This is a genomic window from Bacillales bacterium (assembly GCA_035700025.1).
Taxonomy (GTDB): domain Bacteria; phylum Bacillota; class Bacilli; order Bacillales; family DASSOY01; genus DASSOY01.
The window spans coordinates 1-57,671 of the sequence record DASSOY010000072.1 but is presented as its reverse complement, the minus strand read 5'-3'; the positions used below and the strand labels follow the sequence as shown (position 1 = coordinate 57,671).

Genomic DNA, 57,671 nt, shown 5'->3' with positions numbered 1-57,671 from the left:
ACCGACCATCTTTAACAAGCCGCGACGAGAGTGATGATCTTTCTTATGGTCGCGCAAATGTCCGTTCAACGAATTGATCTGCTCCGTAAGGATAGCTACTTGGACTTCGGGTGAGCCCGTGTCGTTTTCGTGAGTTTTGAACTCCTCAACGATTTCCTGTTTGCGTTCTTGTGTCAATGCCATCCTTTTTCACCTCCTTGTCAAATCCCCGCATGCCGAGCAAACGGCGGTGACTCGATTGCCAAGCATCGGTTGCATACAATCGAATTGTACATTTTTTGCAGACAAAAATCAACCTTTGCGTGTTTGCAAATACGCTTGCGCCTCTGCCGCGTCGCGATTCATTTGATTTACCAACGCGTCAACGGTGTCGAATTTTTCTTCGTCCCGCAGTTTTTTGAACCAACGGACGACCGCTTGTTTCCCGTACAAATCACCATCGAAATCGAAAAGGTGAACTTCTACGGCCGGCCGCTCACCGTAATCGTCGTGAAACGTCGGCTTGAATCCGATGCTGGCGACGCCGTCATGCCAATGTCCGCCAACCTTTGTGCGCACCGCATAAATGCCCGTGGCGGGAATGAAATACGACTCTTGCGATTCAATGTTTGCGGTCGGAAATCCGATCGTCCTCCCCCGTTTCTCTCCGTTCACAACCGTCCCTTCGATTTCATAATAACGTCCTAAATAAGGAGGAACTTCGTCGACATCCCCCGAGCGCAGCAATTCGCGAATTTTCGTCGAGCTGACTTTTTCGCCGTTTTCCTCCACTTTCGGAATGACCGTCACTTGAAAGCGGCCACTAGCATGTTCCGGAAGCGTTCGCATTGTGCCTTCGCCCTTATGTCCATATGTAAAATCAAATCCGGCGACCGCATGAACGACCGACAAATTCACGAGGTATGCATCGACGAATTGTTGCGGACCAAACGAGGAAAAATGTTCATCAAACTTCACGACATAGAGCCGGTCGACCCCAAGCGCTTCGATGCGTTTCACTTTTTCCGGCAGCGGCGTCAAATATTCCGGATTTTCTTTTTTTCCGAGCACGACGGCCGGATGTGGATAAAACGTCATCACCGCCGATTGCAGTCCGTTTTCGTCGGCGAATCGTTTCGCGGTTAAAATGACTTTTTCGTGACCGCGATGAACACCGTCAAAAAAACCGAGAGCCATCACCGAGCGTTTTGGATCGATGTCCCATTTTCCGGGATGGCTTAAATGAATCACTTCCATCATTTCACCTTCTGTTCTGCGAAGTAGCAAGTTCAATCCGATTCCGGGAACACTCGCTCCGGTTTCATGTATCCCTCTTTATGCGGATGGCGGCGATAAACCGCCAACAAGGATCCTTTTTCATTATAAACGGTAAAACGGTTCGCTTTCATCTCTTCAGGCAGCGGAAGGACGCTTCCGTTCTTTATCTTTTCGGCTGCGTCTGCCGGAACGATCCATCTCGGCATCGCACGAAAAGCTTTCTCCAACGGCACGAGCGCATCATCCAGCTCCCCATCCTCAGCAAGTCGCTCGGCCTGCTTCAGCGACAAACAATCCGACAATGAAAACATTCCCGACCTCGTTCGCTTCAATGAAGTCAAATGCGCGGGATACCCGAGCGATTTTCCAATGTCGACGGCCAACGTACGAATGTAAGTGCCTTTGCTGCAGTGAACGCGAACCCGAAAAGAGGCTTCGTCTTCATGAGTTCGAATGCCGTCGCTCATCAATTCTAAGGCATGAATGGTGACGAATCTTTCGGGACGATCCACTTCAATGCCTTCACGCGCGTATTCGTACAATTTTCGGCCGTTGACTTTCACTGCCGAATACATCGGCGGCACTTGCCGAATGTTTCCCGTCCACTCCGACAACACCGATTCGATTTTCGCCACGCTGGGAAGTTCCGTCACTTTTTTTCTAGCAATGACTTCCCCTTCCGCATCTTCAGTAGTCGTTGCCGAGCCCAAGACAATCGTGGCTTCATATTCTTTGTCGTCCTCGGTCAAGTAAGGCACGGCTTTCGTCGCCGTTCCGAAACATAAGAGCAGCACCCCTGTGGCAGCCGGATCCAACGTCCCGGTATGCCCGATTTTTCGCTGGCCGCTCCATTTTCGCATTTTGTGCACGCAATCGTGCGAAGTCCAGCCCGTCGGTTTGTTCAACGGCAAAATCCCATTCATTGCTCCCACCATCCTTGCCACGATCATTTAGTTCCGGTTTGCGAAAAAAGAACGCGGAAAAGGATAGACACGAACGTCTATCCTTTTGGCGTCAATCGTCGTTTCGTTTATGAAGGTCATGCAGCAACTCATCGATGCGCGCACCGTGTTCGAACGATTCATCCCAGTGAAACGTCAATTCAGGTGTTTTCCGAAGCCGGATTCGTTTGCCGATTTCGCTCCGGATGAACCCTTTCGCTTTTTCCAAACCGTTCAAAGTGGCTTCCTTCTTGTTTTCATCGCCGAGAACGGTCAGGAATATTTTCGCCAGCTGCAAATCGCCTGTCACCTCGACGTCGGTGACCGTCACGAAACCGATGCGCGGATCTTTCAACCGTCTCGACAAAAGATCTCCGAGTTCTTTCTTCATTTGTTCCGCAACGCGGTTTGCCCGCAAATTGCTCACTTTCAGCACCTCACTACAACAAAAGTTGCCAGTCGAAACGAGTGGAAGAACAGCGGCGGTTACGCCCGTTCTTTTTCAGCCATGATATAGGCTTCCATCGTGTCGCCCTCTTTAATATCGTTGAATTTTTCCAAAGTAATCCCGCATTCGTATCCAGCGCTTACTTCTTTGGCATCGTCCTTGAACCGTTTCAACGAATCGATTTCGCCTTCGAAAATGACGACGCCGTCACGAATGAGCCGGATTTTTGAATCTCTCGTAATTTTCCCGTCGGTCACGTACGATCCGGCAATGGTTCCAAGCTTGGAAACTTTAAACGTTGTACGAACTTCTGCAGCCCCGATAACCTTTTCTTCGTATTCGGGATCGAGCATGCCTTTCATGGCTGCTTCAATTTCTTCGATCGCATCATAGATCACGCGATACAAACGGATGTCGACTTTTTCCGATTCCGCCGCATTTTTCGCATTGTTGTCTGGACGAACGTTGAAGCCTACGATGATCGCATTCGAAGCGGATGCGAGAATGATGTCCGATTCGGTGACCGCCCCGGCGCCGGTATGAATGACGTTTAACTTCGCGCCTTCGACATCAATTTTTTGCAATGCTCCGGCCAATGCCTCAACCGAACCTTGCACATCGGCTTTAACGATCACGTTGATTTCTTTCAAATCCCCTTGATTGATCTGTTCAAACAAATCATCGAGGCTCACTTTGGACGTTTCATTCCGATTGGACTCCACCTGCTGCTTTGCACGGGCTTCCCCGACATGGCGAGCTTTCTTCTCATCTTCGAACACGACGAAGCGATCGCCTGCCTGCGGCACATCATTTAATCCTGTAATTTCCACCGGCGTCGAAGGCGGAGCCGTTTTCACGCGCCGACCGTGTTCATTGACCATCGCCCTCACACGTCCATACGTGTTGCCGACGACCAAAGAATCACCGACGTGAAGGGTTCCTTTCTGCACAAGCAAAGTTGCTACCGACCCTCTGCCTTTGTCAAGTTCGGCTTCAATCACCGTACCTGCAGCCAAACGATCCGGATTCGCTTTGTATTCCTCAACCTCGGCGACGAGCAAGATCATCTCAAGCAGTTCGTCGATTCCTTCTCCCGTAAGCGCGGAAAGCCGGACGAAAATCGTGTCTCCGCCCCAGTCCTCGGGAATCAACCCGTGCTCGGAAAGTTCTTGCATGACCTTATCGGGATTGGCACCTTGCGCGTCCATTTTGTTCACCGCCACGATGATCGGCACGTTGGCCGCCTTCGCGTGGTTGATGGCTTCGATGGTCTGCGGCATGACGCCGTCATCCGCGGCAACAACCAAAATCGTAATGTCCGTCACTTTCGCTCCCCTTGCGCGCATCGTTGTAAATGCCGCATGGCCGGGTGTATCGAGGAAGGTGATTTTTTTGCCGTTTTCCTCGATTTGATAGGCGCCGATATGTTGCGTAATGCCGCCGGCTTCACCCGAAGTCACCTTCGTGTGCCGGATCGCATCGAGCAAAGTCGTTTTTCCGTGGTCAACATGCCCCATCATGGTTACGACCGCGGGCCGAAGCTGCAAGTTCTCTTCGCTGTCTTGACGATCGTACAAATCGAGATCGGTCTCATCGATCTGTTGTTCTTCTTCGACCTGAGCACCGTAATCAGCGGCGATCTTCTCAATCGCGTCTTTCGTCAATTCTTGATTTTTCGTCGCCATTACGCCGAACGCCATCAACTTCTTAATGATTTCCGACGATGATTTTCCGAGTTTTTCCGCCATTCCTGCTACCGTCAACGTCCCATTGTACGTAATCTTTTCCGGTACCGGAATGGAATGGGAAACTTGCTTTTGCGACCGTCCGTGCCCTTGCCGCGAACGCCTGTTGTTCCGGTTCCCGTTCCCGCGACGGCCGTTTTGCCCGGACCGCGCCTTGGCGGGATGATTTCTCCGCTGTTGCTGGCCGTTGTTCCCGTCGTTCGGACGACGGCGGCGATCAGCACCTTGCGCCTGCTTGCGCTCTCCGCCGCCCGCCTTCGCGGCGCGTTCCTGTCCGCCTGTGCGGCCTTTGCGCTCTTCGCCTCCGGTATTCCTTGCCGGGGGACGGCGATTGCCTTCCCCTGCCGGACGTCGTCTCCGTTCCACGCCGTTTTCCTTCGGCCGTGACACGCGGCTTTTTTCCGCTGTCGCATTCGGCCGCCGCTGGCGTTCACCCGCGGAGGAGCCGCCGTTTCGCTCACGCCGGTCAGCTTTTGCCGCCGGTCGTTCTTTTTTGCCGCTGAACGCTTCATCCAGTTTGCCAATCACATGGTCTTCGATGACCGACATGTGATTGGAAACGTCGACATTCATCGCTTTTAATTTGTCAATCACTTCTTTACTCGTGATGTTTTTTTCTCTTGCATACTGATAAATTCTTTTCTTGCTCATACGTTCACCCCCGATATTGATCAAGCAAGGCGGTTAATTTTCCGGCAAAACCTTCGTCATTCACCGCGATGACAACGCGATGTGCCTTGCCCATCGCACGCCCGAGCTCATAACGGTCGGCAACGACGCGAGCCGGAACTTCATAATGCTCGCATTTGTTTCTCCATTGCTTCAACGAACGCGCCGAAGCATCGCCGGCCACGAGCACCAAACGAGCTTTCTTGTTCCTAACCGCTGCCAAAACCGCTTCTTCCCCGGAAACGACTTTTCCCGCTCGAAACGCGAGACCGAGAAGAGAAAACCAACGCTCCTGTTTCATTGGCGCTGTTCCTTCTCCGCCAGTTCGAGCAATTGTTCGTAAACTTCCTCTTTCACTTCGGCTTTCAAATGTTTCGCCAAAATGTTTTGTTTTCTCGCTTTCGCGATCGCTTCCGGCTGTTTGCTCAAATACGTGCCTCTGCCTGATTTCTTTCCGCTCGGATCGTACAGTACATCACCTTCCGGCGTGCGCACGATCCGGAACAATTCTTGTTTCGGTTTCATTTCCTGCGTCGCGACACATTTGCGTAACGGTGTTTTTTTCCTTTTCATCGTTTTTGCGCCCCTTACGCCTTATCCTCTTCGGAAACCGGTGTTTCTTCGTCTTCCTCCGAATCTTCGCCTTCATCCTCGACGAACTCGTCGTCATCTGCAATTTCTTCCGATTCGTCACCGTTCAGACGATTCTCATCGTCCTCGTACTCTTCATCGTACGCTTCGAACTCCTCGTCGTCCGAATCCACTTCGTAATCGTCAACTTCGTCATAGCCGTCTTCGAGATACGTTTCTTCGTCTTCCTCGAACAAACCGAGCTCTTCGGCTTCCGACTCACTTTTGATGTCGATTTTCCATCCGGTCAATTTCGCGGCGAGACGCGCATTCTGCCCTCGTTTTCCGATCGCCAAGGAAAGCTGGTAATCGGGAACGATCACTTGCGTCGATTTTTCCTCTTCATTCACCCGTACTTGGATGACTTTCGACGGGCTGAGCGCATTAGCCACGTATTCGACGGGATCTTCGCGCCAACGCACGATGTCGATCTTTTCGCCTTTCAATTCATTGACGATCGCCTGGACGCGCGAACCTTTGTGGCCGACGCACGAGCCAACCGGATCGATATCCGAATCTTCCGCGTGTACGGCGATTTTCGAACGATCCCCCGCCTCACGCGAGATGGATTTAATTTCGACGATGCCTTCGTAAATTTCCGGCACTTCCAGTTCGAACAGACGCTTCAACAACCCCGGATGGGTCCTCGATACCATCACCTGCGGCCCTTTCGTCGTCTTCTCGACGTTCGTGATGTACACTTTGATCCGGTCGTGTTGCCGATACGTCTCGTTCGGCATTTGTTCTCCCGACGGCAACAGCGCTTCAATCCTGCCGAGGTCGACATAAATAAAGCGATGATCTTGCCGTTGAACGATTCCGGTCATAATGTCGTCTTCACGGTCGATGAACTCGGAATAAATGATGCCTCTTTCGGCTTCGCGCACACGCTGCGTAACGACTTGTTTCGCCGTTTGGGCAGCAATTCTTCCGAAATCCCGCGGAGTCACTTCCTTTTCGACGATGTCACCAATTTCATATTGCGGATTGATTTTGTGCGCTTCGGCGAGTGAAATCTGCTGGTCGTGATCTTCGACCGCTTCGACCACTTCTTTTCTCGCGTAAACTTCGATTTTTCCGGTTTCTTCGTTGATTTGCACGCGAACGTTTTGCGCCTGATGAAAGTTTCGCTTGTAAGCGGAAATCAAAGCGGCTTCGAGCGCCTCAAGAATGATTTCTTTGCTTATGCCTTTCTCTTTTTCGATGGAAGTGAGTGCTTCCAGCAAATCACTGCTCATTTCGGTTCATTCTCCCCTTTAACATAAAGCTGATTAATGAAATACAACGGCAAGCCGCGCGCTGGCCACTTTATCGATCGGGATTTCGACTTGTTTTTCTATCGTTTTATCTTGCACGGCCAGCTGCAAACGATTTCCGTCAAAGTCCGTCAGCTTTCCTTCAAACGCTTTTGCGCCGTCGATCGGCGCATACGTGGTAATTCTTACATGTTTCCCTACCGCTCCGCGGAAATCATTATCCTTTTTCAAAGGACGTTCGGCGCCGGGTGAAGAAACTTCCAGGAAGTAAGCTTGGTCAATGATCTCTTGCTCATCAAGCCGTTCACTCAATTGTTCGCTGACGGCGGAACATTCATCGAGCCCGACACCTTCGTCGGAATCAATGTAAATCCGCAAGTACCAATGTTTGCCTTCTTTCACGAACTCGACATCGACGAGTTCCAACTGCATCGCTTCGAGGATCGGCACCACCAATCGCTCCGCAGTTTCCGTTACACGTTCTGCCATCGTTCGCCTTGGCCTCCTTTCTCTTGGTTGAATCGACTGCAAACGAAAACGAAAGAGTGGGAAAATCCCACTCTTTGCGCGCGTTATCCACAGTATAGCCATCCTTATAATATCATAATCGTCCAACAACCGCAAATGAGGCAGTTTCACGGTCGGACAGGTCAGTCTAACCGCCCGGCTGTTACTCAAAACGAATCTCGGCCTTGAACCGATGGGTTCAAAGTTTCTTAAGTACACATGCAGCATGAACGTTTTCACGAAGTCGAAAGTGTTAGAAAAGCGACAACTGGTTCGAATCCGGCATATTCTGTAAACATCCGTGCCCGTCGAGGTCTTCGACGACCGTTTTTGAAAGTCTTGCTCGTTGCTGCAAATCTTCTTTCGATAAAAATTCGCCGTCTTCACGCGCCTTAACAATATTAAGAGCCGCGTTCGTGCCCAGTCCCGCAATCGCATTGAACGGCGGAATCAATGTATCGCCTTCCACGATAAATTCAGCTGCTTGCGACCGGTACAAATCGACCTTTTGGAAGGACATGCCGCGTTCACACATTTCCAAAGCGAGTTCAAGCACAGTGAGCAAACTTTTTTCTTTCGGCGAAGCGTCGAGGCCTTTCTTTTGAATGTCTTCGATTTTCGAGCGGATCGCGCTGGATCCGCGCACCATCGTCGCCAAATCGAAGTCGCCGGCGCGTACGGTAAAATAAGCGGCGTAAAACCAAATCGGATGATGCACTTTGAAATAAGCAATCCGAACGGCCATCAGCACGTAGGCAGCGGCGTGAGCTTTCGGGAACATGTACTTAATCTTTTTACAAGATTCAATGTACCAATCCGGCACACCGTTGGCCTTCATTGCTTCAATCCATTCGTCTTGCAAACCGCGTCCTTTCCGGACGAATTCCATAATTTTAAACGCCAAGGACGGTTCGAGTCCTTTATACATGAGATAAACCATGATGTCGTCACGGCAGCCGATGACGTCTTTCAGCTCGCACGTACCGTCGGCAATTAAATCGCTCGCATTGTTGAGCCATACGTCGGTTCCATGGGAGAGTCCCGAAATTTGCACGAGCTCCGAGAACGTCGACGGTTTCGTTTCTTCAAGCATTTGCCGCACGAAACGGGTGCCGAATTCGGGAATGCCGAGTGTTCCCGTTTTACACATGATTTGATCCTCTGTGACGCCGATGGATTCGGTGCCGCTGAACAAGCTCATGACGCCTTCGTCGTCGGTCGGAATTGTCTTCGGATCGATGCCGCTTAAATCTTGCAGCATACGGATCATCGTCGGATCATCGTGTCCGAGAATATCGAGTTTCAACAAGTTGTCGTGAATCGAGTGGAAATCAAAGTGTGTCGTCCGCCACTCGGAGTTGCGATCGTCTGCCGGATATTGGATCGGTGTAAAATCGTAAATATCCATGTCGTCGGGAACGACGATGATGCCGCCCGGATGCTGTCCGGTCGTTCGTTTTACCCCGGTGCAGCCAGCGGTCAGTCGATCGATTTCCGCTGACCGGAAATGAAAGCCATTGTCGTTTTCGTACCCGCGGACAAACCCGTACGCCGTCTTATTGGCAACAGTTCCGATCGTACCGGCTCGGTACACTTTGTCTTCCCCGAATAATTCCTTCGTATAGTTATGGGCACGCGGTTGATATTCACCAGAGAAGTTCAAATCGATATCAGGAACTTTATCACCTTTAAAACCAAGGAACGTTTCAAACGGTATGTCGTGGCCGTTTTTCACGTAGTGCGCCCCGCACTTTGGACAATCGGCGTCTCGAAGGTCAAAACCAGAGCCGATCGAACCGTCTTCAATAAACTCGGAATGCTTGCATTCCGGGCAAACGTAATGCGGAGGCAGTGGATTGACCTCGGTAATTTCGAGCATCGTTGCGGTAAAAGAGGAGCCGACCGAGCCGCGGGAACCAACGAGATAGCCGTCCTCCAATGATTTCTTGACGAGCTTGTGGGAAATCAAGTAAATGACCGCAAAGCCGTTTCCGATAATGCTTTCCAACTCTTTTTCGAGCCTCTGTTCGACGAGTTTCGGAAGCGGGTCTCCGTAAATCGAGCGCGCCCGTTCAAAACTTTTCCGGCGGACTTCCTCGTCAGCGCCTTCGATGTTCGGTGTATACAAGTCATCTTTGACCGGCTTGACTTCACCGATGCTGTTGGCGATTTGCTGCGGATTCGTGACGACAATTTCTTTCGCCTTTTCTTCGCCGAGAAAAGCGAACGCCTCAAGCATTTCCGTCGTCGTGCGAAAGTGCACTTGCGGCAGTCGGTTCAGCCGATTGAGCGGATTGGCGCCGCCTTGAGAAGCAACCAAGATTTTTCGGTAAATGTGGTCATTCGGATCAAGATAATGCACGTTTCCGGTGGCAACGACCGGTTTGTCCAATTTTTCGCCGAGTTGAACCAATTTCTTTAAAATGTCGCGAAGCGCATTTTCGTTATGAATCAAATCCGTTTCGATGAGCCGTTCGTAGACGACCGGCGGATGAACTTCGATATAATCGTAAAATTCCGCGACTTCTTCGGCTTCGTCTAACGATTTTTGCATGACAGCGGTAAACAGCTCGCCTTCGCTGCATCCGGAACCGACAAGCAAGCCTTCCCGGTACTTTTCAAGTTCGGAACGCGGAATCCGCGGCACGCGGTGAAAATAATCGAGATGCGCGATCGACACGAGCTTGTACAGGTTCCGCAAACCTTGCTGTGTTTGTGCCAGCAATGTGCAATGCATCGGACGCACACGGCGAAATTCGCCTTTCCCGCGTTTTTCGTTCAGCTGATCGTGAAAAATGATTCCTTGTTCTTTCGCGTCGAGCACCATTTTCCAAACCAAATGTCCGGTCGCTTCCGCATCGTAAATCGCCCGGTGATGCTGGGTTAATTCGATGTTGAATTTTTTACAAAGCGTATCCAGCCGATGATTTTTTAAATCGGTATATAAAAATCTTCCGAGTTCCAGCGTATCGACGACCGGATTTTTCGCTTTTCCATAGCCGATTTGTTTGTAGCCGACGTTCAAAAAGCCCATGTCAAAGCTCGCGTTATGGGCAACAAGGACATCGTCTCCGGTAAACGCATGAAAATCGCGCAGCACTTCTTCGATTTCCGGCGCATTTTCAACCATGTCGTCGGTAATTCCGGTGAGCTCAATCGTCGTTTGTGACAATGCATGGTGCGGGTTGGCAAACCGCTCAAAGCGGTCGATGATCTCGCCGTTTTTCACTTTCACCGCCGCAAGTTCGATGATTTTATCATACACGGCCGACAAACCGGTCGTTTCCACGTCAAACACGACATACGTTTCACCAAGCAATTTCCGATGTGCTCCATTGTAGGCAATCGGTACACCGTCGTCGACTAGGTTCGCTTCAAGCCCGTACAACACTTTAATGCCGTGCTTGTTTCCGGCTGCGTACGCTTCCGGATAAGATTGGACGACACCGTGGTCGGTAATGGCAACCGCTTCGTGGCCCCATTTCGCTGCTTGTTCCACAAGCCGAGCCGTAGACGTGACCGCATCCATTTGACTCATCGGTGTGTGCATATGTAATTCGACACGCTTTTCCCCTTCAGGCGCATCGTCGGTTCTGACGACCGACGGCACTTCCTGCAAATCGTTGGCAATCATGACGAGATCGCGAACGAACGTGTCATGCTGAATGCTTCCGCGCGCCTTCAACCAAATGCCTTGCTTTACCGCTTTCATCTTCGGAATATCTTCGTCTTTGCGGGAAAACATCTTCACCATGAGTGAATCGCTGTAATCGGTCAATTTCACCGTCAACAGCAACCGGCCGCTCCGCAATTCGCGTGTTTCCGCTTCAAACACGTACCCTTGCACGGTAATCTTCCGCTCTTCTTCCGTAATCGTTTGAATTTGCACAGGCGCATCCTTGATCGTATACCCGACCGCGACCGGCCCGTCCGCTCCCGTCACATCGGCTGTCTTCTTTTGCACGGCTTTTTCTTTTTGGATGACCGCTTCCGTCACTTTCGTCCGGTCTTCTTCTTGTTTTTGTTCCAAAAACTTTTCGTAATCTTTCTCGCTTTCTTGCACTTGAAAGGCGATCTTCAATCCACTGATGCCGAACGTTTCGTAGGCGCCGGCGATTCGATCGGCCAATTTCTTTTTGAAGACGACCGCTTCCGTTTCATTGCGGGCTTCGAGCCGCAATTTCCCATCGGCAAAGCGGGGTTGTTGGTTTTTCAAAACCGCCGATAACGATTCCGACAAACCGGACAAAGCTTCTACGCAATGCGGCCAGTAGTCGGCGAGCATTTTCTCGTCAATCACACATTTTTGCGCTTGAACCGAAAAGGATACCGACGCGATGTTCGCAAATTTTTCTTCGAGCCGAGCCTTCATCCATTCGTGCACGTTATACGGCAAAGGGGCGGGCAAGGAGAAGCAAAAGTGCCAGCCGCGTTCGTTCGTGTCGACGATCAGCTTCTCTAGTGCCGCCCCTTGAAAATGACGTTCGATCAGTTCAGCTGGAACTTCCAACTGTTCGAGAAGCACTTGAAATTTTTTCGTCTTTTCCAATCCCTCTCGCTCCACCGTCTTTCCCCCCTCCGGTAACTCAATTACTCGCCGGCCAACGATTTCAGCAGTTCCGGCAACACCGTTTCAATTTCGTCCGCGCGGACTTCCCGCACTTCTCCGGTCGCTCTCACTTTCAGTTCGACGATTCCTTCCGCCGCCTTCTTTCCGACGGTGATCCGAACCGGCAATCCGATCAAATCTGCATCCGCGAATTTCACGCCTGCTCGTTCTTTCCTGTCGTCGAACAACACCTCATAGCTTTTGTTCAACGTTTCGTACAAACGTTCTGCGGTTTCTGCCTGTGCGTCGTTTTTCATGTTCACGGCGATTAGATGCAGTTGGTAAGGTGCAACCGCAAGCGGCCAAATCATGCCGTCCTCATCGTGATGCTGCTCGACAATCGCCGCCACCGTACGAGAAACGCCGATTCCGTAACAACCCATGATCATTGGACACGCCTTTCCGTTTTCATCCAAATAATGGGCGTTCATCGTTTCGCTGTAAAACGTTCCGAGTTTGAAAATTTGTCCGACTTCGATTCCGCGGGCAAAACGGATGGTCCCTTTTCCGTCCGGAGAAGGATCCCCTTCTTGAATTTCGCGCAAATCATAAAACGCTTCGACGGAAAAATCCCTTTCTGGATTAACATTTTCGTAATAAGTATCGGTTTCGCCCGCCCCGCTGAATCCGTTGACGAGATGACGTACTGCATAATCGGCCGTCACTTTCACATCATCAGGGATATGGAAGGGTCCGAGTGCATCCGTGTCGCAGTTGAACAACGCTTCAACGGTTTTGTCGTCGACAAGTTCAATTTTTCGAGCCGACAAGGCGTTTCTAAATTTAACCTCATTTAACGAATGATCTCCGCGCAGAACGACGAGAACGTAACGGTCATCCACAGCATACAGCCGCGACTGCAACCGTTTCGACGCAGGGGCGTTTTCGAAGGTTGTCCGGTCGATTTTTCCCCGTTCACGTTCAGGTTCATCGCTTTTTTCGTAAAAATCGATCACTTCCGCCATCTCAACGTTCGACGCATACGAAGATGCATCTGAATAGGCGATCGTGTCTTCGCCGATCTCCGCTAATGCCATGAATTCCTGCGTGTCCTTCCCGCCCATTTCTCCGGAATCGGCAAGCACCGCGCGGAAACGCAAGCCGCAGCGGGTAAATACTTTTTCATAAGCTTCATACATTTGCTGATAACTTTCGTCAAGACTTTCGATGCTCGTATTAAACGAGTACGCATCTTTCATGAGAAATTCCCTGCCGCGGAGCAGACCAAAACGAGGCCGTTTCTCGTCACGGTATTTCGTTTGGATTTGGTAAAGCGTCATCGGCAATCTTTTATATGAATTCACTTCGCGAGCCAAACTCGTAATCAATTCTTCGCCGGTGGCGCCAAGCGCAAACTCACGTTCATGGCGGTCGCGCAATCGCATCAATTCAGGTCCGTACAACTCCCACCGCCCGGTTTCATGCCATAGTTCGGCAGGCTGAATCGCCGGCATGAGCAACTCTTGCGCCCCCGCACGGTCCATTTCCTCTCTCACAATCTGTTGGACTTTGTCCAACACTCGTTTTCCGAGCGGCAAGAAAGAATAGATGCCCGCAGCATTTTGACGAATAAAACCCGCACGCAACAAAAGCCGGTGACTCGCGGCTTCCGCATCGGAGGGCACGTCTCGCAAAGTGGGAACAAACGCTTGATTTTGTCTCATTTTCCGCACCTCTGTCCAAGAAATTCAGCGGACGACGCCGACCAACGAATCGGCGGTCCGCTGTAGCCTATTTTTCATTTATTGATTAAGAAAAAATTGATGAATGTCGTTCCAAGTGACCACGATCATGAGCAACAGCAAAAAGGCGAAGCCGACCAAATGCATGAGCGATTCCTTTTGCGGATCGACCGGTTTGCCGCGCAGCGCTTCGAAGAAAAGGAACAACAACCTTCCACCGTCGAGAGCGGGGAGCGGCAATAAATTAAAAATACCGATGTTGATGCTTAACGCGGCCGCCCATTGCATCAAACCGGAAATTCCGCTGTTTTGCGCGACGACGCCCGTATAATTGTAGATACCTACCGGTCCCGACAAGCTGTTCAAACCGATCTGTCCAGTAACGAGCTTGCCGACGGCATCGAAAATGACGGTCGACCACTGCGCGGTTTTCACCAACCCATAGTGAAACGAACCGATAAACGAATATCTCATCGCTTCATAAGCACCAATTTTGCCTTCCACTTCGCCGTTGTTCATTTTTTGCGCCCGCGGCGTAACGGAAATTTTTTTAACAGTATCCCCGCGTTTAATTTTAAAAACGAGGCTTTCTCCCGGATGGTTTTGAATGACGGTGACAAGTTCTCTCCAAGAATTGACCGGATTGCCGTTGACCGCCAATACTCGGTCGCCTTGGTGCAAGCCCGATTCGATCGCCGGCTGATTCGGGATCAGTTTGCCGAGCTTTGCTTCATGTGTCGGGATGCCGTTAATCAGAGCATAGATAACAAAAAGCAAAAACGCGAGGAAGAAATTCATGAATGGTCCTGCAAAAATGGCCAAAACGCGGTCCCATACCGGTTTTGATGCGAACTGCCTGTGAAGCGGCGCGATTTGCACCGCTTGTTCGTCGATGATGAAATCCGCCTTTTCATGGACGCGGAAGGTTTCGATGGATCCGTCTTCGCTTTCCATTCCGCGAATGAACAAATCGCGTTCCAAATCGGACGTCTCCACGGTGACGAAACGAGCGTCCGGATGCTTCGATTGATGATTGACGATGATCCGATCGACTTCTCCCTCGCGATTGAAGGTAAGACCGACGCGTTGACCCGGTTTCAGTTCGATCGTCTCCGGGTCTTCTCCGGCCATGCGCACGAAACCGCCGATGGGCAACAACCGAATCGTGTAAATCGTTTCGTTTTTACGAATCGAAAAAAGCTTCGGTCCGAATCCGATGGCAAACTCCCTGCACAAAATGCCTGCTCGTTTCGCCATAATCAGGTGGCCCAATTCGTGAATCGAGATCAGCAACCCGAAAATAATGACTATCGCAATAAACGTTTCCATTGAAGACCCACCTTTTTTTGTTAAACAACTGTCCTGACGAAATCGCGCGTCTCTCGGTCAACAGCTACGATCGTTTCCAAATCCGGCCGCTGGACGGTCTCGTGCCGCGACAGTGCCTTTTCGATCATCGATTCGATCTGCAAAAACTCGATTTGTCCATTTAAAAATAACTGTACAGCCTCTTCATTGGCGGCGTTCAAAACCGTCGTCGCCGTTCCCCCCGTTTTCCCGGCCTCATACGCGAACGCGAGACAGCGAAAGCGGCGAAAATCGCACTTTTCAAAATGAAGCGTGCCTGTTTCCCATAAGTTTAACCTTTTTGCTCCGTTCAATTCAAGCCTGTTCGGATACGACAAAGCATATTGAATCGGCACTCTCATGTCCGGCATTCCGAGCTGGGCGAGAACGCTCGTGTCGGTAAATTCCACTAACGAATGAACAATGCTCTCCCGGTGCAAGAGGACGTCGATTCGTTCATATGGCATGTTGAACAGCCAATGCGCTTCAATCACTTCAAGCCCTTTATTCATCATCGTCGCCGAATCGATGGTAATCTTCGCGCCCATCGACCAGTTCGGGTGGTTGAGCGCTTCATCGACCGTTACCCCTTGCAACTGTTCGCGCGTTTTGTCGCGAAAACTTCCACCCGATGCCGTCAAGATCAACTTTGCCGCATCCCTTTTGTTTTCGCCGCGCAAACATTGAAAAATCGCCGAATGCTCGCTGTCGACGGGAAGAATCGCAACGCCCCGTCTGTCGGCGGCTGCGGTGACAAGATGACCGGCCGTCACGAGCGTTTCTTTATTGGCAAAACCGAGCGTTTTCCCGGCCTCGATCGCCGCAAGAGTCGACTCGAGCCCAACGCTTCCTAATAACGCGTTTAAGACGAAGTCGGCATCGTCAAAGGTGGCGACTTCAATGAGTCCTTCCCTGCCGAATACGACCTTCACCCCCGCCGGCACGTGAGCGAGCAGAGCATCATGAACTTCTTTCGTTTCGGCACAAACGAGCTTTGGTTGAAACGTATGTATAATCTCAAGCGCCGATGCCACGTTTTTTCCAAAAGCCATCGCGGCAAGGGCGAAAGTTTCCCGGTGTGAAGCGATGACGTCAAGCGTTTGACGGCCGATCGACCCCGTTGCACCGAGCAAACTGATTTTTTTCATAAAACGACCCCATCCTTGTTATACGACATTCAGCAAATAAACGACCGGCAGTACGATCAACCAACTGTCGCACCGGTCAAGAATCCCGCCGTGTCCGGGCAGCAACGTTCCCGAATCCTTCACGCCGTAATGGCGTTTGAAAGCGGACTCGATCAAATCGCCGAATTGACCGAGAACAGAAATGACGACTGCAGCGAATAGCGATTGAGACCATCCGTCCGCCACCGGAAAAAGCAATTGAAACCCAATTGCGACGATGACAGCTGCGCAAATGCCGCCGACGGCGCCTTCCACCGTTTTTTTCGGGCTGATCGACGGCAGCAGTTTCCTCTTGCCAAACGCGCTTCCGCAAAAATAGGCCCCGCTGTCCGAAGACCAGATTAACAGCAAGACGAAAAGCAAGGCACGGAATCCGTGATCTTCAAACCGGATAAGGAGCATATAATGAAAACCGAAGCCGACGTAGAAAATCGCCAGAAAAACAAACGCCGCGTCGTCGAAAGTAAAGTCGTTTTGCGACCAAACGGTGTAAAACAGTAACAGCACAAACAGGAGCAGCAACACGTGAACCGGTTCAACGGGAAGAGAAAGCGAAACCGGGACGAGCAGCAAGATCGCCGCAACACCGACCACCCCGGGAACGGAAAGGAGGCTGAAATGTTTCATCCGCAAAAACTCCCAAAAACCGACGCCGGCCAGCAAGGTGACAACCGTCGTAAAAAAGGGACCGCCCCACAGGGCAGCAAGCAAGAAAAAGATGCCGGCCAACGTGCCGGTCACAAAGCGTTGTTTCAAAAAGGCATCCTCCTTTCCGATAGGGAAAACCGATCATACGCTGCCGAATCGCCTTCCGCGTTTTTGGTATTCAGCAATCGCTTCGTGGAGCTGTTCTTCTTTGAAATCCGGCCATAACACGTTTGTGAACCAAAGTTCCGTATACGCCAATTGCCAAAGCATAAAATTGCTCAAGCGAATCTCGCCGCTCGTGCGAATGAGCAAATCCGGATCGCCGAGCGAAGGAGAAAACATGTATGCGGACATTAATGCCTCATCGATATCGTCAATCACGACTTTGCCGGTTTTCACATCTTTGGAAAGCGCTTTGACCGCTTCGACAATTTCGAATCGGCTGCCGTAGTTCAAGGCAAAATTCAAGATGAGACCGGTGTTGTCTTTTGTTTGTTCGATGGCCTGCTCCACCGCTTTTTGTGTATGGTTCGGCAGCTTTTCCCGGCTTCCCATTGTGCGGACTTGCACATTTTCTTCGACGAGTTCAGGCAAATACGTAGTTAAAAATTTGCCGGGAAGTTTCATGAGAAAATCGATTTCCGGGCGCGGGCGTTTCCAATTTTCCGTTGAGAAAGCATACAGCGTCAATGCCTCGACACCAAGTTGGCTGCATCGGATCACCGTGTTGCGAACGACTTTCATGCCTTCGCGGTGACCGGCCACCCTTGGCAGTCCGCGTTTTTTTGCCCATCTCCCGTTGCCATCCATAATAATGGCAATATGTTTTGGCACGTTCAACGGATCGAGCGATTCCGAACGATCGGAACCTCCGCTTTTCATCGAAAATTTCCCCAGCATCCGATTTCCCCCATTGTCTGACGAAAAGCCCTCGCACAAATATGGAGGGCTTTTACGTCTATTGTATCGCCAATCCCGTTACACTTCCATCATTTCTTTTTCTTTTTCGGCAGTCAATCGGTCGACGGTCGCAATGTGGTCGTCGGTAATCTTCTGAACGTCGTCCGTCTCGCGGCGAAGTTCGTCTTCGGTGAGATCACCATTCTTTTGTTCTTTCTTAAGTTCGTCATTGGCGTCGCGCCGTACATTGCGCACAGCGACCTTGGCTTCCTCGGCATACTTTCTCACGACTTTGACGAGTTCTTGGCGCCTCTCTTCGTTCAATTGCGGAATCGAGATGCGAATCAAGTCGCCGTCGTTGGAAGGAGAAAGTCCGAGATCCGCTTTCAAAATGGCTTTTTCAATATCACCGAGAATCGATTTGTCATACGGTTGAATGACGAGCAAACGAGCTTCGGGAGCTGTCACGCTCGCCAGCTGGTTCAACGGAGTAACCGCTCCGTAATAATCGACGGTAACTTTGTCGAGCAACGACGGAGTGGCTCTGCCGGCACGCACGGTCGCCAATTCACGGCGGTATGCGGCCACCGCTTTTTCCATCTTTTCTTTTGCGTTCTTGATCACTTCATTCGACATTTGCTTATTTCCCCTTTACGACGGTTCCGATGGATTCTCCCAGCACAGCCCGGCGAATGTTGCCGTTCTCCATAATCGAGAACACGACAAGCGGAATGTCGTTATCCATGCACAACGATGATGCCGTTGAATCCATGACCGCAAGTTGTTTTTTCAAAACATCCAAATAGGACAACGTTTGATACTTCGTTGCGTTTTCGTCAACGGAAGGATCAGCGTTATAAACGCCATCAACGTTGTTTTTCGCCATCAAGATCACTTCCGCCTCGATTTCGGCTGCGCGCAAGGCAGCCGTCGTATCTGTGGTGAAATACGGATTGCCCGTTCCGGCAGCAAAAATCACAACGCGTTTCTTTTCTAGATGACGAATCGCTTTACGGCGAATGTACGGTTCGGCAACTTGGCGCATTTCAATCGATGTTTGCACACGCGTTTCGACAGCGATATTCTCCAAACTGTCTTGCAAGGCCATCGCGTTCATCACCGTCGCCAACATTCCCATATAATCGGCTGTGGCGCGATCCATGCCCATTTCGCTGCCCGTTTTTCCGCGCCAAATATTGCCGGCGCCGACGACGATGGCCACTTCCACGCCGAGGTCGACGATGTCCTTCACTTGTTCGGCAATCGATTGGATGACCGCCGGTTCGATCCCGTAACGATTTTCACCTGCTAAGGCTTCTCCGCTTAATTTCAACACCACGCGACGATACTTCGGTTCCGACATATTGACCTCCATGCTTGAAGTATGATTGAAGTAACTTATGGATTCGTTCGGAAAAAGGGAACACGATGTGTCCCCTTCCCGTTATTTTCTTATTTGCGATTGTACTTCTTCCGCAAAATTTTCTTCCCGTTTTTCGATCCCTTCCCCTACAGCATAACGGGCGAAAGATTTTACGGCAGATCCATTGGCCTTTACGTATTTACCGACCTTTTGATCGGGATCTTTTACGAAAGGCTGGTCAAGCAGGCAAATTTCTTCAAACCATTTGTTCAGACGGCCTTCCACCATTTTTTCGACAATATGTTCGGGTTTTCCTTCATTCAACGCCTGTGCTTTCAGCGTTTCCCGCTCTTGATCAACTTCTTCCTGAACGACTTGTTCGCGGGACAAGTAGCGCGGATTGATAGCAGCCACGTGCATCGCGACGTCTCTCGCCGTATCCTCTTTTCCGGTTCCTTCAAGCACGGTTAAAGCCGCGATCGAGCCGCCCATGTGCAAATACTCGCCAAAAGAATCCCCGGAGTCTTTGTCGACGATTTGAAAACGACGCAAGGAGATTTTTTCGCCGATTTTCGCGATTGCGTTATTGAGCAAATCTTGAACGGTCCCTTCGCCGCCTTCTACATCTTGTGAAAGAGCTTCTTCGACCGTGCGCGGGCGCGCCTTCAGCAATTGCCCCGCAACCGTTTCGATCAATGCCTTGAAATTATCGTTTTTCGCAACGAAATCCGTTTCCGAATTGACCTCGACAATCACAGCGGAATCTCCTTCCGCCTTAATGTAAGCCAACCCTTCCGCGGCAATGCGGTCCGCTTTCTTGGCCGCCTTCGATATGCCCTTTTCACGGAGAAAATCGATGGCTTTCTCCAAGTCTCCATTCGTTTCAGTCAGCGCCTTTTTGCAATCCATCATGCCGGCGCCCGTTTTCTCGCGCAGTTCTTTTACCATTTTTGCCGTTACTGCCATTGGTGTTCCCTCCTCATTCTATTTACTATGAACGCTTGTTCATAGTGATTGTACCATTCGTCAGAGCCTTGTACGACCAACCCATCGCCGAGCCAGCGAAGCATAAGTTTCCGGTTGGTCTAACACCGTCTACTCGACGATGCGTTGTTGAGCCCTCCTCATTCTATTTACCATGAACGCTTGTTCATAGTGATTGTACCATTCGTCAGAGCCTGATACATTCAATTTACCATGTTCACAATGTTGTACCATTTGTCAGTATCCGATACATTCGATTTACGATGAACTTCCTGCGGTTTCGAAATCTGCCGTTTAAAAAAGGATGACAAAGGGTTTTCACTAATTCCCCTTCATCACCCTTCCTGGTTATCAATCCTTTAAATTTATCAATCTCTCTGCCGTCACTGAAGTACTCCGGATCGAACAGACGATTCAATCCGCAGCTTCCGGTCTCGATTTACGCGGTCGTTTCTTCGCCCTGATTCGCTTCAAGTGCGGCATCCGCCATTTTCGAAGTTAACAACTTAACCGCGCGAATGGCGTCATCGTTACCGGGGATGACATAATCGACTTCGTCCGGATCGCAATTCGTGTCGACGATCGCGATGATCGGAATGTTCAGTTTGCGTGCTTCTGCGATCGCGATGCGTTCCTTGCGCGGATCGATGATGAACACCGCGTCCGGAAGGCGGTTCATCTCTTTTATGCCGCCGAGAAACTTTTCAAGGCGATCTTTTTCTTTTCTAAGCAAAACGACTTCTTTTTTCGGCAACACTTCAAATGTGCCGTCCTCTTCCATTTTCTCGAGATCTTTCAAACGTTTAATTCTTTTGCGAATGGTATCGAAGTTCGTCAACGTTCCGCCGAGCCAGCGGTGGTTCACGTAGAACATGCCCGCGCGTTCAGCTTCCTCTTTCACGGAATGCTGCGCTTGTTTCTTCGTTCCGACGAACAAGACTTTTCCGCCTTCAGCCGTGAGTTCTTTCACGTAGTTGAAAGCTTCCTCGACTTTTTTCACCGTCTTTTGCAAGTCGATAATGTAAATGCCGTTTCTTTCCGTGAAAATGTAACGTTTCATTTTCGGATTCCAACGGCGTGTCTGGTGGCCGAAATGTACGCCGGCCTCAAGCAGCTGCTTCATAGAAATGACTGCCATCTTGTTTCCTCCTTTGGTTTTTTTCCTCCGCCCGCGTCTCTTTTTCGCGACACCGCACCGCGGCACCCTCGCGAAAATCGGCAGACGTGTGTGATAAGCACCGTCAGTTAATATACCATAATCGCCTTCCGGTGACAAGTTTTCCACTGATCGATCTCAAACGGAACGACTCATTTCAGCAAACGCAGCAACAACTCGACTTCGCCTTTGCCGCGTCCGAGTTGTTTCGCAATTTGTTCATGGTTCAAGCCTTGTTTGGACAGCGCAAGCACCTTCGCTTCAAACGACGGTTCGTAAGGGGGTTCGACGCTTTTTCCTGCTATTGCCCCGCCGGGTGTCGCCGCCTTCTCCGGTTCAGGTTTCGACAAATCCGTCTCCGTTTCAGAGACTTCCGTTGTTTCCGCAACCTGCGGCCGGGCGTCGTCCGCTTGTTCCGCTTTTTCTTCGAGAAGACCGATGAGTCTTGTATTTTCTTGCTTCATCTCTTCCATATACAAAGCGAGCAGATTTTCCATTTCCGAAGCGCTTGCTCGTTCCTTTTTCAGTTGAAAGATCCAGAAAAAGGCGCAGGCATGCAAAACAAAACTAATAAACAATAAGAACGAAACCATTTTTTATCCCTCTTCATACCACTCTGACTTATGTATGTTCGATTGTATCATGGCTTGCTGGAGACGGAACAACGCTTTCGAATGGATTTGCGAAATTCTTGAAGTGGAAAGGCCGAGAACTTTTCCGATCTCCGTCAAGGTCAACTCTTCATAGTAAAATAAGCTGACGACGAGCTGTTCTTTTTCGTTCAACCCTCGGATGATTTCCGTTAAATGATGTAAAGTTTCTTCCTTGATTACTTCTTTTTCCGGCAATCGCGCTCGTTTGTCTTCGATTAAAATGTGAGCCGGACCTTCTTCCCTGCCGGTATCCTCGTCCATTGACAAGATGTTCGAAAAAAAGCTTTCCGACTGAAGTGCCGCGACTTCTTCCTCGTCGAGACCGACTTCTTCGGCTACTTCTTGTGCCGTCACCGGCCGCAAGTGCCGCTGTTGCAAGTCTTCAATCGCGTTTTCGATTCTTCTAATTTTTTCCCGCAAGGAACGCGGCATCCAGTCCTCTTTTCGCAAACCGTCGAGAATCGCCCCGCGAATCCGGAAGGACGCATACGTGTCGAACTTCAAATCCCTTGAGGCATCGAATTTGTTTAAAGCGTCATAAAGGCCGATCATCGCATGGCTGCGGAGTTCTTCCGAATCGATTCCGCGCGGAAGCCCGACGGCGATGCGCTGAACGTGATAACTGACGAGCGGCATATACAATTGAAGCAATTGTTCGCCCGCCTCGGGGTCTTTGTTTTCAATCCACTTTTTCCAATGGATTTTTTCTTCCGTTTTCATTGAATCAACCATTCGGATCCCCCTTAAATCTCAACAACACCTTCATTGACGGTGCGAACCCGCATTATTTCGCTTTCAACGTCAAATTCAACGGTTCTCCCCTTGTTTCCGCCGACTTTCGCAGAAACCTTTCTAATGCCGTACTTGTTCAGCTGCGCTTCGATCGCTTCGACGTTACGTTTTCCGATGGCGGCCGCTTCCTTCATCGTCGTGAACGAAAACATCATCGCCCCGCCTGCCATTTTTGCCTTCAACCGTTTCACATCCGCCCCTTTTCTCGTCAACATTTTTACGAGTTCGGCGACCGCCGTGTCTGCGAATTTTCCCGGTTTTTCGACCGTTCCTCTCGCAATCGACGAATCGGGAAGCATAATATGCGCCATCGCGGCGGCTTTTATCGTGGAGTCGAACAGGACAAGCCCGACGCATGAACCGAGACCAACGGTACGAAGAATAAGCGGAGCCGAAACAACATGAATGCCCGCAATCCCGACGCTGACAATACTCCCGACATTATTCGTCACGGTTGTCGACCCCCAATGCTTGAAAGAGCGTCGCAAAAGCATCTGGATCCGGAACGTATAAAAATTGCCCTGTCATCTCCGCCCATTGGGTGAATGCCGTCTCCATCATTATGGCCCGTTCTCCAAAATGAGAAGCCTCTGCCAATCCGCTGACGAGAACGGCGCCCGCCATGTCAGTGATGAGCGTCGGCGGCGTCGGCTGCAAACTCAAACCGGTAAAGTCCGAAAGCGCGGACAAAAACGATCCCGCCAAAATGTTTCCCGTTTCCATCAAAACCGATCGTTCCAAAGCTTCGTCTTTTCCGCAGCCAATCAAGCATTTGACAAGATGCTGTGCTTCCGATTCGGCGAACAGGATAAAAAGACTTCCTGGAACGTCCCCGCGGATTCGCAAAAAAATGGTTGTAAGCACTGTTTCCGCCCCGCCGGCATGTTCGCACATTTCGTTCAACGTCACGACTCCGGCGTCCGGGACTTCCAATTCGATTTTTTTCTTCAACAACTTCGCTAACGCAGTTGCCGCATGGCCGGCGCCGATGTTCCCGATTTCTTTCAATATATCAAGATGGCGCCAGCTGATGCCGCTAGGCAGTTCCATGTTCTTCTTCCTCAAAAGAACGCAGTTCTTCGATTTCTCCTGGATTAAGCACCTTACGCAAATTGAGCATAATGAGCAGCCGGTTATCGATTTTTGCCACGCCGCGCAAATATTCCGCCTTGACGCCGCCGACCAGGTCGTCAGGCGGCTCAATCGCATCGGCGGGAATGTCGATGACGTCGTTGGCGGCGTCAACGATCAATCCGACCTCTATATCATCGACGTGCACGATCACCATTCGCGTTTCTTCCGTTTCTTCAAGTTTTTCGAAGTCGAAGCGTTTTCGCAAATCGATGACAGGCGTGACGACGCCGCGCAAATTAATCACCCCTGCCACAAATCCGGGAGCTCTCGGAACTCTCGTGACGGGCTGCATTTTCTCAATGGAGCGCACTTGATGGATTTCCACACCATACTCTTCGTCGTTCAACTGAAAAACAATCGATTTTACCGCTGTTGTCATCGGATGATGTCCTCCTTTATTAGTCGATATGACTGGAAAGTGCTGTCGAACAAGCTGAAACCCTCAAAACATCTCGCAATCCGAAAGCATGGGAATGTTTCAAAACAGCTCACTTGCCGAATTCCAAACTGTATGTAACTGTATTTCTGCAAACGAGCGTTCCACGGTCATTCGGTCAAGGGATCAATGTATTGCAATCAATGATCAAAGCTGCCTCTCCGTTGCCGAGAATTGTGGCGCCGGAAATTCCGGGAATTTGTGTGAAATAATCACCGAGAGACTTCAACACCACTTCTTGATGGCCGATGAAAGCATCGACTTGCAAGGCGGCGAACTTTTCGCCTTTGCGCACGATGACAATCGGATACGTATCGGCAGTTGGATCGTCTTCCTCCACTTGAAATTGCTCTCTCAGCGTCAACAGCGGAATCATTTTGCCGCGATAGTGAACCATTTTGTGATGATGTGGATCGTAAACGTCGTCTTTCCCGATGACGGCGATCTCGACGATCGATGAAAGCGGAACGGCATAAATTTCCGCGCCGACTTGGACAAGCATGACTGGAATGATCGACAAGGTAAGCGGCAGTTGGATCGTAAACGTCGTCCCCTTGTCCGGCTCGGAATCGACATCCACTCTCCCGCTTAACGACTCGATCTTGTTCTTGACGACATCAAGCCCGACCCCGCGCCCGGAGAGATCGGAAATCTTTTCGGCGGTACTGAATCCCGAGGCGAACAACAGCTCGTACACTTGCTTGTCGTTCAGCTCCTCGGCTTCTTCTTTACCGACGACGCCGTTTTCGACCGCCTTTTTCAAAACCGCTTCGCGATTAATGCCCGCCCCGTCGTCCTTGATTTCAATCAACACGTGATTTCCGCTGTAATACGCATGAATCTCAATCGTGCCTTCCTCCGACTTTCCTTTTTTCACGCGCGCTTCCGGGGATTCGATGCCGTGATCCAACGAGTTGCGCAGCAAATGGATGAGCGGATCGCCGATTTCATCAACGACGGTACGGTCCAATTCCGTTTCGGCACCGGTGACGTGGAATCGAATTTTTTTGTTTAAGTCTTTCGACAAATCTCTGACCATTTTCGGAAATCGGCCGAACACTTGATCGATCGGAACCATTCGCAACGCCAAGATCATTTCCTGCATGTTCCCCGAAATGCGGGTCATTCTTTCGACAACCTCGGTCAACTCATGGTTTTTGATTTCTTTTGCCAATCGCTGCAGACGGCTTTTGTCGATCACGAGTTCTTCGAACAAATTCATCAATTGATCCAACCGTTCGATGTTGACCCGAATCGTTTTGCTTGCCGTCCGGCGGCCGGCATCGTTCGCTTTCGCTCGTTTTGACGGTGAATTCGTTTGATTCGCTCCACTCGGCTTGTCGCTTTCGGATTTCACAGCCGCTTCGTTCGCCGATTGTGCCGGCACCCAGTCGCTGATTTCGACGTTTTCGATTTCCGAAACGTTCATAATGTGACTTTCGATCGTTTCTTTCTCTTGTTGTGTAAGCAGCAAAACCGAAAAAGCTTGGTCGAACGCCTCCTCCTCGATTTGCTCAACCGAAGGTGACGCATGGACGATTTCTCCGATGTTTTCCAGCACTTGAAACACCATGACGCTGCGTGCTGCTTTCAACATGCAGTCTTCATTCAAAACGACGCGAACGACAAATGCGGAAAATCCTTCGTCCTGTGATTGACGAATGACGGCTTCTTTGTATTGGTCAATCGCGAACGTTTCGCTGTCCCCGCTTCCGGCCGCAGAAGCCTCCGCGCCGCTTTCCCCCTCCAATAGACGGTTTAGTTTTTCCACCGTCCCGGCAACTTCCAAACTCCCGTCCCCGCCTGACGACAAATCATCCGTCATCAATTCGAGCCGGTCGGCGCCTTCCAACAAAATGTCGATCACTTCGGTCGTTACTGGCAGTTCTAAGTTGCGAACGGCATCCAATACATTCTCCAGCTTGTGCGTCAATTCCGCCATGTCCGTGAACCCCATTGAGGCCGACATGCCTTTCAATGTGTGGGCACCGCGAAAAATTTCCTGAACGACTTGGAGGTCAGAAGGTTGTTTTTCGAGCGCCAACAGTCCGTCATTCATGAGCTGCAAATGTTCCCGGCTTTCGTCCAAAAACATGTCTAAATATTGTTCGGTTTCCATGTTTCAACTCCTTTGCGAGCGGGTGATGGTATCCGTTAAACAAGCACCGATCTCCTCAACGTGCAAGACTTCGTTAACCGCAATCGTCTCAATGGCCGCTCGGGGCATTCCGAAGACAACGGCGGAAGCGGCAGATTCAGCGACCACATACGTATTTCCACTTTCCACGAGCGCTTTCAATCCTTCCGCACCGTCGGAACCCATCCCAGTCATTATAACGGCCAATTTCTTAAAATTTTTCAGTTTTGCCGCCGAATCGAACAATTCGTTAACGGAAGGACAGTGTCCGGCTCTTGCCGCTCCTGATCGTACGCACAGCTGAATTCCCGTCAAAATTCCGGATACGGTCATTTGAAACCCTCCAGGGGCAATGTATGCTGTTCCCGCTTGCGCCATTTCGCCGTCTTCGGCTTCTTTAACACGAATGCTCGAATGATGATCGAGCCGTTCAGCCAAGGCTTTCGTGAATTTCGGCGGCATATGCTGAACAATAAACAATGGGGAAGGAAACGATTGCGGCAATTTCGTCAAAACTTTTTGTAACGCACCCGGTCCTCCCGTCGAAGTTCCAATACAAACGACCCACTTCGTCCCGCTCATAGTGCTTTCTCCTTGCCGCGGCGCAAAAACCCGGTTAATTTACGCAAAAATCCGCCGGATTCGACCGGAAGTCCGCACCATCGTTCCGCCAGATTCGTGATCGCTTTCGAAATGTCCGCACGCGGACCGTAAAGCAAAACGGGAACCCTTGCTTTCACCGCATCCGATACGGTGCGATCATCCGGCAAAGAATGAAAAGACGAAATCGGTTGATTCAAAAATTGCTCGCTTACTTTTTGCAAGCGCATTGCGGTCTCCCGACCTTCTGCGGCATCATGGCAACGATTGACGATCATGCGTATCGGAATCGCCGATTGGCTGCGGCGAACGACGAATTTCAACGCGGCATAAGCGTCTGTTACCGCTGTCGGTTCCGGTGTCGTGACAAGAAAGATCTCGTCGCTTGCCAAAATGAAATTCAACAAGTCCTCGCTCACGCCGGCCCCCATGTCAAAAACAATGACGTCGAATTGTTGTTCCAACGCTTGCAGTTGCTGCAAGAAATGGCTTCTTTTACGCTCGTCGAGTCTAACGACTTCGGCAAGTCCCGTTCCGCCCGCGATAAATGGAATCCCTCCTGTGCCTCTTTCAACAATGTCGGAAATCGCAAGGCGCTGCTCCAACATGTCGACGATCGAGCGGGCAGGAATGACACCCATCAAAATGTCGAGGTTCGCCATGCCGATGTCAAGATCGATTAAAATGACGTTTTTCCCGAGGCGGCGTAGCGCAATCGCAAAATTCAACGACACATTGGATTTTCCGACGCCTCCTTTCCCGCTGATGACAGAAATGACACGCGTGCGCTTCATTTTTCTTCGCAATTGGTCGGCCTGGTCAAGCATCCGTCTCCACTCCCGTCACCATTCCGGCAATCCGGCGAGGTGTTGCTTTCACAAGATCATCCGGTACATTTTGGCCGTTTGTGATAAATTCCGGTTGCAGTCGTTCACTCAACGAAAGATTTACGAGCGTCCCGTATCTCGTCGTTTCATCTGTTTTCGTAAACACGAGGCGGTCCGGCGGAAGGGAACGAAATTTGTTCACAATCGACCTCATATCGTTGTATTTAGCCGTCGCAGCAAGAACGAGCCAAGTTTCCGTATCGGCTCCGAACGAAATCAAGCTTTTCAATTCGTCGATGTAAGTGGATTGTTTGTAATTTCTTCCGGCCGTGTCGATCAGCACGAGATCGCGGTCCGCAAACATTTTTTTTGCTTTACGGAAGTCTTCTTTTGTGTATGCGACTTCGATCGGGACGTTCAAAATATCAGCGTACGCCTTGAGCTGATCGACCGCGGCGATTCGATAGGTATCGGCGGTAATGAATGCGATCGACTTTCCTTCGTCGATTTTCGCTTTCGCAGCGATCTTCGCCAAGCTTGTCGTTTTCCCGACCCCCGTCGGGCCGGCAAACACTAAATATTTTTTTTCATACCGGAACGGAAGCCCTTCGTTTTGCTCTAACCTTTCGACAAGCAACTCGTGCAGTTTTCGATACAATTCCGGCTTCTTCATCGCTTCCTCTTGTCGATACCACGTTTTCAGCAAATCTTGCATGAACGAATCGGTGTATTTCGGTTCGATTTCATGATCGACAAGAAAATCATGAATCTGTGCCAACGGACCGGGATACTGAGGCGCTTTCAACTGGCGCAGTTCTCCTTCCAACCATTCCAAGTCGAACCGTTCTGAAAAAGCTGTCCCGTTGGCAATCGGTTGCGGCTGTTTGCTTCGGGGTTCGTTTGGCTGTCCGTCCGGATCGACGGCCGCAATCACTTCGAGATGCTTTTTCGCGAAAAAGCCGAAAAAACCGCCTTTGTCGACCTCTTTTGAATGGAGAATGATCGCATCCGTACCAAGAGATTTTCGTATGAGCTTCATAGCTTCCGGCATCGTCGGCGCGGTAAATTTTTTTATTTTCATGGAAGATTCACCACCCCGAGACTTTGGACTTCAATGGTCGGTTCCAATTCGTTGTACGACAACACGGCAACATCGGGCAAAAATCGTTCCAACAGCTGGCGGACATACATCCTGATCGCCGGTGAACATAAGATAACCGGTGATTGATCGGCCGATTTCAATTGCTGCAATTCTTTTGCCGCAGCATCATAAAATCGTTGCGTCGATTCAGGGTCGAGTGCCAAGTAATTGCCGTGTTCCGTTTGCTCGACGGCATCAGCGAATTTTTTCTCCGTCGTTCCAGAAATCGTTATGACTTTCAACGGTTCATTCTCGTTCGCAAATTGTTTGCTGATTTGTCTCGAGAGAGACTGACGAACGTATTCCGTCAACAAATCACCGTCTTTCGTCATTTTTCCGTAATCGGCAAGCGTTTCAAAGATCACCGGCAAATTGCGGATGGAAACGTTCTCCCTAAGTAAATTGACCAGCACTTTTTGAATGTCCCCGACGGATAAAGGATCGGGATGGACTTCTTCGACGAGCGTTGGATGATCTTCTTTCAAATGATCAATCAGCTGCTTTGTTTCTTGGCGACCGAGCAATTCAAAGGCGTGTTTTTTGATAACCTCGGTCAAGTGTGTAGAAACAACAGACGGCGGATCGACGATCGTATAGCCGGCCAATTCAGCGCGGTCTTTCATTTCGTCGTTGATCCAAATCGCGGGCAGTCCGAAAGCGGGCTCAGTCGTTTTTATGCCTTCGATTGTGTCGTCTTCAACACCGGGACTCATGGCCAAATAATGATCCAATAAAACTTCTCCGCCGGCGACATCGTTGCCTTTGATACGGATCCGATATTGATTCGGCTCCAGTTGAATGTTGTCCCTGATGCGCACAACCGGAATGACCAATCCAAGCTCAAGCGCCAACTGCCGCCGAATCATAACCACTCGATCCAACAAATCGCCGCCTTGGTTCACGTCCGCGAGCGGAATGAGTCCGTAACCGAACTCAAATTCAATGGCGTCCATCGACAAAAGCTGGATGACGCTTTCCGGCGACTTCATCTCCTCTTCGGTTTCCGATTCCAACTCGCGTTCCTCTTCGAGCTCCGCCACCTGGCTGCGGTTTAGAACAAAACCGCCGAAGAAGAGCAAAGCCGCAATCGGCAGTGTAAGCAAATCGTTGATCGGCGTGAAAAGACCGAGAATCGCGATCGTCGCACCTGCCGCATACAGCAATTTCGGATAGCTGAGCAGCTGCTTCGTGATGTCGTGTCCGAGATTTCCTTCCGATGCGGCACGAGTGACGACGATCCCCGTCGCCGTTGACAAAATGAGCGCTGGAATTTGACTCACCAGCCCGTCGCCGACCGTAAGCAACGTATAACTGTGTGCGGCATCGGAAAGTGACATCCCTTTTTGCGCAACGCCGATAATTATGCCGAAAATAATATTGATCGAAACAATGACAATACCAGCGATCGCGTCGCCCTTCACAAATTTGCTTGCGCCGTCCATTGCTCCGTAAAAGTCCGCTTCCCGTTCAACCTTTTCGCGTCTTTGTTTCGCTTCCCGGTCGGAAATGAGCCCCGCGTTCATGTCGGCATCGATACTCATTTGCTTGCCCGGCATCGCATCAAGCGTAAATCGGGCAGCGACTTCGGACACACGTTCGGCACCTTTCGTAATGACAACGAATTGAATAATGACAAGAATGAGAAAGATGACAAATCCGACGAGAGGATTCCCGCCGATGACGAATTCTCCGAATGTATGGATGACATTGCCCGCATCGCCTTTCCCTAAAATCGCCCGTGTTGTCGAAACGTTGAGTCCAAGACGGAATAACGTTGCTAAGAGCAACAACGAAGGAAAGATGGAAAATTCGAGCGGTTCGTTCATGTTCATGGTCACCAAAATGATCACTAAAGCGAGTGAAATGTTTACAATGATCAACACCGACAGCATGACGTTCGGCAACGGGATGATCAGCATCGCAATGATCAAAATGACGCCGACAAGCACTGAGACATCACGAGGATGCATCGACGTTCTTCCTTTCAATGAAAAAATTCCGGTGAAGCATTATGCCTTCTGTTTCAACCGATAAACGTAAGCCAAAATTTCCGCAACGACTTTAAAAAATGATTCCGGCACTTGCTCGCCGATATTGACTTGCCGGTAAAGCGATTGTGCCAGCGAACGATTTTCCATCGTTACAATGTCATGTTCGGCGGCGATTTCCTTAATCCGCTGAGCGACCAAATCCATCCCTTTGGCGACAACGACCGGAGCATCCATTTTCGCATCGTCATACTGCAAAGCGACGGCATAGTGCGTCGGGTTCGTAATGACGACATCTGCTTTTGGAACTTCCTGCATCATCCGGTTCATCGCCATTTGCTGTTGTTTTTGGCGAATTTTCGCTTTGATCTTCGGATCCCCGTCGATGTTTTTTCGCTCATCCTTTACGTCTTGTTTCGACATCCGCATGTTTTTTTCATGGTCGAACCTTTGGTACAAATAGTCGAGAATGGAAATAAAAATCAGCAGGATGGACACGGCCACACACATTTGAATCAGCAGCTTGCCGAGATCGGCGGACGCTTTTTCCGGCGACAACAGTCCGAGTCTCGTCAATTTGTCTTTCTCCAGCCAAAGATAACCGAAACTGACGCCGATGACAGCGGAAATTTTCAATACCGATTTCGCGAGTTCGACCAAGGCGCGTACGGAAAAGATTTTCTTTGCTCCTTGGATCGGATTGATCCGTTCCCCTTTCAGTTGCACGGCTTCTGTCGAAAACAAAAACCCGACTTGCATATAATTGGCGGCGAGGGCAGCGACGAAAGCGATCAGCCCGATAGGCACCGCCGCTTTCAGCGATAACATCGACATCTGCACGAACAAACTGTGCACGTTCGCTTGCGTAACGTCCATTAACAGAAAGTGCGCCAACACGTTGCGCATAATAGCCAGCATGCCTTGAAACAAATAGGAGCCGAAAAAAATCAAAAACAAAAAGATGAGCAGAAGCGATATCGCGACAGTGACGTCATTGCTTTTGGAGACTTGGCCTTTTTTTCTCGAATCCTGCCGTTTCTTCGGGGTTGCTTTCTCCGTCTTTTCTTGACTCAAGAGCCTCTCCCCCCCATTGCCTGCATCAGTTGACGCATAGCGGTCGTCATTTCTTCAGAAAGTTCGGCTACGAGACCCATGATCAACGGGATCGTCACGAGCAATACGCCGTAACCGACCAATACTTTGAACGGAATGCCGACGATAAACACGTTCACTTGAGGAACCGCGCGGGAAACGATGCCTAAGGCAACGTCCACGAGAAACAACGTTCCAACAATCGGGACCGACATTTGAAAAGCAATCACGAACATGTTCGCCAATGCCTCCGTCGCAAGCTCGGCCGCTCCTCCGTTCCCGAAATGAATCGACAACGTTTCAAGCGGAATCAACCGGTAACTGTAAAAAATGCCGTCAAGCAACATGTAATGGGCATTGATCGACAATAGGAACAAAATGGCCAACGTATACAAGAAATTCCCCGTCACCGGAGCTTGCACCGACGTATGCGGATCAAAGATCGTCGCCATCGCCAAGCCCATTTTCACGTCGATGAATTCCCCCGCGACCTGTAACGCATAAATCAAGATCATCGCGATAAAACCGATGGAGAGGCCGACGATGGATTCCTTTATTAAAAGAAGAAAAAAACGGCCGTCCACCGGAAGAGGTTCCGGTTGCAACGATACGTCCATCAACCAGGCAAGCACGACCGATGTTCCGATTTTGGCGGCTGCCGGAATGTTGCGGTACGAAAAAATAGGCACAGCTGCGAAAAAAGAAGCGACGCGCACGAGAATGAGCAAATATGCAGGTACGCCTTCCAATACTTGCGTAAGGATCATCTGCCGAATTGATCAAGTTGCGTAAAAATTTGATAGGTAAAGTCCAAAAGCTCGGACAGCATCCATGGACCGAAAAAAATTAGAGCCAGCAGCGCCGCAGCAATTTTCGGAATGAATGCGAGCGTTTGTTCCTGAATCTGCGTCGTCGCTTGAAAAATGCTGACGAGCAGTCCGACGCCGAGAGCGATGATCAATATCGGCGCAGCGATCAGCAAGGTCGTATAAACACCTTGACGCGCAATTTGAATGACGAATTCTGGACTCATCGGAACACCTTCTTTACTGATAACTGATGAGAATTGATTTGACGACAAGATACCATCCGTCGACGAGAATAAACAACAAGATTTTGAACGGCAGCGAAATCATGACCGGCGGAAGCATAAGCATGCCCATCGACATCAAAATACTGGCGACAACCATGTCAATGACCAAAAACGGAATATAAATCATAAAGCCGATTTCGAAAGCCGTCTTTAATTCACTGATCGTAAAGGCCGGCACGAGGGCGGCCAGCGGAATATCCTCGATGCTTTCGGGTTGTTCGTAATCCCCGTAGTTCAAGAACAAGCGCAAGTCTTTTTGCCGCGTATGTTCCGACATAAACTGCTTGATCGGCGCAGCCGCCTTATCGAACGCCTCTTGCTGCGTCAAGTCCCCTTGCAAAAACGGTTGAACGGCTTCATCGTTCACTTCGCTGATGACCGGGGCCATAATGAAAAAAGTTAAAAATAAGGACAGGCCGATCAATACTTGGTTCGGCGGCATTTGTCTTGTCGCGAGAGCGGTTCTGACGAAAGAAAGCACAATGACGATGCGCGTAAACGAAGTCATCAACACGAGAATCGCTGGCGCAAGCGACAAGACCGTCAACAATAAAAATAACTGGACAGTCGTCGCGACGTCGGCCGGTTGATCGCTGAGAAATTGAAAGTCTACACCGGGAATCGGTCCGTTCATCGCGGTCCGCCTTTCCTTTTCAACCGATCGACGGCACGTTTCCGATCTTCCACCATTTCATTCAGCCTTTTTTCCAGCATCGCCTTAAACCCGCCGTTCGGTTCGCCTCGACCGGCTTGTTTCGTGTTGATCCAATCTTTCAACTTCCCAACGGACGTGTCGATGACATCATCCTTTTCGTGAATGTTCGTCAATTGCTTCACTTCGTCCTCGTCGTCGATCTCTTTTAACAGCGTGACAGTATCGCCGACGCCGATAACGAGAATTTTCGTTCCGACCTTTACGAGTTGGACGGAACGATTCGAACCGACGTTCACCCCGCTGATCGTTTGAATCGCTCGTCCCGAAGAAAATGAACGTGTTTTCGCGTTCACGAATCGCAGCAACAAATAAATGAGCGCCACGACAACCGCAAGGATGAAAACCACTTTGACGAACATCCACAGCGTGCTCCCCGTTCCTGCAGATGCTCCCATTTCCGAATCCGGCGTATCCCCGTTTTCTTTCTGTCCCACTTGATCCTTGTATAGATCGGCAACCGTTCGATTGTCTTTCCCGCCTCCGGAAGCATGCACAAGATCGCCTCCGAAAACAAAAACGAACGCTGCCGCCAAAATCACTACCAACCATCGCTTTCGCAACACGAGCACCTGCCTAACTCAACGCTTTATTGATCGCTTCAACCACCCGCTCCGCCTGAAAAGGTTTCACGATGAAATCTTTCGCTCCGGCCTGAATCGCGTCAATGACCATCGCCTGCTGTCCCATCGCCGAGCACATAATCACTTTCGCATCCCCGTCGATTTTCTTAATTTCTTTCAAAGCGGTCAATCCGTCCATTTCCGGCATCGTGATGTCAAGTATGACAAGATCCGGCGACGTTTCTTGATATTTCTCGACGGCTTCGGCGCCGTCACCGGCCTCGCCGGCGATTTCAAAATTGTTTTTCGTCAAAATGTCTTTGACCATCATTCTCATAAATGCGGCATCGTCTACGATCAAAATTTTATGAGCCATTCGTTCTCCTCCGTTACCTGAAAAGTTTACTGCAATCGTTTCAATCGATCTTTTTGACTGGCAATTTCTGTTACTCGAACGCCGAAATTCTCATCAATGACGACCACTTCGCCTCGGGCAATCATTTTGTTGTTCACGAAAATATCGACAGGTTCACCGGCCAATTTGTTCAGTTCAATGACAGAACCCGGTGTCAACCGGAGAATGTCTTTCACCGAACGCGTTGCGCGGCCGAGTTCCACCGTCACTTGCAACGGAATGTCGTACAACATGTTTAAGTTTTGTGTTTGTGTTCGAAGCTCGTCGTTGTCTTCAAAATCAGAAAACACTGCAGATTGGATGTCCCTTGACGCCGTCGAACCATTGCCTAAATGTTGCCGCTCAGGTTGGGAACGATCACTCATCGGCTCAGTCGTCTCATGGTTCGCACCAAGCTCGTTTAACTCGGATGCCGCGGATGCCGGTTCGTTCGTTTCTGATTCTCCGTCGGCAAATGACGGCTCATTTGCAGATGAATTTTCTCCCGGATTCATCAGTTCGTCAACCATTGTTTTGGCGAATTCGATCGGCAGCAAATGCATAATGTTCGAGTCGATCAGGTCGCCGATTTTCAAGCGGAACATGACCATTAACATGACGTCGTCAAACTGCAGCGAATTTCCGCTGCTCTTATTGTTAAAATCAAGCATGTCGGCGATCGGTGGAGAAATGTCGATCGTTTTGTTGAACATCGACGACATTGAAGTGGAAGCGGAGCCCATCATTTGGTTCATCGCCTCTTGAACCGCGCTCATTTCCATATCGCCGATGACTTCTTTCGGATTCTTGCCTTCGCCGCCCATCATCAAATCTGCGATGACGCCTGCGTCCCGCAAATTCAGCACAAGAATGTTCGATCCTTGGAATCCTTGCGTATAATTTACGGTTACGGCAACGTGCGGGTGCGGAAAATGTTCCGACAAGCTTTCATACTCCACAACTGTAAGCTTCGGTGTCGTAATCTCAACTTTTTGCCTCAACAATTCCGAAAGGACGGTCGCAGCAGTCCCGAACGAAATGTTTCCGATTTCTCCCATCGTATCCACTTCAATCGAGGACAAGTATTCATTGATTTCCTCTTTTTTGTCGGTATCGTCGTTCACGTTGTTCAAAAGAGCATTAATCTCGTCTTGCGAAAGTTTCTGATCATCACTCATCATGCCCCTCCCCTTTCGGAATGTTTTCAATCACCTGTACGGCCATCTTCCTGCCTTTCTTTCCGGGCTGCACGTAAAATTTCGGTCGGTTTCCAGCACTGAGCGTCAGCGGTTTGTCGATCAACTGATCAAGCGCGATGACATCTCCGCGATTGAGTTGCAAAAACTCCTGGACGGATATTTCCGAACGTCCGAGCTCTGCTTTCATGACGATCGGGGCACCGTGCAGCTTTTCTTTAAGCTGTTCGTACTCCTCCGGTTTGCGCTGTTTCATTTTGTCCTGCATCCAGTAGTGGATCGACAATTTCTCAATCACCGGTTCAATAACTACATGCGGCAAACAAATGTTGATCATTCCGCTCGATTCGCCGATCACCGTCGTCAATGAAATAACGACGACCGTTTCGTTCGGAGACACCATTTGCAAAAACTGCGGATTAACCTCCATCTCCTGACTGCCAATTTCGAGTTCAATGACCGTTTGCCAGGCGTCCCGAAAACTCTTCAGCGCCTTTCCGAGCAATCGTTGCATGATGTTCGACTCGATTTCTGTCAAATTATCAATCTTGTTCATACTTGTACCTTGTCCACCGAGAACCCTGTCAATCATTGCAAAAGCAATATGGGGATTCACTTCCACTAGCAGACGTCCCTCCAACGGAGACGCTTCGAACGTGTTCAGCAAGGTCATTTTCGGGACCGAGCGAATGAATTCTTCATAAGGAAGTTGATCGACCGAGGCAACCGTGATTTGCACGTAGGACCTCAACTGTGCCGAAAAAAAAGTCGTCAACAAGCGAGCGAAATTTTCATGAATTCTCGTCAAACTGCGAATTTGATCTTTCGAAAATCGCATCGCCCTTTTAAAGTCATAAACTCTTACTCGCTCTTTCTTTTCCTCCCGGAGTTCATCCGCATCCATTTCCCCCGTTGAGATGGCCGACAATAAAGCATCAATTTCGTTTTGCGATAATACATCAGCCATAGGAATCCCCCCCTGCAGAACATTTCATAGCCTTAATCCCCTTCTATCTTTTCGTTTCTTGCAGCCAACCCGATGATTCCGATTCTCCGGTAAAAATGTATGATTGCCTGATGCACTTCTTCCGCCGTTTCCTTAACGACGAGCTTCTTCCCGTTGACCATCGTGATTGTTGTGTCCGGCAAGCTCTCCACCTGTTCGATGAAACAGGCATTTAAGCGAAACCGATGATCGTTCAATCTCGTAAGTTCAATCATTATTTAATCAGGGGCGGGAACAAACCGCCCCCGCCTCCTTATCGTTTGAGATTCACGAGTTCCTGCAAGATTTCGTCCGAAGTTGTAATGATTCGTGTGTTCGCCTGGAATCCGCGTTCGGCGACAATCATTTCCGTAAACGCCGTCGCCAAATCCACGTTCGACATTTCGAGCATGCCCGTCTGCAAGATACCGATCCCATCGCCCGGCACCGCCTCAATCGGATCTCCCGAGTTGTTCGTTACCGAGTACAGATTATCCCCGGCTTTTTCAAGACCGCCGGGGTTGTTAAACCCGGCCAGCGCAAGCTGCCCGAGCAACTGTACGTCGCCGTTGGACAACACGCCCGAGATTTCGCCGGAATTCCCGATCTGATACCCCGTCAACAACGCGACATCTCCGATAACGTCCGCCGTACCGACAGAATCGCGTACCGAGAGCGCCGTCAAATCAAAGCCGCTTTCGGGAATGTCGATCTGCTGTCCGCTCGGATAAGTAAAAGTGGCCGGATCGCTGCTCAAGTTTACTGTTTTTACCGTCCCGTCTTCATTGAACGTCACGGTTCCCGTAACATCAGAAGCGCCCGTTGAGGAAAGGGTAATGTTCATTTGCTGCACATAATATTCATTGGTCGTATTCGGAACCAATGCCGCTGTCGGCGAATCAAACGTGATCGAGGAAGGATGTTCCACTCCTAGGGAATCGAACAATTTAAAGTTCAACGTCTTCGTTTGGGTTCCTGCGGCAGCGCCTGTGGTCGGATCGATGAAATTATTGATGTCGAGGTTCCCGGCGACGGTCACAGAGTCCGACAAAGGTTGTTGAATTGTGTCATCGCTGATGTACAATTCGGTCAAATCTCCAGCCTTGTCGATTTGGCCTTTGTTGTTCACGCCGTAACCGAGGACGCGCATCCCGTCTGAATTAACAAGTAACCCGTTTTGGTCGATATAAAAGTTTCCGGCTCTTGTGTAAAAATTTTGAAACCCTTTGTTTACGATAAAATAACCGTCTCCCGATATTGCCACGTCGAGGGCTCGTCCCGTCGTTTGTAAACTGCCTTGCGTTTGGATCTTGTCGATCGATCCCATTGATGATCCGAGACCGACTTGCTTCGGGTTGATCCCGCCGCGATTGAACGTCGGGCTGCTTGCCGCGGACAGTTGTTGGCTGACAAGGGACTGGAACGTCACTCTTCCTTTTTTGTACCCGTACGTATTGACATTGGCGATGTTATTGCCGATAATGTCCAATTTCGTTTGGAAATTTTTCATTCCACTGATTCCTGAATACATCGATCTTAACATGTGTAAAACCCCTTTCGAGCGATGAATTGATTTGCTTCCGTCATTCGGCAAATCGGCGGTCTCCATTTCGGTCCAACCGTCATTCCAATACAATCGCTCCGTTTATATTCGTAAAAATATGTGACGCCGCTTCTTTTCTGTTCATCGCGGTGACAACCGTGTTGTTTTTTGTGTTTACGATCAATGCAGCTTCTCCGGCTAACACGAGCGAATCGACAATGCCTTTTCCGCGGGCGACAGACACCTTGCTATCAATTTTCCGCCACTGGCTTTCCGACAAGTACAAGTTTCTTTCCGTCATTCTTTGAGCTGCATGTTTGCTTACGTTTAACGTCCCGATTTTCTCCGTTTCCGTTTTTAACCGTTGGGCAAACGATGGCTCCGTCGTTTTGCTCGGTTGCGGCTGTTTCGGAACGATTTTCGGGAGCAATTCGGGTTGTATGCGTTTCATCACCTTAGGCAGTCCCTTCCGAAGTTTCAGGCATTCCGATTGAAACAATCATGCTTTTGTCGACGACTTCGCCGTTTTGAGTATGAAGTTCAACCACTCCGTTCTTGATCGAAACGGACTCGACGATGCCGCTTTCGGCCACATTCTCCTTGCCTTCTTGATCTTTCTCATTTTTCCAAGTCACTTGCTTACCGATCCACTCCGCAAAATTCGATAATTGGTTTCCGTTTTGCTGTTCAAGAAACCCGCTCAATAATGCGTTCATGTTTGTCATTTGTTCCAAAGATGAAAAGGTCGCCATCTGTGATATAAATGCCTTATCATCCATCGGCTTTAACGGGTTTTGATTTTTCAGTTGAACGATGAGCATTTTCAAGAAATCGTCTTTTCCAAGTAATCGGTCGGCTTCGCCAGGTTTTCGCGAAAGATCGGACAAATACAAAGACTCTCCGGTTCTGTCGATCATGCGTTCACCTCCTTGTCAAGATCAGCATGAAACTGTTCTACCCAAGCCAAAAATCCGGCATCCGAACGTTCTCTTTCGTCATCCTTGTGACGTTCGCCTTGTTGAGAATCTTGTTGATCACGCTCATGGCCGTGCTCCTGGTCAAACTCTTGTTGTTGCCCCGGAAGTTGATGAAACGGCATGGAAACTTGCAGCTTCGACACATGCAAATTTTGACTAACGAACGCATTTTGCAACTGATGCAAATGGGATTCAACAAGGGTTTTCGCCGCCGGCGTCGATGTCACGAGCGTTGCCGTCAATTGCCCGTCCACCCGAGTCAACTGTATGTTTAACTTTCCGAGATGGCGGGGATAGAGTTGTATCGACAATTGTTGTTTCCCTGCTGAATTCGTCAATCGCCCATGGGTCAACACTTTTTGAATTTCGCGTATCCATTGATCTTTGCTGACGGAATCCGCGCCGTCCCGAACGTGTAATGCGTATTGTTGCAGCCGGTTCATTGGCCCTGGCAAAAACGACTGCGAACCCGGAACAGATTCTTTACGTGTTGGTGGATTCGAAAATGCTCGTCGAAAGATGGAATCGGCCGTTTTCTTCATGTCGAAATTTCCTTGTGCGAATGACGGCTTTTCGTTTCCGCCCGTTTTTCCGGCTTGTCGGTTTTCAGACGTTTGGTGACGTTCCGTCAACACATGATCAACGTAGCCGTTTATGTGACGTTGCGATTGAATAGGCGCGTTATTCGCACTCGTCATCGATTGTCCGTTCGTATGCAGCCATTGGCTAAGGGCATTCAGCGTCTGACGAACGCTAGTGCTCAACTCGACGAAAGATTGCGTTTCCGAGTGAACGGCTTGCGAATAAAGAATTTTGACATTTTCAGCCATGAAACTCAACAGCGTGGATTCGCCGTTTTCGCTGTCCGGTCGCAGCTGCATGAGTTGCTGCAACTGTTGAAGCAAACCGGACAATTGTGCCTCAAGTTGTTCCCATTGAACGGATGGCATAAGGTCACCGTCCATAGATGGCATCTCTTTTTTCTCATTTCCTTCCGTTTTCATGCCGTCCAAGATTTGCCGCAACACGTTCCTTAATGCAAGGACCATTTGTTTCGTCTCTTCGAGCACCATTGCGTTCGAAGTGCCGGAAGCGGATCTCGTTATGTTTCCTTCACCGTCTGAATGATTCACTTTTGAAGCGGTGTCTTGGCCGCTTGAACCGGTTTGCTTGACGTTCGACAAAAGCAATTGAAAAACCCCAGCGGCTTCTTTTGGTTTCGCAGCATTCGCCGACATCGTCGAATGCTCGATCATTTTCGAATGCGCTATCGAAGGCGTCATTTGTTCACCTCCTTTCAAAGTTTCGACGCAGCTACGACTCGTTTGCCAGCAACAACGTCAACTTGGCCGCACGCTTCGGTTTCATTTCAGCCAAAATTAAGGCAAGAGCATCGGGTTTCATACGCGATAATACTTGGACCGCGTCGCTGTTTTTCATTTCGCTGATAATTGAAGCGGCATCGTCTGGGGCCATGTCTCCGTAAATTTTGCTCACTTCGTCAAACCCTTTACTCTTCGAAGCAGCATCGGTTGTCGACGTTGGCTCCTTTTGTTCGGATTTCGCCTCTAACCGCTCAACTTCGCTTTTCAATTGGTTGATTTCTTCTTGCTTGGCGGCCAGCTTTTGTTGCAGCCCGTCGATTCGTTCTTTCTGCTTCGTTGCAAGCGATTGAGCTGACGACAATGTCTGTTCTTCCGGTTCCTTTGATCCAGCGAAGAAATAAGAAACAACCGGCAACCGTTTGCCCCAGTTCACTACGTCGGTTCCATTCCACATAAAGTAAGCCGACAAGGAAGCCGCCGCGATGATCAATACGACAAATACAACCATGAGCGGTTTCACTACTTTCCCTGCCGTCCCGCTCTCTTTCATCCGCAACACCTCTTTACCGATGGGCGAAACGAGTCGTCGAGAGTTCGTCCATTTGTGCCATTTCTTCGGCTTTTCTTTTCTTTAGAAATTTCTCATACTCGAGCTTTTTCAACTTCTCGTAACGTTTCACATCGATCGATTTTTCGATCAGACTCGCTTTTGATCGTTCCGCTTCCTGTCGAGCCATTTGAAACAAAGGCTGGAAGTGGTCGATCTCCTTTTGCACGTGATCAAGGTTCGATTGCCATTTTTGAATTTCACCGATTACCGCACCTTGTTGAATACCCTCGGCTTGCAATCTTTCGATCGTTTCTTTTTGTTTAAGGAAGGTATACAACGTTTGCGCGATTTTCTCAAAATTCGCATATGCCTTTTGATAGGAGCGTTCCATATGCTGCTTTTCGTTTTCTTTTACGGTCAACAACTTTTGCAACGTAAACTGAAACGACATCAGGATCCTCCTTTTCCGTACTGCGAGATCAATTCCTGGACCGAATCATTGAGACTCGTCTTTTCGTTGACAGATTGCTTGATGAACTCCTGCATTTGCGGAAAATGTTCGATAGCTTTGTCAACCCGTGCCGATGTTCCTTTTTTGTAGGCGCCAATGTTGATCAAGTCTTCAGAGTCATTGTAAATCGACAACCATTCGCGAAACCTTTCCGCAGCATGTTGATGATCATCGGAAACGATGTCTTTCATAACCCTGCTTACACTGCTTAACAAGTCCACAGCAGGATATTGCCCTTTATTGGCAAGCTTTCGGTTCAGAACGAAGTGTCCGTCCAGTATTCCTCGTACAGCGTCCGAAATCGGCTCGTCCATATCGTCTCCATCCACGAGTACGGTGTAAAAAGCGGTAATGCTTCCGTAACGGTTCGTCCCCGACCGCTCGAGCAAGCGCGGCAACATCGCAAATACCGAAGGCGTATAGCCTTTCGTGGTCGGCGGCTCGCCCACGGCGAGGCCGATTTCCCTTTGCGCCATCGCCACCCGGGTCACGGAATCCATCATCAACAACACATCTTTCCCGCAATCGCGAAAATATTCGGCAATCGCCGTAGCGGTCATCGCACCTTTGATTCGCATTAATGCCGGACGGTCAGAAGTCGCAACGACGACGATCGAATTCTTTAACCCTTCTTCGCCAAGATCGCGCTCGATAAATTCCCGCACTTCGCGCCCCCGCTCACCAATGAGAGCGATGACATTCAAGTCCGCATTCGTGTTTCTTGCGATCATCCCAAGCAACGTACTTTTGCCAACGCCGCTGCCGGCAAAAATGCCGACTCGCTGTCCTTTTCCTACAGTGAGCAAACCGTCGATTGCACGAACACCGAGTTCAATCGGTTGTTGGATGCGCGGTCGTTCGAGCGGATTCGGCGGCACATTATCGACGGAAAAGGAAGACAGACCGCTCGGCAAAGCCCCGCCGTTAAAAAGTTTTCCGTCACTGTCCAAAATCTTTCCAATGAGTTGAGGGCCGACTTTAATTTCCAACGGCATGCCTGTGGATTCGACAAAACTGCCGGGAGAAATCTCGTGGACACTGTGAAACGGCATTAATAAAACTTTTTCGTCGCGAAAACCGACGATTTCCGCCTTGACAGTACGGCCCGATCTCGCTATATGGATATAACAAACGTCCCCTACGGAAGTTTTCGGCGGTCCGTTCGATTCCACCGTCAACCCGACGACGCGGGTCACTTTTCCATATCTTTTGTAAGGATCCAGCGTATCGATCCCGGCCATCAAATCAGCGACATCCATGTTATCGGGCCTCCACTTGATCGAGCAATGCCCGTTTAATCTCGGAAAGCTGACGATCCACGCTGGCGTCGATTCTTCCTAACGGATACTCGATGACGCAATGATGTTCATCCTTGACAGATTCCGGATAGATGAACAGTTCCGCATTTTTCTTCAACAGCTTGTCCAATTCTTTTTTGTGACTCATGACAAAGTCGAAGTATTTTGGATGTACGATCAACCGGATCTCTTCGTGTTCCTTCACCTCTGACATAGCATTTTTGACAATGTTGAGCCAACTTTGCGATTGTTGCGAGATCGTTTGCCGCGTGATCTTTTCTGCTATATGCACCGCTAACTGCAAAATATCGTTCTCTGCGTCCAGCAATCGTTTCCGATACTCTGAGTTGGCAGATATCACCGTTTTCCTAGCTTCGCTCAACAATTCTTCATACTGTTCTTTTCCCGTTTGCAAGCCGAGGGCGTACCCTTCTTCCCATCCTTCGCTCTTCGTCTTTTCGTAAGCTTTTTCTGCCTCGGCTTTCATTCGTTCTTGTTCGGCACGCGCATTGTTCAATATTTTATCCGCTTCGAGTTGTGCGTTTTTTATTAGATTGTTTGCTTGAATTTCCGCTTTTTTCAAAACCGGAACGGCGTCGGTTTCCGGCGAATTCGATAGATCCGTTGAATCCGAGGGTTTCTCAAAAAGCTGCATGTTCGCGATGTGTATTTTTTTCGCGTTTGCGGAAGACTTGTTTGCATTGCCCATCTTAATTATGTTAGACAATGACCTCATCTCCTCCGCCGCGGGCAATCACGATTTCACCGGTCTCTTCCAATCGCCGAATGACGGAGACGATTCGCGTTTGCGCCTCTTCCACGTCACGCAGCCGGACAGGGCCCATGAATTCCATTTCTTCCTTCATCGTTTCCGCCATCCGTTGAGACATGTTCTTGAATACAATCGTTTTCACATCTTCGCTCGCCGCTTTCAAGGAAAGCATTAAATCTTCGTTTTGCACATCACGAATGACACGTTGAATCGCACGATTGTCGAGCGTGACGATATCCTCGAAGACAAACATCCGTTTTTTGATTTCTTCGACGAGCTCCGGATCTTGAGTCTCCAATTCGTCCAGAATCGTCTTCTCTGTACTGCGATCCACACCGTTCAACACTTCCACTACGGCTTCAAGCCCGCCGGCTTGGGTGAAGTCTTTCGTCACCGATGACGATAACCGCTGTTCCAAAATATGTTCGACTTCGTTAATGACTTCGGGCGAAGTACTGTCCATCAAAGCAATGCGTCTTGCCACGTCCCCTTGCATGTCATGCGGCAAAGAAGACAATATTTGCCCCGCTTGGGAGGCATCAAGATACGATAAAATGAGCGCGATCGTTTGCGGGTGTTCGTTTTGAATAAAATTCAAGATTTGTGCAGGATCCGCTTTCCTCGCAAAATCAAACGGCCGTACCTGAAGCGTTTCCGTAAGCCGATTGATGATGTTCATCGCCTCTGTTGTGCCGAGCGCTTTTTCAAGCACTGTTTTTGCATACCCGATGCCGCCTTGAGCGATATAATCTTGCGCCATCGCGATTTGATGAAATTGTTCAATGACTTCGCTTTTCAACGTTTGATCAATTTTTCGAATGTTCGAGATTTCAAGCGTTAATTTCTCAATCTCATCCGCCGACAAATGTTTATAAATTTCCGCGGACGTATCGGGTCCAAGTGTAATCATCAGGGCCGCGGCCTTTTGCTTTCCCGTCATTTCTCGTGTGGTTTTGACCAACATTCACACCCCTATTCGTCGGAAATCCAAGATCGAAGCAATTTCGCAAATTGATCGGGTTTTTCTTTCGCCAACTTTTCCAATTGTTTTCTTCTTATCGTATTTTCGTCATCCGTTCCGGCTTCCATTTCCGGAACTTCGCCGGACGGCTTCGGTTCCTCTCTCACGATCGGCTCATCAGGAGTTCTTCTTTTCTTCATTAACAACAACAACAACAGCAAGATGACGAGAAGCAACACGCCGCCGATGACGTAATACCAAAGCGGAACTTCGTTGCCGCCTCCTTCAGGGATGTCGACGCGTCCCCCGAACGGTTGGACGGAAACGTAAATTTTATCGGAGATTTCTTGTTTCGTTAACGGTGAACCCCCATCTTTCGGCAGGGTCGTACGAATCATTGTCCCGAGAATATTTTTGATGTCGTTGACTCTCGACTGCGGCAAGGATGCCGGATCTTTCGGATCAGGCGGAGCAACCATCACTTGAATGCCGATGTCGCGAATCGAATAAGGACTTTTTTCAATCGTTTTATGAATTTCGTTAAACACATTATTGATTCGTTCTTCAGTATGTGTATATTCACTATTTCCGCTTCCGGAATTCGCTACATAATTCGGTACGTCGCTTGATCCGGTACCGGCAACGCCCCCGGCATTGTTCCCTTTTCCTGAATACGTCTCGCGAATTTTCTCTACGCTCGCCTGCAAACCCTCCATGTCTTCTTTGTCCACAGGCTTCACAAGCTTTTTGACATCTTTTTCTCTCGTGAAATCAATATCGGTCGTGACGGAAACGACGACATTATCCATTCCCATCATCATCCCGAGCATTTTCTGAACTTGGCGTTGCAAGTCTTCTTCGATGCTTTGTTTGATTTCACGCTGTTGTTGATACGCCGACATCGCCGCATTTCCGGACGATGATCCAGCTGGCTCGAAATAGTTAAACATTTGGTCCATGATGACGATGTTCTCTATCGGCAAATTGGGTACGCTTTTGGAAACAAGATGATACAGCGCATTGACTTGCTCAGCTTTCATTCGATATCCGGGATCTAGTTCCAAAACGACGGATGCACTCGCCGATTGGTTTTCGTCGGAAACCCAAACGCTTTGTTGGGGTAACGAAATCATTACTTTTGCGCCTTTTACACCGCTGATCGTCGTAATGAGACGAGACAATTCCGTTTGCATCGCTTCTTGTTTAATAACATTGAACTCGTTATCCGTCATTCCCCAGCTCGCATTTTTTCCAAAAAACGTATAGTCGATATGCCCGCTGTCCGGAATTCCTTCGGCAGCCAGTTCCACTTTCAATGTGTCGACAAGATTTTTCGGAACGCTGATCGTACTTCCGCCGTCGGAAATTTGCGCAGGTACGCCTTTTTCTTCAAGCGTCTGTTTGATTTGACCTGTTTCCTCTGCCGACAAATTGCTGTACAGCGGCACAAAATTGGGTTTCGATAACCACACCATCAATATGACCGCCAGAAGCACAAGACCCGCTCCTCCGGCGATCACTCCCTTTGTGAAACGGGATTGCCCATTCCACAAACGAAGCCCCTTTTCTTTATATTGAGCAAGGATTTCTTTCATTTTTGCCCCCGGTATGTATGTTCAAATATTAGACTTGCATTCTCATTATCTTTTGATAAGCATCAATCACCTTATCTCTAATTTCAACCGCAGCAGTTAAAGTTATGGAAGCTTTTTCCGCAGCGATCATTACGTTATGTAAGTCCGTCGATTTTCCTTGAATGAAGTTTTCCGCCGCTTCGTCCGAGCGGATTTGCGTTTCATTCACCTTTTCCATAGCTTCGCCGAGTAGATTCGAGAAACGTTCGCCGGCTTTCGCGGCCGAAACGTTTTCAGTTCCTTTCGGAAAAGACAATGGGGTCAAACCTTCGATTCTGTCCATGATTTCCCTCCTTTGATCAACGTCCGATTTGCAAAGCTTTCATAAGCATGCCTTTCGTAGCATTGAGCGCGGTTACGTTAGCTTCATAAGAACGCGTTGCGCTTAGCAAATCGACCATCTCCTTAAGCGGGTCCACATTCGGCATTCGTACATATCCATTTTCATCGGCGTCGGGATGATTAGGCTGGTACACAAGCTTGAACGGCGAATCGTCCTCGACGATTGCGGAAACCTTTACCCCTTTTCCTACAGGTTTCGCATCGGCAGAGGCTTGTTGCAAATAATCAGCGAATCTTTGCCCAATCGGTTCCATAACAACCATTTTTCTTCGATAAGGCACCCATTCCCCGTCCACCCGTTTCGCTCTCGTTGAATTGATATTGGCAAGATTAGAAGAAATAACATCCATCCGCATGCGCTGTGCGGTTAATCCGGAGGCAGAAATGTTGATCCCTTGAAAAATCGACATTTGCTTTAATTCCCTCCTCTCAAGACGAGCTTCAGCTGACTGAATTCATGATTCAACCTCGCTACCAATGCCTGGTAACGGATTTGGTTTTTCGCGATTTCCGTCATCTCCCGATCCATGTCGACATTGTTGCCGTTGTGATTGAAAGAAGTTCCGGATTCCGTTAAAATTCTAGCTCTATTCCCTGAGTTTGTCGAAAAATCGAGATGTCTCGGATCCGTTTTGTAAGCTTTTAAATGACTTTTGAATTCATCGGCAAAGACGACCCGTTTCGCCTTGTAATTCGGCGTGTCGGCGTTGGCGATATTTTGCGCGTTTAGTTTTTGGCGCAAAAATGTACGATCCAAAGCACCCTGAAGTTCAGAAACGACTCGATCTGAAAACCATGGCATCGGATTCACCTCGTTTTTTGTTGAATGTTGCGGAATTTAGGTTTATTTTATAGAACGAGTGTACGAATGTCTATGGATTTTCTACAAACTTTTGCTATTGGTACAATGGTCCCACAATAAAAATGGGTCTTTAGGTATGTTTTTTGAAACATTAATAATAGATAATGACACCAATTACATTTATTGTATCCTCCTGTTTGGCGTTCAAAAGGCCGTTCGGTCGATGACGGCACAAAAAAACCACCGGCTTTACACCGGTGGTTCAAGGTTATGGACCCGATCTTCATTAAGATTTCAGTCTGGAAAGCTCAACGAGGAATTTATCGTTCAACACTTTTATGTAAGTCCCTTTCATCCCTAGCGAACGAGATTCAATGACACCTGCGCTTTCCAATTTTCTCAACGCATTTACGATTACGGAACGAGTAATTCCGACGCGGTCGGCGATTTTGCTCGCGACAAGCAACCCTTCTTTTCCATCCAATTCTTCGAAAATGTGTTCGATCGCTTCCAATTCACTGTAAGAGAGGGAACTGATCGCCATTTGAACGACCGCTTTGTTTCGCGCTTCCTCTTCAATCTCTTCGGCTTTTTCGCGCAAGATTTCCATGCCGACAACCGTTGCGCCGTATTCCGCGAGAATTAAGTCTTCGTCTTGGAACGATTCGCGAAGGCGGGACAAAATCAACGTTCCGAGTCGTTCACCGCCGCCTACGATCGGCACGATCGTCGTCAAACCGTTCGCGAACAATTCCTTTTCCTCGACAGGAAACGCCGTAAATTCGCTGTTAATGTCTATGTTCGAAGACGTTTCGGTAATTTTGAACAGATTTTCGGAATATTCGCTCGGAAATTTCCGCTCTTCAAATATTTTTTTCATTCGCTCGTTTTCAATCTCTTGCTTGAGAGCGAGGCCAAGCAATTTCCCGCGCCGGCTCAGGACGAAAATATTCGATTCAATGACGTCTCTTAAAGTTTCCGCCATTTCCTTGAAATTTACCGGTTTTCCGGCAGCTTGTTGCAGCATTGCGTTGATTTGTCTCGTTTTTTCCAACAGATTCATTTTTCTAACACTCTCCTTGTCGTTTATGACCGCCATCTTCACCAGATGACGGCGTTTCTACAATATATATTGACTCAAATCACGGTTTTTCGCGATGTCAGCCAACTTCTCTTCTACGTATTGCGGAGTGATCGTGATCGTCTTAAGGTTGATATCCGGTGCTTCGAACGATAAATCCTCCAACAATCGTTCCAAAATGGTATGCAGCCTTCTCGCCCCGATATTGTCGGTGTCTTGATTGACTTCGTAAGCGATTGTCGCAATCTTACGAATAGCTTCGTCAGAAAATTCAATGTCTATACCTTCAGTATTTAACAACGCTTGATATTGTTTGATCAAAGCATTGTCGGGCTCGACCAAAATATTGACAAAGTCCTCGATTGACAAATCTATCAATTCGACGCGGATGGGGAATCGGCCTTGAAGTTCAGGGATCAAGTCCGAGGGTTTCGCGATATGAAACGCGCCGGCCGCAATAAACAAAATGTGGTCGGTTTTGATCGATCCGTGTTTCGTATTGACCGTAGAACCTTCAACAATCGGCAAAATGTCGCGCTGAACGCCTTCCCGCGACACATCGGCGGAATTTTGGTTTTTTCCGGTGATTTTGTCGATTTCGTCAATAAAAATAATACCCGACTGTTCCGCTCGTAAAACCCCATCTTGCACAACTTCGTCCATGTCAATCAACTTTTGCGCTTCATCTTGCGTCAACACTTTTCTCGCTTCGCGCACGGTCATTTTTCTTTTTTTCTTTTTCTTCGGCAGCATGTTGCCGAGCATATCTTGCATGTTCATGCCGATTTGTTCCATGCCTGCCCCTTGAAATAGATCAAACATGTTGTTATTCGATTGTTCTTCCAATTCCGCGGTGACATAATGATCTTCCAACTCGCCAAGTGCCAGCTGATGTTCGATTTGCTTTCGCCTGGCGGCCAGCGTAGTTTCCTCAGAGTCCCTGTCCATCGTGTCGTTGGATTCGTTTCCGTTTTGGCCCCCGAAAAACATTTCAAGCGGATTTTTGTAGGAAGCTTGCTTTTTCGCCGATGGAACGAGCAACTTCACAATTCGTTTGTTCGCGTTTTCTTCCGCTTTTTCGTGAACGTCTTTCATTCGTTCTTCTTTCACCTGACGAATTGACACTTCGACGAGATCCCGTACCATCGATTCTACTTCACGGCCGACATAACCGACCTCGGTAAATTTCGTCGCCTCCACTTTCACGAACGGGGCGCCGACGAGTTTCGCCAATCGCCTTGCGATTTCCGTTTTTCCGACGCCGGTCGGTCCAATCATCAAAATGTTCTTCGGAACGATTTCTTCACGAAATTGATCGTCGAGCTGCATTCGGCGATAGCGATTGCGCAGCGCGACTGCGACGGACTTTTTCGCCTTTTGTTGGCCGACGATGTATTGATCTAGCTTTTCGACGATTTTTCTCGGTGTCAAGTGATTCTCCATGCTTTGCCTCCTCGGGTGTTTGATACATCCATCGTATGGATCAAACCATCGGCAGGTGAAATTTGTTTACAATTCGTCGACAATAATCCGATCGTTGGTGAACACGCAAATATCGCTCGCAATTTCGAGAGCAGCTCGGGCAATTTCCTTCGCTTCCATGTGCTCGGAATGAAGCTTCATCGCCCGTCCGGCCGCGAGCGCATAATGACCTCCCGAGCCGATCGCAAGAATTCCATCGTCCGGTTCGATCACCTCGCCGGTTCCCGACACGAGTAACAAACCCTCCTTGTTCATGACAATGAGCATCGCCTCCAGCTTTCGCAATACTTTGTCGCTGCGCCATTCCTTCGCAAGTTCGACAGCGGACCGCTGCAAATTTCCGTTGTATGCTTCCAATTTCTCTTCGAATTTCTCCGACAACGTAAAAGCGTCGGCGACCGATCCCGCGAATCCGGCGAGTACGTTCCCTCTATAAAGTTTACGTACTTTCCTCGCAGAATGTTTCATGACGACCGAATTTCCCATCGTCACTTGCCCGTCCCCGGCCATCGCACTTCTTCCATTATGTTGAATCGCAAAGATCGTTGTCGCATGAATCGAACTCATGAAATCCCTCCAAGTGAGAAGCATCAAGCTCTCGGATGATGGTTGCGATACACTTCTCGCAGCCGTTCTTTCGTGACATGCGTATACACTTGCGTCGAGGATAAATTCGAGTGACCGAGCAATTCCTGAACCGCCCGCAAATCTGCGCCTTCGTTGAGCAAATGGGTTGCAAACGTATGCCGCAGCACGTGAGGGCTGATATGGAGATGAAGAGCCGCATTTGTCATCATATCATTCAAAATCTTCCGAACTCCACGTTCAGACAATGGTTCACCGCGATAATTCAAGAACAGCCGATCCGTTTCCAAATGCCCTTTGGCAAGCAAAGCTTTCCTCCCATCGTCAAGGTAAGCGGCGATGGCGTCGAGGGCATAGCTGCCAACCGGAACATATCTTTCTTTGCGCCCTTTTCCCTTGACAAAAACCGTACCGACGAAAGGATCGATATCGTGCACACGCAATCCGCAACATTCGCTCACCCGAAGTCCGCTCGCATATAGTAGTTCGAGAAGCGCTTGATTTCTTTGTCCGAGCGCGGTCGTTCGGTCGCTGACCGAAAAAAGCCGTTCCAATTCTTCTTTGTAAAAAAACTCAGGCAGCTGCATCCCTGCTTTCGGAGTGCGGACGCCGGCGAATGGATTGTCTTCGATCATCGCTTCCCTTTCCAAAAATCGATACATGCTGCGCAAGCAAGACAATTTGCGGGAAATCGTGCGCCTGGCGTAACCGTTTGCATGCAATTCAGTTAAATAAAGCCGTACGTCGGCATAAGAAACAGCAGCAAAACATTCGATGGCTTGCTGCCTCATGAACAACATGAATTGCTCGATATCTTTTCGGTATCCTGATACCGTATGATCCGAATAGTTTTTCTCAATGCGCAAATAGTCGACGTACGCTTGAATGTGAAGTTCGTTCACATCGATTTCACCTCAGAAAGCTCCTAAATCGTACCACAATTCAGGAGCTTTGACAATGGATTTCACAATTTTGTTGAAAAATTCGGAATTGATTTGGATTCCGGCAAATTTGCTTAGCTTTCTTTATAGTCACATTGGCTGCATTGAACCGTCGTGCCTTTTTTCTTTGATTTTTTCTCGACAAGCATTTGTGCGCATTTCGGACATTTGCGGCTGATCGGTTTATCCCACGAGACAAATTCGCATTCCGGATAACGATCGCATCCGTAAAAGATTCTTCGTTTTTTGCTGCGGCGTTCGACGACCTCGCCTTTTTCGCATTTCGGACACGGAACGTCGACCTTTTTCAAGATCGGTTTCGTATTCCGGCAGTCGGGAAAATTCGAGCATGCCATGAATTTTCCGTATCGCCCCATTTTGTAAACCATTTCGCTGCCGCATTTTTCACATTCGACACCCGCTGGTTCGTCTTTGATCTCAACTTCTTTCATTTCCTTTTCCGCATGCCTCAACCGCTTCTCGAAGCCGCGGTAAAACTCGTCGATGATTTCAACCCAATTTTCCTTGCCTTCCTCGATTTCGTCCAATTCATTTTCCATTTTCGCGGTGAATTCAACATCGAGTACTTCCGGGAAGAAGTCGACGATTAATTCTAACACGATCTCACCGAGTTCGGTCGGTACGAAGTTTCTTCCGTCCAGTTGCACGTAATTGCGACGCTGGATCGTATCGAGCGTCGGGGCATAAGTTGACGGTCTCCCGATCCCAAGTTCCTCCAATGTTTTGACAAGACGCGCTTCCGTGTAACGCGGCGGCGGTTGGGTAAAATGTTGGTTCGGCTCGAGATTTTCTTTCGCAACAGTCTTTCCTTCCCGAAGTTCGGGAAGAAAGGTTTGCTCTTCTTTCTTCTTATCATCCGTTCCTTCAATGTAAACTTTCATGAAACCGGCAAACTTAATTTTAGAGCCGTTAGCCCGGAAAACGACCCCTTCTTGTTCCAGGTCGGCCCGTACCGTATCCATGACGGCCGGAGCCATTTGACTGGCGATGAACCGTTCCCATATAAGTTTGTAAAGCCGATACTGATCACGGCTCAAATACGGTTTCATTGATTTCGGATCACGAGAAGCCGAAGTCGGCCGAATCGCCTCGTGGGCATCTTGCGCATTTTCGTTCTTTTTTTGGTTCGCTTTCCCTTTTCTCACATAGTCATTGCCGTAAGTCTTTAATATATAGTCCTTGGCTTCCGTTTGCGCCGTTTCTGACAAACGTGTAGAGTCCGTGCGCATATACGTGATCAAACCGGTCGTTCCGCCTTTGTCGATCTCAATTCCTTCATACAGTTGTTGGGCGAGCATCATCGTTTTCCTTGCCCGGAAATTCAGCTTTCGCGCCGCCTCTTGTTGCAAAGATGAGGTAATGAAAGGCAAGGCAGGGTTGCGGCGCCTTTCTTTTTTCTCAACTTCTTTAACGATGAAGTCGTTCTTCTTGAGCCTCTTCAACACCGCTTTGACGTCGCCTTCTGAGTGAAGTTCCTTTTTCTTGCCGTCCAGTCCGTAAAACTGGGCTTCAAACGATTCGCCGTCTGTCTTGAATCGCCCTTTGATCGACCAGTATTCCTCAGGCTCGAAGTTTTGGATTTCCTTCTCGCGGTCAATGATTAACTTAACCGCAACTGACTGCACGCGCCCGGCGCTCAACCCTTTTTTCACCTTTTTCCATAGCAGCGGGCTGATGTTGTAGCCGACAAGCCGGTCCAAAATTCTTCTCGCCTGCTGGGCATCAACAAGATCCATGTTGATCGAGCGCGGATGTTTGAACGCATCCTTGATCGCGTCTTTCGTAATCTCGTTAAACACGACCCGGCACTCGGAATCTTCCGGGATTTGCAAACTGTTCGCCAAATGCCAGGCGATCGCTTCCCCTTCACGATCGGGGTCGGCAGCAAGAAAGACTTTTTTTGCTTTCTTCGCCGCACTTTTTAAATCTTTCAAAACGTCGCCTTTCCCGCGAATGGTAATATATTTCGGGGTATAGTTTTGTTCAACGTCCACGCCCATTTGACTTTTCGGTAAATCACGGACGTGACCCATAGAAGCTTTCACGGTATATTTTTTCCCTAAATATCTCTTTATCGTCTTCGCCTTAGCGGGAGATTCAACGATCACGAGATAATCTTCCATCTTGACGTTTCTCCCTTCCGTTTGTCTTTACTAAATCTTCACCCATATTAAAGATTGATTCCCCATTTGTCAAATATGATTCATTTGACTGAGCCGTTGCCGTGCTTGACAAAAAGATCGATCCCTTCCGAAAAAGCGCGAAAAAACGCGGGCGTGATGTGACGTTTCATTGCAAATCAGAAGCGTCCGTGACCAGCCGGGCTCCTTGTTGAATGAGGTGATTTGTCCCCGCTGACCGCGGTTCGAACACGGAACCGGGAACGGCATAAACGTCCCGTCCTTGCTCAAGCGCTTGGTCCGCCGTAATTAACGTTCCACTTCTTTCCCTAGCCTCGACGACGAGTGTCCCTTTCGTAAGTCCGCTGATGATGCGGTTTCTGAGCGGAAATTGCCACGGCCGCGCAGGTGTATCCGGAGGGAATTCGCTGATAAGCAAGTGAGAGCGTCCAATTTGCTCGAAAAGGTCCCGTTCGCTTTTCGGATAAACATGGAACAAGCCTGATCCGAGCACGGCAATTGTCGCACTCTGCAAGGCAAGGCGATGAGCAGCGCTGTCAATCCCCTCTGCCAAACCGCTGACGATGCCGCGGCCGGATCGAACGAGCGGCAAAAGCAAATGGCGCAGCACTTTCAAACCGTAGGAAGAAGGATTTCGCGTTCCGATGACGCTCAGCATGTCCGATTGTTGAAACAGCGACACGTTCCCACGGCAATACAATACCCAGGGCGGATCGAAAATATGCTTCAGGAGCGGAGGATAACGATCGTCGAATCTTGTCACGATCTCGATTCCACGGCGTCGGTAAAGGTCGAGTTTTTCTGCCACGTTAATCGTATGTAAGTCTTCATAAAATCGTTTTGCGTATTCACCGGTCATCGAAAATCGCTTGATGAACTCGGATTGTGAATAAGTAAAAATCGAGGCAAGCGTCGCATCAGCTTGCAAAAACTTTGCGATCGTCTTCCAGCCTGCCCCGCGGCATTCATGAATATGGATCAATCGCCGGCGTACATCCGCCTGCTCATTCAACCGCCTCACCTCTTTCATCGGTTTCCATATATACCATCGGCAAAAGGACATCACAAGTAAAGCCGTACGGAAAAAATCCCCTCGTCAGTCGAGGGGATTCGTGATGTTTAACCTTTGACTTTTTCCAACAATCCGCGTTGTTCCAAAACAGAAATCAACGTTTCGCCGATTACCGCTGGAGTTTCAGCTACTTCAATACCACAAGCATTCAACGTCTTGATCTTTTCCGAAGCCGTTCCTTTCCCACCGGAAACGATCGCTCCGGCATGACCCATCCGTTTCCCCGGAGGCGCCGTTTGGCCGCCGATGAAGCCGACAACTGGTTTCGACATGTTCGCCTTGATCCATTCGGCAGCTTCTTCTTCAGCCGTGCCGCCGATTTCGCCGATCATGATGACCGCTTTCGTTTCGTCATCTTCATTGAAAGCCTCAAGCACGTCGATAAAGTTCGTTCCGTTTACCGGATCGCCGCCGATGCCGACAGCCGTCGATTGGCCGATGCCGGACTGCGTTAACTGATGAACCGCTTCGTAAGTGAGGGTACCAGAGCGAGATACAACGCCGACATGACCTTTTTTATGAATGTAACCAGGCATAATACCAATTTTACACTCTTCAGGCGTGATGACACCCGGGCAGTTCGGACCAATCAAACGAGTCTTTTTGCCTTCCATGTAACGCTTCACTTTTACCATGTCAAGCACTGGAATATGCTCTGTAATACAGATGGCAAGGTCAAGTTCTGCGTCAACCGCTTCCACAATCGCATCCGCAGCAAACGCAGGCGGTACGTAAATGATGGACGCATTTGCACCGGTCGCTTCAACCGCTTCCTGTACCGTGTTAAATACAGGCACACCTTCAATTTCCGTGCCGCCTTTGCCCGGAGTCACGCCTCCAACGATCTTCGTTCCGTATTCAAGCATTTGTTTCGTATGATACAAACCTTGGGAACCGGTGATTCCTTGAACGATCACTTTCGTGTCTTTATTGACATACACACTCATTCATTTTCCCGCCTTTCTATTTTACTAAGGATACGATTTTTTCGGCAGCGTTCGACAACGATTCGGCAGCCGTGATGTTCAATCCGGATTCCTCGAGAATCTTTTTGCCTTCAGCCACGTTCGTTCCTTCCAAACGAACGACAAGCGGCAATTCAAGGCCAATTTCTTTCGTCGCCTGCACGATGCCGTTGGCAATGACGTCACATTTCATGATGCCGCCGAAAATGTTGACGAGAATTCCTTTCACGTCCGGATCCGATAAAATCAACTTAAATGCACCGGTCACTTTTTCGGTCGACGCCCCTCCCCCAACATCGAGGAAGTTCGCCGGCTCGCCGCCGTGATGCTTGATGATATCCATCGTTGCCATCGCAAGACCCGCACCGTTAACCATGCAGCCGATGTTTCCATCAAGTGCGATATAGCTCAAATCGAATTTCGAAGCTTCGATTTCTTTCTCGTCTTCTTCGCTCAAATCGCGGTATTCCAAAATATCCTTTTGACGGTACAAAGCGTTATCGTCAAAATTCAATTTCGCATCAAGCGCCATGACTTGGCCGTCACCGGTCGTCACGAGCGGATTGATCTCGGCAATCGAGCAGTCTTTTTCGACGTAAGCCTTGTAAAGTCCCATCATGAACTTTACAGCTTTGTTCACAAGCTTCGTCGGAATGTTAATGTTGAAAGCGATTCGTCTTGCTTGATACGGCATCAAGCCTACGACCGGATCAATTTCTTCGCGGAAAATCTTTTCCGGCGTCTTCGCGGCTACCTCTTCGATTTCCGTGCCGCCTTCTTCAGACGCCATCATGACGACGCGTGATTTTGCACGATCGAGCACGAGACCGACATAATATTCTTTCTGAATGTCGCAGCCTTCTTCAATGTATAACCGTTTCACTTCTTTACCTTCAGGGCCGGTTTGATGAGTCACGAGCTGTTTGCCGAGCAGTTCCTCGGCATATGTACGCACCTCATCCAAGTTTTTCGCGATCTTTACACCGCCCGCTTTGCCGCGTCCGCCGGCATGAATTTGCGCTTTGACGACTTTCACACTGCCATCGAGAGACTTCGCCGCTTCCACAGCCTCTTCGGCAGTAAACGCAACTTTGCCGTTCGGAACGGCCACGCCGTACTTTCTCAAGATTTCTTTCCCTTGATACTCGTGAATGTTCATGTTGAACCTCCTCTTTGTTTTTGGTCCGATATCGGACGAATGCAGGAGTCATTGACCGCTGCGCCGACCCGCAAATTGCTCCACCGATGCATCCTTCAACCGGTCGGCGACCTCCGTCTGATCGACGATGCAATGTTCGGGCACGCATGGCAATAACCGCAGTTCATCTCTCCATCTCGAATGAATAACTGATCACCCGTGAGACACTCACCATTTATCATTGTATATAACTTTCCCGTGCATTGTCCACCGAAGAAAACAGGAAGGGGGCTTGACAAAAATGTGAACAAAAAAAACTTAGACGGAATTAATAACGCAATGAAGGTTTTGAGCCTCCCTTTATCGAAGTATGTAAAGTAGAAAGATACATACTTTGGAGGGCCATGAATGCGAACACCGAATCAAAACAAACCTCAAGAAACGAAATATTTTCGTCC

The 57,671-nt window shown here is 49.2% G+C and carries 59 protein-coding genes (1 of these 59 running past the window's edge); all 59 read right to left on the bottom strand.

What is annotated here, in order from left to right:
- Nucleotides 1-183, bottom strand: partial view of a 30S ribosomal protein S15 gene (gene rpsO, locus VFK44_12090; protein HET7629103.1) — the 5' portion only. 87 nt of this gene lie to the left of the window's left edge; the window shows 183 of its 270 coding nt (coding positions 1-183); the start codon lies at nucleotides 181-183; its stop codon lies off the left edge, out of view.
- A gap of 108 nt (nucleotides 184-291) precedes the next feature.
- Nucleotides 292-1,236 carry a bifunctional riboflavin kinase/FAD synthetase gene (locus tag VFK44_12085; GenBank protein HET7629102.1) on the bottom strand — a complete coding sequence of 315 codons (945 nt, stop codon included), beginning with the start codon at nucleotides 1,234-1,236 and terminating at the stop codon, nucleotides 292-294.
- Between the two features lie 32 nt (nucleotides 1,237-1,268).
- A complete protein-coding gene (gene truB / locus VFK44_12080; GenBank protein HET7629101.1) occupies nucleotides 1,269-2,180 on the bottom strand; it encodes a tRNA pseudouridine(55) synthase TruB in 912 nt (303 codons plus the stop codon).
- 91 nt (nucleotides 2,181-2,271) lie between these two features.
- Nucleotides 2,272-2,625, bottom strand: coding sequence for a 30S ribosome-binding factor RbfA (rbfA, locus tag VFK44_12075; protein ID HET7629100.1), 354 nt, complete (start codon nucleotides 2,623-2,625; stop codon nucleotides 2,272-2,274).
- Between the two features lie 59 nt (nucleotides 2,626-2,684).
- Entirely contained in the window at nucleotides 2,685-5,042 is a 2,358-nt protein-coding gene (infB, locus tag VFK44_12070) for a translation initiation factor IF-2 (GenBank protein HET7629099.1), read from the bottom strand.
- Nucleotides 5,043-5,046: 4 nt separating this feature from the next.
- A complete protein-coding gene (locus VFK44_12065) occupies nucleotides 5,047-5,361 on the bottom strand; it encodes a YlxQ family RNA-binding protein (protein HET7629098.1) in 315 nt (104 codons plus the stop codon).
- Nucleotides 5,358-5,633 carry a YlxR family protein gene (locus VFK44_12060; GenBank protein ID HET7629097.1) on the bottom strand — a complete coding sequence of 92 codons (276 nt, stop codon included), beginning with the start codon at nucleotides 5,631-5,633 and terminating at the stop codon, nucleotides 5,358-5,360. Before VFK44_12060 ends, VFK44_12065 begins: the two co-directional genes overlap by 4 nt.
- Nucleotides 5,634-5,647: 14 nt before the next feature.
- Nucleotides 5,648-6,928, bottom strand: a complete 1,281-nt coding sequence (gene nusA, locus VFK44_12055) for a transcription termination factor NusA (protein ID HET7629096.1) — start codon at nucleotides 6,926-6,928, stop codon at nucleotides 5,648-5,650.
- A 33-nt stretch (nucleotides 6,929-6,961) separates the two neighbouring features.
- Nucleotides 6,962-7,435: a ribosome maturation factor RimP gene (gene rimP, locus VFK44_12050; GenBank protein HET7629095.1), complete on the bottom strand. Its 474-nt coding sequence runs from the start codon at nucleotides 7,433-7,435 to the stop codon at nucleotides 6,962-6,964.
- Between the two features lie 271 nt (nucleotides 7,436-7,706).
- The gene (locus VFK44_12045; protein HET7629094.1) at nucleotides 7,707-12,017 is read right to left on the bottom strand and encodes a PolC-type DNA polymerase III; all 4,311 of its coding nucleotides are present in this window, start codon (nucleotides 12,015-12,017) and stop codon (nucleotides 7,707-7,709) included.
- Nucleotides 12,018-12,043: 26 nt separating this feature from the next.
- On the bottom strand, nucleotides 12,044-13,726 hold the full coding sequence (locus VFK44_12040) for a proline--tRNA ligase (GenBank protein ID HET7629093.1): 1,683 nt from the start codon (nucleotides 13,724-13,726) through the stop codon (nucleotides 12,044-12,046).
- Between the two features lie 78 nt (nucleotides 13,727-13,804).
- Nucleotides 13,805-15,073 (bottom strand): RIP metalloprotease RseP, encoded by a 1,269-nt coding sequence (gene rseP, locus VFK44_12035; GenBank protein ID HET7629092.1) that lies wholly within the window; start codon nucleotides 15,071-15,073, stop codon nucleotides 13,805-13,807.
- A gap of 20 nt (nucleotides 15,074-15,093) precedes the next feature.
- A complete protein-coding gene (dxr, locus tag VFK44_12030; protein HET7629091.1) occupies nucleotides 15,094-16,239 on the bottom strand; it encodes a 1-deoxy-D-xylulose-5-phosphate reductoisomerase in 1,146 nt (381 codons plus the stop codon).
- Nucleotides 16,240-16,257: 18 nt separating this feature from the next.
- The gene (locus tag VFK44_12025; GenBank protein ID HET7629090.1) at nucleotides 16,258-17,034 is read right to left on the bottom strand and encodes a phosphatidate cytidylyltransferase; all 777 of its coding nucleotides are present in this window, start codon (nucleotides 17,032-17,034) and stop codon (nucleotides 16,258-16,260) included.
- A 33-nt stretch (nucleotides 17,035-17,067) separates the two neighbouring features.
- Nucleotides 17,068-17,826, bottom strand: a complete 759-nt coding sequence (locus VFK44_12020) for an isoprenyl transferase (GenBank protein ID HET7629089.1) — start codon at nucleotides 17,824-17,826, stop codon at nucleotides 17,068-17,070.
- 78 nt (nucleotides 17,827-17,904) lie between these two features.
- Complete coding sequence (frr, locus tag VFK44_12015) at nucleotides 17,905-18,462, bottom strand: ribosome recycling factor (protein HET7629088.1); 558 nt, start codon at nucleotides 18,460-18,462, stop codon at nucleotides 17,905-17,907.
- A gap of 4 nt (nucleotides 18,463-18,466) precedes the next feature.
- The gene (gene pyrH, locus VFK44_12010; protein HET7629087.1) at nucleotides 18,467-19,189 is read right to left on the bottom strand and encodes a UMP kinase; all 723 of its coding nucleotides are present in this window, start codon (nucleotides 19,187-19,189) and stop codon (nucleotides 18,467-18,469) included.
- 81 nt (nucleotides 19,190-19,270) lie between these two features.
- Nucleotides 19,271-20,155: a translation elongation factor Ts gene (gene tsf / locus VFK44_12005; GenBank protein ID HET7629086.1), complete on the bottom strand. Its 885-nt coding sequence runs from the start codon at nucleotides 20,153-20,155 to the stop codon at nucleotides 19,271-19,273.
- Nucleotides 20,156-20,612: 457 nt separating this feature from the next.
- Nucleotides 20,613-21,311 (bottom strand): 30S ribosomal protein S2, encoded by a 699-nt coding sequence (gene rpsB / locus VFK44_12000; protein HET7629085.1) that lies wholly within the window; start codon nucleotides 21,309-21,311, stop codon nucleotides 20,613-20,615.
- Between the two features lie 170 nt (nucleotides 21,312-21,481).
- The gene (locus VFK44_11995; protein ID HET7629084.1) at nucleotides 21,482-21,922 is read right to left on the bottom strand and encodes a hypothetical protein; all 441 of its coding nucleotides are present in this window, start codon (nucleotides 21,920-21,922) and stop codon (nucleotides 21,482-21,484) included.
- A 3-nt stretch (nucleotides 21,923-21,925) separates the two neighbouring features.
- Nucleotides 21,926-22,714, bottom strand: a complete 789-nt coding sequence (locus tag VFK44_11990; protein ID HET7629083.1) for a FliA/WhiG family RNA polymerase sigma factor — start codon at nucleotides 22,712-22,714, stop codon at nucleotides 21,926-21,928.
- Between the two features lie 11 nt (nucleotides 22,715-22,725).
- The gene (locus VFK44_11985) at nucleotides 22,726-23,226 is read right to left on the bottom strand and encodes a chemotaxis protein CheD (GenBank protein HET7629082.1); all 501 of its coding nucleotides are present in this window, start codon (nucleotides 23,224-23,226) and stop codon (nucleotides 22,726-22,728) included.
- Nucleotides 23,216-23,824 carry a chemotaxis protein CheC gene (locus VFK44_11980; protein ID HET7629081.1) on the bottom strand — a complete coding sequence of 203 codons (609 nt, stop codon included), beginning with the start codon at nucleotides 23,822-23,824 and terminating at the stop codon, nucleotides 23,216-23,218. Before VFK44_11980 ends, VFK44_11985 begins: the two co-directional genes overlap by 11 nt.
- Nucleotides 23,811-24,287, bottom strand: a complete 477-nt coding sequence (locus VFK44_11975) for a chemotaxis protein CheW (GenBank protein HET7629080.1) — start codon at nucleotides 24,285-24,287, stop codon at nucleotides 23,811-23,813. Before VFK44_11975 ends, VFK44_11980 begins: the two co-directional genes overlap by 14 nt.
- Nucleotides 24,288-24,462: 175 nt before the next feature.
- Nucleotides 24,463-26,463, bottom strand: a complete 2,001-nt coding sequence (locus VFK44_11970; protein ID HET7629079.1) for a chemotaxis protein CheA — start codon at nucleotides 26,461-26,463, stop codon at nucleotides 24,463-24,465.
- A 3-nt stretch (nucleotides 26,464-26,466) separates the two neighbouring features.
- The gene (locus VFK44_11965; GenBank protein HET7629078.1) at nucleotides 26,467-27,063 is read right to left on the bottom strand and encodes a CheB methylesterase domain-containing protein; all 597 of its coding nucleotides are present in this window, start codon (nucleotides 27,061-27,063) and stop codon (nucleotides 26,467-26,469) included.
- Nucleotides 27,060-27,908 (bottom strand): MinD/ParA family protein, encoded by an 849-nt coding sequence (locus VFK44_11960; protein ID HET7629077.1) that lies wholly within the window; start codon nucleotides 27,906-27,908, stop codon nucleotides 27,060-27,062. Before VFK44_11960 ends, VFK44_11965 begins: the two co-directional genes overlap by 4 nt.
- Nucleotides 27,901-28,989 (bottom strand): flagellar biosynthesis protein FlhF, encoded by a 1,089-nt coding sequence (locus tag VFK44_11955; protein ID HET7629076.1) that lies wholly within the window; start codon nucleotides 28,987-28,989, stop codon nucleotides 27,901-27,903. The genes VFK44_11960 and VFK44_11955 overlap by 8 nt, the downstream gene beginning before the upstream one ends.
- On the bottom strand, nucleotides 28,986-31,019 hold the full coding sequence (flhA, locus tag VFK44_11950) for a flagellar biosynthesis protein FlhA (GenBank protein HET7629075.1): 2,034 nt from the start codon (nucleotides 31,017-31,019) through the stop codon (nucleotides 28,986-28,988). Before flhA ends, VFK44_11955 begins: the two co-directional genes overlap by 4 nt.
- A gap of 39 nt (nucleotides 31,020-31,058) precedes the next feature.
- Nucleotides 31,059-32,111: a flagellar biosynthesis protein FlhB gene (gene flhB, locus VFK44_11945; protein ID HET7629074.1), complete on the bottom strand. Its 1,053-nt coding sequence runs from the start codon at nucleotides 32,109-32,111 to the stop codon at nucleotides 31,059-31,061.
- Complete coding sequence (gene fliR, locus VFK44_11940; protein HET7629073.1) at nucleotides 32,108-32,896, bottom strand: flagellar biosynthetic protein FliR; 789 nt, start codon at nucleotides 32,894-32,896, stop codon at nucleotides 32,108-32,110. Before fliR ends, flhB begins: the two co-directional genes overlap by 4 nt.
- Nucleotides 32,893-33,162 carry a flagellar biosynthesis protein FliQ gene (gene fliQ, locus VFK44_11935; GenBank protein ID HET7629072.1) on the bottom strand — a complete coding sequence of 90 codons (270 nt, stop codon included), beginning with the start codon at nucleotides 33,160-33,162 and terminating at the stop codon, nucleotides 32,893-32,895. Before fliQ ends, fliR begins: the two co-directional genes overlap by 4 nt.
- Before the next feature lie 13 nt (nucleotides 33,163-33,175).
- Nucleotides 33,176-33,856, bottom strand: coding sequence for a flagellar type III secretion system pore protein FliP (gene fliP / locus VFK44_11930; protein ID HET7629071.1), 681 nt, complete (start codon nucleotides 33,854-33,856; stop codon nucleotides 33,176-33,178).
- Entirely contained in the window at nucleotides 33,853-34,497 is a 645-nt protein-coding gene (locus tag VFK44_11925) for a flagellar biosynthetic protein FliO (GenBank protein ID HET7629070.1), read from the bottom strand. The genes fliP and VFK44_11925 overlap by 4 nt, the downstream gene beginning before the upstream one ends.
- A gap of 13 nt (nucleotides 34,498-34,510) precedes the next feature.
- The gene (locus tag VFK44_11920; protein ID HET7629069.1) at nucleotides 34,511-34,873 is read right to left on the bottom strand and encodes a response regulator; all 363 of its coding nucleotides are present in this window, start codon (nucleotides 34,871-34,873) and stop codon (nucleotides 34,511-34,513) included.
- 26 nt (nucleotides 34,874-34,899) lie between these two features.
- A complete protein-coding gene (fliY, locus tag VFK44_11915; protein HET7629068.1) occupies nucleotides 34,900-36,069 on the bottom strand; it encodes a flagellar motor switch phosphatase FliY in 1,170 nt (389 codons plus the stop codon).
- Complete coding sequence (gene fliM, locus VFK44_11910) at nucleotides 36,062-37,054, bottom strand: flagellar motor switch protein FliM (protein ID HET7629067.1); 993 nt, start codon at nucleotides 37,052-37,054, stop codon at nucleotides 36,062-36,064. The genes fliY and fliM overlap by 8 nt, the downstream gene beginning before the upstream one ends.
- A gap of 32 nt (nucleotides 37,055-37,086) precedes the next feature.
- Complete coding sequence (locus VFK44_11905; GenBank protein HET7629066.1) at nucleotides 37,087-37,308, bottom strand: flagellar FlbD family protein; 222 nt, start codon at nucleotides 37,306-37,308, stop codon at nucleotides 37,087-37,089.
- Nucleotides 37,309-37,346: 38 nt separating this feature from the next.
- Nucleotides 37,347-38,615, bottom strand: coding sequence for a flagellar basal-body rod protein FlgF (gene flgF / locus VFK44_11900; protein ID HET7629065.1), 1,269 nt, complete (start codon nucleotides 38,613-38,615; stop codon nucleotides 37,347-37,349).
- 79 nt (nucleotides 38,616-38,694) lie between these two features.
- On the bottom strand, nucleotides 38,695-39,066 hold the full coding sequence (locus VFK44_11895) for a TIGR02530 family flagellar biosynthesis protein (GenBank protein HET7629064.1): 372 nt from the start codon (nucleotides 39,064-39,066) through the stop codon (nucleotides 38,695-38,697).
- A 4-nt stretch (nucleotides 39,067-39,070) separates the two neighbouring features.
- Nucleotides 39,071-39,532, bottom strand: a complete 462-nt coding sequence (gene flgD, locus VFK44_11890; GenBank protein HET7629063.1) for a flagellar hook assembly protein FlgD — start codon at nucleotides 39,530-39,532, stop codon at nucleotides 39,071-39,073.
- Nucleotides 39,529-40,875 (bottom strand): flagellar hook-length control protein FliK, encoded by a 1,347-nt coding sequence (locus VFK44_11885; protein ID HET7629062.1) that lies wholly within the window; start codon nucleotides 40,873-40,875, stop codon nucleotides 39,529-39,531. Before VFK44_11885 ends, flgD begins: the two co-directional genes overlap by 4 nt.
- A 31-nt stretch (nucleotides 40,876-40,906) precedes the next feature.
- Nucleotides 40,907-41,467: a hypothetical protein gene (locus VFK44_11880; GenBank protein ID HET7629061.1), complete on the bottom strand. Its 561-nt coding sequence runs from the start codon at nucleotides 41,465-41,467 to the stop codon at nucleotides 40,907-40,909.
- Nucleotides 41,468-41,480: 13 nt separating this feature from the next.
- Nucleotides 41,481-41,918 (bottom strand): flagellar export protein FliJ, encoded by a 438-nt coding sequence (fliJ, locus tag VFK44_11875; GenBank protein ID HET7629060.1) that lies wholly within the window; start codon nucleotides 41,916-41,918, stop codon nucleotides 41,481-41,483.
- A complete protein-coding gene (fliI, locus tag VFK44_11870) occupies nucleotides 41,918-43,237 on the bottom strand; it encodes a flagellar protein export ATPase FliI (GenBank protein ID HET7629059.1) in 1,320 nt (439 codons plus the stop codon). Before fliI ends, fliJ begins: the two co-directional genes overlap by 1 nt.
- A 1-nt stretch (nucleotide 43,238) precedes the next feature.
- Nucleotides 43,239-44,003: a flagellar assembly protein FliH gene (gene fliH / locus VFK44_11865; GenBank protein ID HET7629058.1), complete on the bottom strand. Its 765-nt coding sequence runs from the start codon at nucleotides 44,001-44,003 to the stop codon at nucleotides 43,239-43,241.
- The gene (fliG, locus tag VFK44_11860; GenBank protein HET7629057.1) at nucleotides 43,996-45,012 is read right to left on the bottom strand and encodes a flagellar motor switch protein FliG; all 1,017 of its coding nucleotides are present in this window, start codon (nucleotides 45,010-45,012) and stop codon (nucleotides 43,996-43,998) included. Before fliG ends, fliH begins: the two co-directional genes overlap by 8 nt.
- A gap of 8 nt (nucleotides 45,013-45,020) precedes the next feature.
- Nucleotides 45,021-46,604, bottom strand: coding sequence for a flagellar basal-body MS-ring/collar protein FliF (gene fliF / locus VFK44_11855; protein HET7629056.1), 1,584 nt, complete (start codon nucleotides 46,602-46,604; stop codon nucleotides 45,021-45,023).
- Nucleotides 46,605-46,632: 28 nt separating this feature from the next.
- Nucleotides 46,633-46,926, bottom strand: a complete 294-nt coding sequence (fliE, locus tag VFK44_11850) for a flagellar hook-basal body complex protein FliE (GenBank protein ID HET7629055.1) — start codon at nucleotides 46,924-46,926, stop codon at nucleotides 46,633-46,635.
- Between the two features lie 16 nt (nucleotides 46,927-46,942).
- A complete protein-coding gene (flgC, locus tag VFK44_11845; GenBank protein ID HET7629054.1) occupies nucleotides 46,943-47,395 on the bottom strand; it encodes a flagellar basal body rod protein FlgC in 453 nt (150 codons plus the stop codon).
- A gap of 5 nt (nucleotides 47,396-47,400) precedes the next feature.
- Complete coding sequence (flgB, locus tag VFK44_11840; protein ID HET7629053.1) at nucleotides 47,401-47,787, bottom strand: flagellar basal body rod protein FlgB; 387 nt, start codon at nucleotides 47,785-47,787, stop codon at nucleotides 47,401-47,403.
- A gap of 286 nt (nucleotides 47,788-48,073) precedes the next feature.
- On the bottom strand, nucleotides 48,074-48,850 hold the full coding sequence (gene codY / locus VFK44_11835; protein HET7629052.1) for a GTP-sensing pleiotropic transcriptional regulator CodY: 777 nt from the start codon (nucleotides 48,848-48,850) through the stop codon (nucleotides 48,074-48,076).
- Nucleotides 48,851-48,907: 57 nt separating this feature from the next.
- Entirely contained in the window at nucleotides 48,908-50,311 is a 1,404-nt protein-coding gene (gene hslU / locus VFK44_11830; protein ID HET7629051.1) for an HslU--HslV peptidase ATPase subunit, read from the bottom strand.
- A 66-nt stretch (nucleotides 50,312-50,377) separates the two neighbouring features.
- Entirely contained in the window at nucleotides 50,378-50,917 is a 540-nt protein-coding gene (gene hslV, locus VFK44_11825) for an ATP-dependent protease subunit HslV (GenBank protein HET7629050.1), read from the bottom strand.
- Nucleotides 50,918-50,940: 23 nt separating this feature from the next.
- Nucleotides 50,941-51,843, bottom strand: coding sequence for a tyrosine recombinase XerC (xerC, locus tag VFK44_11820; protein ID HET7629049.1), 903 nt, complete (start codon nucleotides 51,841-51,843; stop codon nucleotides 50,941-50,943).
- Between the two features lie 107 nt (nucleotides 51,844-51,950).
- The gene (gene topA / locus VFK44_11815; protein ID HET7629048.1) at nucleotides 51,951-54,020 is read right to left on the bottom strand and encodes a type I DNA topoisomerase; all 2,070 of its coding nucleotides are present in this window, start codon (nucleotides 54,018-54,020) and stop codon (nucleotides 51,951-51,953) included.
- Nucleotides 54,021-54,186: 166 nt separating this feature from the next.
- Nucleotides 54,187-55,050, bottom strand: coding sequence for a DNA-processing protein DprA (gene dprA / locus VFK44_11810; protein HET7629047.1), 864 nt, complete (start codon nucleotides 55,048-55,050; stop codon nucleotides 54,187-54,189).
- Between the two features lie 107 nt (nucleotides 55,051-55,157).
- Nucleotides 55,158-56,057: a succinate--CoA ligase subunit alpha gene (sucD, locus tag VFK44_11805; GenBank protein HET7629046.1), complete on the bottom strand. Its 900-nt coding sequence runs from the start codon at nucleotides 56,055-56,057 to the stop codon at nucleotides 55,158-55,160.
- 16 nt (nucleotides 56,058-56,073) lie between these two features.
- Complete coding sequence (gene sucC, locus VFK44_11800) at nucleotides 56,074-57,234, bottom strand: ADP-forming succinate--CoA ligase subunit beta (protein ID HET7629045.1); 1,161 nt, start codon at nucleotides 57,232-57,234, stop codon at nucleotides 56,074-56,076.
- Between the last annotated feature and the right edge of the window lie 437 nt (nucleotides 57,235-57,671).

Bases quoted from the DNA above. Each gene is read 5' to 3' on its own strand.
- VFK44_12085 (HET7629102.1), bottom strand. From the start codon at position 1,236: ATGGAAGTGATTCATTTAAGCCATCCCGGAAAATGGGACATCGATCCA.
- truB (HET7629101.1), bottom strand. From the start codon at position 2,180: ATGAATGGGATTTTGCCGTTGAACAAACCGACGGGCTGGACTTCGCAC.
- infB (HET7629099.1), bottom strand. From the start codon at position 5,042: ATGAGCAAGAAAAGAATTTATCAGTATGCAAGAGAAAAAAACATCACG.
- VFK44_12065 (HET7629098.1), bottom strand. From the start codon at position 5,361: ATGAAACAGGAGCGTTGGTTTTCTCTTCTCGGTCTCGCGTTTCGAGCG.
- VFK44_12060 (HET7629097.1), bottom strand. From the start codon at position 5,633: ATGAAAAGGAAAAAAACACCGTTACGCAAATGTGTCGCGACGCAGGAA.
- nusA (HET7629096.1), bottom strand. From the start codon at position 6,928: ATGAGCAGTGATTTGCTGGAAGCACTCACTTCCATCGAAAAAGAGAAA.
- rimP (HET7629095.1), bottom strand. From the start codon at position 7,435: ATGGCAGAACGTGTAACGGAAACTGCGGAGCGATTGGTGGTGCCGATC.
- VFK44_12040 (HET7629093.1), bottom strand. From the start codon at position 13,726: ATGAGACAAAATCAAGCGTTTGTTCCCACTTTGCGAGACGTGCCCTCC.
- rseP (HET7629092.1), bottom strand. From the start codon at position 15,073: ATGGAAACGTTTATTGCGATAGTCATTATTTTCGGGTTGCTGATCTCG.
- dxr (HET7629091.1), bottom strand. From the start codon at position 16,239: ATGAAAAAAATCAGTTTGCTCGGTGCAACGGGGTCGATCGGCCGTCAA.
- VFK44_12020 (HET7629089.1), bottom strand. From the start codon at position 17,826: ATGCTGGGGAAATTTTCGATGAAAAGCGGAGGTTCCGATCGTTCGGAA.
- frr (HET7629088.1), bottom strand. From the start codon at position 18,462: ATGTCGAATGAAGTGATCAAGAACGCAAAAGAAAAGATGGAAAAAGCG.
- pyrH (HET7629087.1), bottom strand. From the start codon at position 19,189: ATGTCGGAACCGAAGTATCGTCGCGTGGTGTTGAAATTAAGCGGAGAA.
- tsf (HET7629086.1), bottom strand. From the start codon at position 20,155: ATGGCAGTAACGGCAAAAATGGTAAAAGAACTGCGCGAGAAAACGGGC.
- rpsB (HET7629085.1), bottom strand. From the start codon at position 21,311: ATGGCAGTCATTTCTATGAAGCAGCTGCTTGAGGCCGGCGTACATTTC.
- VFK44_11995 (HET7629084.1), bottom strand. From the start codon at position 21,922: ATGGTTTCGTTCTTATTGTTTATTAGTTTTGTTTTGCATGCCTGCGCC.
- VFK44_11990 (HET7629083.1), bottom strand. From the start codon at position 22,714: ATGGTTGATTCAATGAAAACGGAAGAAAAAATCCATTGGAAAAAGTGG.
- VFK44_11980 (HET7629081.1), bottom strand. From the start codon at position 23,824: ATGGAACTGCCTAGCGGCATCAGCTGGCGCCATCTTGATATATTGAAA.
- VFK44_11975 (HET7629080.1), bottom strand. From the start codon at position 24,287: ATGACAACAGCGGTAAAATCGATTGTTTTTCAGTTGAACGACGAAGAG.
- VFK44_11970 (HET7629079.1), bottom strand. From the start codon at position 26,463: ATGGAAACCGAACAATATTTAGACATGTTTTTGGACGAAAGCCGGGAA.
- VFK44_11965 (HET7629078.1), bottom strand. From the start codon at position 27,063: ATGAGCGGGACGAAGTGGGTCGTTTGTATTGGAACTTCGACGGGAGGA.
- VFK44_11960 (HET7629077.1), bottom strand. From the start codon at position 27,908: ATGCTTGACCAGGCCGACCAATTGCGAAGAAAAATGAAGCGCACGCGT.
- VFK44_11955 (HET7629076.1), bottom strand. From the start codon at position 28,989: ATGAAAATAAAAAAATTTACCGCGCCGACGATGCCGGAAGCTATGAAG.
- flhA (HET7629075.1), bottom strand. From the start codon at position 31,019: ATGCATCCTCGTGATGTCTCAGTGCTTGTCGGCGTCATTTTGATCATT.
- fliR (HET7629073.1), bottom strand. From the start codon at position 32,896: ATGATCCTTACGCAAGTATTGGAAGGCGTACCTGCATATTTGCTCATT.
- fliQ (HET7629072.1), bottom strand. From the start codon at position 33,162: ATGAGTCCAGAATTCGTCATTCAAATTGCGCGTCAAGGTGTTTATACG.
- fliP (HET7629071.1), bottom strand. From the start codon at position 33,856: ATGAACGGACCGATTCCCGGTGTAGACTTTCAATTTCTCAGCGATCAA.
- VFK44_11920 (HET7629069.1), bottom strand. From the start codon at position 34,873: ATGGCTCATAAAATTTTGATCGTAGACGATGCCGCATTTATGAGAATG.
- fliY (HET7629068.1), bottom strand. From the start codon at position 36,069: ATGAGTGATGATCAGAAACTTTCGCAAGACGAGATTAATGCTCTTTTG.
- fliM (HET7629067.1), bottom strand. From the start codon at position 37,054: ATGGCTGATGTATTATCGCAAAACGAAATTGATGCTTTATTGTCGGCC.
- VFK44_11905 (HET7629066.1), bottom strand. From the start codon at position 37,308: ATGATTGAACTTACGAGATTGAACGATCATCGGTTTCGCTTAAATGCC.
- flgF (HET7629065.1), bottom strand. From the start codon at position 38,615: ATGTTAAGATCGATGTATTCAGGAATCAGTGGAATGAAAAATTTCCAA.
- VFK44_11895 (HET7629064.1), bottom strand. From the start codon at position 39,066: ATGAAACGCATACAACCCGAATTGCTCCCGAAAATCGTTCCGAAACAG.
- flgD (HET7629063.1), bottom strand. From the start codon at position 39,532: ATGATCGACAGAACCGGAGAGTCTTTGTATTTGTCCGATCTTTCGCGA.
- VFK44_11885 (HET7629062.1), bottom strand. From the start codon at position 40,875: ATGACGCCTTCGATAGCGCATTCGAAAATGATCGAGCATTCGACGATG.
- VFK44_11880 (HET7629061.1), bottom strand. From the start codon at position 41,467: ATGAAAGAGAGCGGGACGGCAGGGAAAGTAGTGAAACCGCTCATGGTT.
- fliJ (HET7629060.1), bottom strand. From the start codon at position 41,918: ATGTCGTTTCAGTTTACGTTGCAAAAGTTGTTGACCGTAAAAGAAAAC.
- fliI (HET7629059.1), bottom strand. From the start codon at position 43,237: ATGGATGTCGCTGATTTGATGGCCGGGATCGATACGCTGGATCCTTAC.
- fliG (HET7629057.1), bottom strand. From the start codon at position 45,012: ATGTTGGTCAAAACCACACGAGAAATGACGGGAAAGCAAAAGGCCGCG.
- fliF (HET7629056.1), bottom strand. From the start codon at position 46,604: ATGAAAGAAATCCTTGCTCAATATAAAGAAAAGGGGCTTCGTTTGTGG.
- fliE (HET7629055.1), bottom strand. From the start codon at position 46,926: ATGGACAGAATCGAAGGTTTGACCCCATTGTCTTTTCCGAAAGGAACT.
- flgC (HET7629054.1), bottom strand. From the start codon at position 47,395: ATGTCGATTTTTCAAGGGATCAACATTTCTGCCTCCGGATTAACCGCA.
- flgB (HET7629053.1), bottom strand. From the start codon at position 47,787: ATGCCATGGTTTTCAGATCGAGTCGTTTCTGAACTTCAGGGTGCTTTG.
- codY (HET7629052.1), bottom strand. From the start codon at position 48,850: ATGAATCTGTTGGAAAAAACGAGACAAATCAACGCAATGCTGCAACAA.
- hslU (HET7629051.1), bottom strand. From the start codon at position 50,311: ATGGAGAATCACTTGACACCGAGAAAAATCGTCGAAAAGCTAGATCAA.
- hslV (HET7629050.1), bottom strand. From the start codon at position 50,917: ATGAGTTCGATTCATGCGACAACGATCTTTGCGATTCAACATAATGGA.
- topA (HET7629048.1), bottom strand. From the start codon at position 54,020: ATGGAAGATTATCTCGTGATCGTTGAATCTCCCGCTAAGGCGAAGACG.
- sucD (HET7629046.1), bottom strand. From the start codon at position 56,057: ATGAGTGTGTATGTCAATAAAGACACGAAAGTGATCGTTCAAGGAATC.
- sucC (HET7629045.1), bottom strand. From the start codon at position 57,234: ATGAACATTCACGAGTATCAAGGGAAAGAAATCTTGAGAAAGTACGGC.